Source organism: Massilia sp. IC2-278 (assembly GCF_020708045.1).
Lineage (GTDB): Bacteria > Pseudomonadota > Gammaproteobacteria > Burkholderiales > Burkholderiaceae_D > Telluria.
Genome location: NZ_JAJFES010000019.1, coordinates 1 through 57,671, shown reverse-complemented (window position 1 = coordinate 57,671; position 57,671 = coordinate 1). Strand labels below are relative to the sequence as shown.

Here is a 57,671-nt window from a genome sequence, read left to right as displayed (position 1 = left end):
CCGGCCAGGCGCGCGCCGGTCATGCCGAACGGGTGGCCGATGGAGATCGCGCCGCCGTTCACGTTCAGGCGCTCGTCGGGGATGCCAAGGCGCTGCTGGCAGTAGATGGCTTGCGACGCGAAGGCTTCGTTCAGTTCCCACAAGCCGATGTCGTCGACGGTGAGGCCAAAGCGGGTCAACAGCTTTGGCACCGCGAACACCGGGCCGATGCCCATTTCGTCCGGCTCGCAGCCGGCGACGGCCAGGCCACGGAAGGCGGCGAGCGGCGTCAAGCCGAGGCGTTCCGCTTCCTTTGCTTCCATCATCACGCAAGCCGAGGCGCCATCCGACAGCTGGGATGCATTGCCTGCCGTGATGAATTTACCTTCACCCATCACCGGGGCCAATTTCGCCAGGCCCTCGTAGGTGGTGCCGCGGCGGTTGCAGGTGTCCTGGTCGACGGTCACTTCGCGCTGGGTGACGGCGCCGGTTTCCTTGTCGGTGACCGACATGGTCGTGGTGCAGGCGATGATCTCGTCCTTGTAGCGGCCGGCAAGCTGGGCTTCCTCGGTCTTGCGCTGCGACTCGAACGAGAAGCGGTCCTGCGCTTCGCGGCTGATGCCGTAACGGGCGGCGACGATGTCGGCGGTGTCGATCATCGGCAGGTAGAGTTCCGGCTTGTTCTCGAGGATCCATGGGTCGATGCCCGAGTCGCCCTTTTCGCGGGTGCGGATTTGCGAAATGCTTTCCACGCCGCCGGCAATCACGGCCGGTGCGCCGTCGACCACGATGCGGCCGGCGCCGATGGCAATCGCCTGCAGGCCCGAGGCGCAGAAGCGGTTGACGGTGGTGCCGGCGATGCTGATCGGCAGGCCGGCGCGGATGACGGTCTGGCGCGCGACATTACGGCCGGTGGTGCCTTCCGGGTAGCCGCAGCCGAGGATCGCGTCCTCGATCAGGGCGGGGTCGATGCCGGCGCGGTCCACTGCGGCGCGCACGGCAAAGGCGGCCAGCTGCGGGCCGGAGGTGATATTGAATTCGCCGCGGTGCGCCTTGGTCAGCGGGGTGCGGGCGGTTGAAACGATGACTGCTTCGCGCATGGCGAGTCTCCTAGGTTGTTCTATTTACTTGATTTGATTCAGGCTGCTGAAGTCCTGGCCCTTCTCGACCAGCTCCACCAGCAGCGGCGACGGCTGCCAGAAGATCGGGTCTTCCTTCGCGAATTCCTGGATGTCGGCGAGGATCTTCGGCAAGCCGACGGTATCGGCATACTTCATCGGGCCGCCGCGGTAGCGCGGGAAGCCGTAGCCGTGCACGAAGGTCACATCCACATCGAGCGGACGCAGGGCGATCCCCTGGTGCACCACGTTCGCGCCTTCGTTGATCATCGCGGCCAGGTAGCGGCGCACGATCTCTTCGTCGCTGAATTCGCGCGGGGTCACGCCGGCGCGTTCACGTTCGGCGTCGATGATGGCTTCGACTTCCGGGTCCGGCGTGCCGATGCGCGCGCCTTCCGGGTACAGGTAGTAGCCGCGGCCGGTCTTCTGGCCGAACCAGCCACGCTCGGCGATGCGGTCGGCGATCTGCACGTAGCGCGCCTTCGGATCGCGGGTGGCGGCGCGGCGCTTGCGGGTGGCCCAGCCGATGTCGCCGCCGGCAAGGTCGGACACCTGGAATGGGCCCATCGGGTAGCCGAAGTCGCGCAGTGCCTTGTCGATCTGGTACGGGGACGCGCCGTCTTCCATCATGTAGTGCGCGGCCTGGCCGTAGACAGCCAGGATGCGGTTGCCGATGAAGCCGTCGCATACGCCGGCACGCACCGGGGTCTTTTTCAATTTCTTGGCCAGCTCGAAGGCGGTGGCGACGACATCGTTCGCCACTTTCGCAGGCACGACGATCTCGAGCAGCTTCATGATGTTCGCCGGCGAGAAGAAGTGCAGGCCGATCACGTCTTGCGGACGCGAGACGCTGTCGGCGATCTCGTTGATGTCCAGGTAAGAGGTGTTCGTGGCCAGCACGGCGCCCTGCTTGCAGACGCGATCCAACTCGGCGAAGACGGCCTTCTTCACGCCCATCTCTTCGAACACGGCTTCGATCACCAGGTCGACATTGGCCAGCGCATCGTAGGCGGTGCTGCCGGTCCAGCGCGCCATGACGGCGGTCTTGCCCTCTTCCGTCATGCGGCCTTTCTTGACCAGGCCATCGTAGACTTTTTCCACGTTCTTGCGGCCGCGCGCCAGCGCTTCTTCGTCGCGCTCGATCATGGTCACCGGCAGGCCGGCGTCCAGTGCCGCGACGGCAATGCCGGCGCCCATGGTGCCGCCGCCGACGATGCCGACGCTGGCAATCGCGCGCGGTTTCGCGTCACGGGTTTCAGGCGACTTGGCCGTTTCGCGCTCGGCAAAGAAGGCGTGCACCAGGCCGGCGCGCTGCGGGCTGTCCAGGCATTCGATGAAGAGCTTGCGTTCCAGCGCCAGGCCGTCGTCGAACGGCAGGTCGATGGCGCCTTGCACCGCGTCGACGATCTTCAAGGGCGAGAACAGGCCGCGCGATTTTTTTGCGGTATCTGCACGCGCGGCGTCAACCACGGCGCTTTGCGCAGCACGGTCGGCCAGCGCTTCGGCGTCGCGGGTGCGGCGCACCGGCGCTTTTGCGTCCAGCAGTTCCTGGGCATAGGTGAGGCCCACGGCCACCGGGTCGTCGCCTTCGACGATGCGGTCGACCAGGCCGAGCTTTTCGGCTTCCTTGGCGCTGGCGTGGCGGCCGGTCAGCATCAGGTCCAAAGCGGCTTGCGCACCGATCAGGCGCGGGGTACGCTGGGTGCCGCCGGCGCCCGGCAGCAGGCCGAGGGCGACTTCCGGCAGGCCGAACTTGGCGGTCGGCAGGGCCACGCGGTAGTGCGCGGACAGGGCCACTTCCAGGCCGCCGCCCAGGGCGACGCCATTGATGGCGGCAACCACCGGCTTGGTCGAGGCTTCGATGCGGTTGCAGACGTCAGGCAGGGCCGGCGCCATCGGCGGCTTGCCGAATTCGCGGATGTCGGCGCCGCCGATGAAGTTGCGGCCCGCGCCGACGATCAGCACGGCCTTGACGGCCGGATCGGCGTCGGCGGCTTCGATGGCCTCGAGCAGGCCGCGGCGCACATCCACGCCGAGGGCGTTGACGGGCGGGTTGTCGATGCTGACCAGAAGGATGTCGCCATGCTGCTCACGAGCGACCTGAGCCGCGACTTGTGCATTTGCGCCGGAATTCATGTGTCCTGTCTCCTTGTTCTGTAGTTGGTTCGCTGTGCGAAATTGTGTTTTGCATCTTGCAGCGAATTCAACGATAACCCATTTTTGGCGCGAATGTAAACGTCTCGCCGACCCCGATTTCACGTCCAGAAAACCACAAATCCGCATACCGAACCCGGATTTACCCAGTTGTCATAGGAACGTCAATATTTGGTGTTTCGCACTGCGAACGACCATTTCACAAAACTGTTGACACTCCCGTTTTTGATATGTGATCATCATTTCCAGACTCAGCCAAAGATGCTGGGCAACGGAGACAATGAGATGGAAGAAATCCAGTCATACACTGAGGAAGAAAATGCCAAGGACCGTCAATTCGTGACTGCCCTGGCGCGCGGGCTCGAAATCCTGCGCTGCTTCCGTCCTGGCGAGGCTTACCTCAGCAACAGCGAGATGGCCAAGCGCACGGCCATGCCGAAGCCCACGATCTCCCGCCTCACTTACACGCTGACCAAGCTCGGCTACCTGAATTATTCGCCCGAACAGGGCCGCTACCAGCTCGGCGCGCCCGTGCTGGCGCTCGGCTACACGCTGCTGGCCAATCTCGACGTGCGCAAACTCGCCCGCCCCGGCATGCAGGAACTGGCCGAATACGCCCAGTGCTCGGTGGCGATCGGCATCCGCGACCGCCTGCACATGGTGTACGTGGAGGCCTGCCGCGGCAGCGCCGCCGTCACCCTGCGCCGCGACGCCGGTTCGCGCATTCCGCTCGCGACGACCGCGATGGGCAAGGCCTACTTGTGCGGCCTGCCCCAGGCCGACCGCGACTTCCTGATGGACCACATCCGCCTGCACGCGGAAAACAACTGGCCGAAGATCAAGGCCGACATCGAACAAGGCTTCAAGGACTTCCAGGACCGCGGCTTCGTGCTGTCGTCGGGCTACTGGGACGCGAACATCAGCGCCGTCGGCGTGCCGCTGGTCGACCCCGACACAGCGAAGTCGATGGCTTTCAACTGCGGCGGCCCGGCCTTCCTGCTGCCGCAGGAGAAGCTGATCGAAGACCTCGGCCCGCGCCTGGTGCAACTGGTACGGAATGTAGAAATGAGCATGGGCCGCAACATCGGCTGATGACAAGAACATGCGACGGCCCGGCACCCCGGGCCATCGCAGACAAACCCGGTCCCCGCAACGGGATCCGATTCGTGGCAACAATCTGAATAGGTGGAGACAATGAGCAAGGCTAAAACAATCGCCCTCGCAGTATTCGCGGCACTCAGCGCAGGGTCGGCAAGCGCCGAAGAATTCCTGGTCGGCGTGCAGATCCCGTTGACCGGCCCACTGGCCCGCGTCGGCATGGGCACGCAGGAAGGCATCCGCGTCGCTGCGGAAGTCTTCAACAAGACCAACGGCAAGCACACCATCAAGCTGGTCACCGTCGACGACGAATCGGCGCCGGCCAAGGCGGTTGCGGCAGTCGAGAAGCTGGCCAGCCAGGGCGTGGTCGCCGTGACCGGCGGCTACGGCTCGAACAACATCTCGCCTGCGTCGGACGCGGCGAACAAGCTGGGCCTGGCCTACATCACTTCGGGCGGCGTCGACGACGGCCTGGTGAAAGCCGGCCGCAAGAACTTCTTCCGTATTAATAACACCGAGGGCTACCAGAAAGCCCTGGTCGGTTTGATCTCGGACCTGGGCGTGAAGTCGGTCTCGATCATCTACTCGACCAAGGATGCGACCCACGGCCTGGCTGCCGACGTCGAGAAGACTCTGAGCGCGAAAGGCATCAAGGTCGGCATGCACGCTTTTGATCCGGCCATCACCGACTTCAAGCCTATCCTGAACAAGGTCAAGCTGCGCGACAAGTCGGAATTCATCGCCATGGTCGGCTACGAAAACGAATACGTCGGCATCCTGCGCGCGGCACGCGTGCTGAAACCGAACGTCAAGGCGATCGCCGGCGTGTGGTCGCTGGCCACCCCGAAAATGGCGGCCGACTTCCCGGACCTGATGCCGAACGTGTACGGCACCGCCGTCCTGCCCTTTCCTGTCACCTTCACCTCGCCGGACGGCAAGGCATTCGGCGACGCCTACAAATCGCTGCTGAACAAGGAGCCTGACTACCTGGGCCAGTTCGGCTACGTGCAATCGATGCTGCTGTTTGAAGCCATCGCACGCGCCGCCGACAAGGGCACCATCAAGAAGGGCGGCGTGATCGAAGAAATGCGCAAGACCGACAAGCAGACCTTGATCGGCCGCGTGCAGTTCGACGCCAACGGCGACAACAAGAACTTCACCCAGCGCATGGGCCAGCACCAGGGCAAGAAGGTCGAACTGGTGTGGCCGAAGGAAGCGGCTACCGCCAAGCCGAAATTCCCTGGCGTGCCTTGGTAATACGCTTCTCGCTGGTCTCCTCTATATATAGAGCGTTACCCGCAACCGTAGTTTGAAGTAAGCGGGCAGGACTCCCCTGCCCGCACGAATTCGATGGGAATGCAGAAATGACGGACTTGATCTTACAAGCCGTGTATTCCGGGCTGTTACAGGGCGGGTCGTACGCCCTGATCGCACTTGGCCTGGCGCTGGTCTTCGGCGCCATGAAAGTGATCAACCTGGCACACGGCGAACTGGTACTGCTGGCGGCGTACATCGCCTACACGGTCGAATCGAAACTCGGCTGGAATCCAATCATGGCCATCCCGGCCGCGGTGATCATCGTGACGATCACCTCCGCCCTTCTTTACTTCGTGGTCGGCAAAATCAAGACCAACCGCGAAATCAATTCGCTCACCCTGACCTATGGCGTCGGCGTGATCCTGACCAACCTGGTGCTGATGATCTGGAGCGCCGACGTGCGCGCCACCAGCTCGAGCTGGATGCAGGAAGCCTTCGTGGTCGGCGAACTGTACTCGATGCGTTCCGAAGTGCTGTTCTTCGGCGTGAGCATCGTGCTGATCGTCGCCCTCTGGTGGTGGCTGTCGCGCTCCTGGTATGGCCGCGCCGTGCGCGCCGTGTCGAGCAACCGCGACGCCGCCAAACTCATGGGCATCAACCCGGGCAAGACCGAACTGGTGTCGTTCATCGTGGCCGGCATCCTGGCCGCCTTCGCCGGCGTCGCCCTCTTTAGCTACGGCGTCATCACCCCTGCCTACGGCGGCGTGCTGACCGTGAAAGCCTTCATCATCACCGTGCTGGCCGGTATCGGCTCGATCCCGGGTGTGCTGATCGGCGCAGTCCTGCTGGGCATTGCCGAGTCGCTGACCGTCACGCTCGCCAGCTCGGCGCTGCAAGAGTTGGCCGGCATGGGTCTGTTCCTGCTGGTGTTGTTCGTCATGCCGAACGGTCTGTTTGGTGCTGCCCGGAGGCGCGGATGAAAATCAATAAGTTACTCATTGCCGTCCTGCTGGCGGTGTATATCCTGGTCCCGGTGCTGCTGGGCGGCGACGCCTACGTGATGTCGCTGGTGATCGCCTCGCTCGTCATCGGCGGTATCGCCCTGTCGTGGGCCCTGCTCGGTAACCTGGGCGGCATGGTGAGCTTCGGCCACGCAGCCTTCTTCGGTGTCGGCGCCTACACGTCGGCGGTGCTGAGCATGCAGCATGGCCTGCCGATCTTCCTCGGCCTGCTGATGGGCGGCGTTGGCGCCGTGGTGTCGGCGGTGCTGATGCTGCCGGTGCTGCGCCTGCGCGGCCCCTACTTCGCACTGGCGATTTTGGCCTACGCCCACATCTTCCGCATCCTCGCCACCGAGTGGGAATCGGTGACCGGCGGTTCGGCCGGCATCGCCAGCATTCCGCAGCTGCCGACCCTGTTCGGGATCGACTTCTCGACCAAGATCGGCAACTACCTGGTGATCCTGACCATCGTGCTGGTGTTTGCCTGGATCTACGACCGCATCCGCCGCAGCCCGCAAGGCCTGGCCCTGCGCGCCATGCACGACAGCGAAGACGCGACCCGCGTGGTAGGCGTGAACAACACCCTGCTGAAAGCGCTGATGCTGCTGGTCTCGGCCTTCATGTGCGGCGTGGTCGGCGCCTTCAACGCCCACTACATCAACTTCCTCGAGCCGGATTACGCCTTCAGCGCGCTGTGGGTGACGATCCCGATCGTGGCGGCCATCTTCGGCGGCTACCGCACCATCACCGGCCCGCTGATCGGCGCCGTCGTGGTCTACCTGGTCGACCAGCTGTTCGTGAAGAACATCATGCCGACCGGCCACCAGCTGGTGCTCGGCCTGGTCCTGGTGGTGATGATCATCGCCAGCCCGGATGGCCTGCTTGGCCTGTTCCGCAAGTTCAAGAGGAAAAAAGATGCTGCAGCTTGAAAACGTCACCGTCCGCTTCGGCGGCCTCACGGCGGTCAATGACGTGACCCTGTCGGTGGGTACCGGCGACGTCGTCGGCCTGGTCGGCGCCAACGGCGCCGGCAAGACCACCCTGTTCAACGCCATTTCCGGCCTGGTACGCCCGACCACCGGCCGCATCGTCTTCAACGGCACCGACGTGCTGAAGGCGCCGATGTACCAGCGTGCCCGCATGGGCATCGGCCGTACCTTCCAGATTCCGCAGCCGATGCACGAGCTGACGGTGCGCCAGAACCTGGAAGTGGCCCAGCGCTTCGGCACCGGTTCCATCGACCAGAAGCGCATCGACGAGATCCTCGCCTTTACCAACCTGGCGGCCAAGTCGGAACGCGACGCGTCCACGGGCCTGGCGCTGACGGAACTCAAAGCCTTGGAAGTGGCGAAAGCCCTGTCGACCAATCCGAAGCTGCTGCTGCTGGACGAAGTGCTGGCCGGCCTGGAAACCAACGGCAAGCGCGCCTTCATGAACATGCTGAAGGATTTGCACAAGGAGTTCGCAGTCGGGATCGTGATCATCGAACACGACATCGAGACCATCAGCAATCTGTGCGAACGCGTCGCCGTGCTGAACTTCGGCGGGCTGATTGCCGAGGGCACGCCGGCCCAGGTGTTCAGCGACCCGGCCGTCATCAAGAGTTATACGGGAGGCTGAGATGTTAGAAGTTCAAAACGTACGCGCGGGCTACGGCGCCATCAACGTGCTGTGGGACCTGTCGCTCAGCGTCCAGCCAGGCAAGCTGACCACCATCATCGGCCAGAACGGCGCCGGCAAGACCACCCTGCTGCGCGCCATCATGGGCCTGATCCCGGTGTCGCAGGGGTCGATCACCCTGGATGGCAAGCCGCTCAACGGCATGCCGACCTGGGACATGAACCTGGTCTCGATGGCCATGATCCCGGAAGGCCGCATGGTCTTCCGCGACATGACGGTCGAGGAAAACCTGATGATGGGCGCCTTCTCGCCACAGCATCGCGCAGGCGCCGCGGCCAACCTGGAAAAATCGTATGTCATGTTCCCGCGCCTGCGCGAACGCCGCAAGCAGCTGGCCGGTTCGCTCTCGGGCGGCGAGGCGCAGATGCTGGCCATGGCGCGCGGCCTGATGAGCGACCCGAAGGTCCTGATCATCGACGAGCCTTCGCTCGGCCTGGCGCCGGTGATGGTGAACGAACTGTTCGAGATTCTGGGACGCCTGAAGCAGGATGGCCGCACCATCATCCTGGTCGAGCAGAACACCCACCGCGCGGTGGGCGTGGCCGACCACGTGTACCTGATGCAGAGCGGGAAAGTGGTGCTGTCGCAGGCCGCGTCCGAGGTCAGCCTGGACCACCTGCACGATCTGTATTTCGCGCGCTGATCGGAGTGTTTTGATATGAGTCTGTTGGAAGAATACGGTCCGCGCGAGTCGATGGAATACGACGTGGTGATCGTCGGCGGCGGGCCTGCGGGCTTGTCGGCCGCGATCCGCCTGAAGCAGCTGGCCGCCGACAAGGGCCAGGAAGTGTCGGTCTGCGTGCTGGAAAAAGGCGGAGAAATCGGCGCCCACATCCTGTCGGGCGCGGTGATGGACCCGATTGCGCTCAATGAACTCTTCCCGAACTGGAAAGAGCTCGGGGCGCCGCTGCACACCCCAGTGACCGAAGACCAAGTGCTGTTCCTCACCGAGACCAAGGCGATCCGCACGCCCGGTTTCATGGTGCCGAAGATGCTGACCAATCACGGCAACTACGTGATTTCGCTGGCGAATGTGACGCGCTGGCTGGGCCAGCAGGCCGAAGCGCTGGGCGTCGAGATCTTCCCCGGCTTCCCTGCCGCCGAAATCCTCTACAACGAGGATGGTTCGGTGAAAGGCGTCGCCACCGGGAACATGGGGGTGAAGCGCGATGGCGAACCGGGGCCGGACTTCCAGCTCGGGATGGAGCTGCATGCGAAGTACACCTTCTTCGCCGAAGGTTCACGCGGCCACCTCGGCAAGCAGCTGATGGCCAAGTATGAGCTGAACAAGGACGCCGACCCGCAAACCTACGGCATCGGCATCAAGGAGCTGTGGGAGATCGACCCAGCGAAACACAAGCCGGGCCTGGTGATCCACACGGCCGGCTGGCCGCTCGATAACGACACCTACGGCGGCTCCTTCCTGTATCACCTGGAGAACAACCAGGTGGCGGTGGGCTTCGTGGTGGGCCTGGCCTACCAAAACCCGTATCTGTCGCCGTACGAGGAATTCCAGCGCTATAAAACGCATCCGGCGATCCGTCACTTCTTTGAGGGCGGCAAGCGCATCTCGTATGGTGCGCGCGCGATCACGGCGGGCGGGCTGCAGTCGCTGCCGAAAACCGTGTTCCCGGGCGGCTGCCTGATCGGCTGCGATGCGGGCTTCCTGAACACCAGCCGCATCAAGGGCAGCCATGGTGCGATCAAGACCGGCATGCTGGCGGCGGAATCGGCCTTTGCGGCGCTGGGCGCGGGGCGCCAGCACGATGAATTGAGCAGCTACCCGGTCGCCTTCAAGCAATCGTGGCTGCACGAAGAACTGTACGTTGCCCGCAACTTCAAGCCGTGGATGAGCAAGGGCCTGTACCTGGGCACCGTCATGACCGGCATCGACCAGATGGTCTTCAAGGGCAAGGCGCCCTGGACCCTGCGCCACAAGCACGCGGACCACGAGTGTTTGCGCCCGGCTTCGGACTTCCAGCCGATCGTGTATCCGAAGCCGGACGGGAAGCTCACCTTCGACAAGCTGTCGTCGGTGTTCATCTCGAACACGAACCACGCCGAAGACCAGCCGGTGCACCTGACGCTGAAGAACCCGGCCGTGCCGGTGCAGATCAACCTGGCCAAGTATGCGGGACCGGAGGGGCGCTACTGCCCTGCCGGCGTGTACGAGTACGTGAAGAGCGACGCGGGCGAGGACCGCCTGCAGATCAACGCCCAGAACTGCGTGCACTGCAAGACCTGCGACATCAAGGACCCGACCCAGAACATCGTCTGGGTGACGCCGGAAGGCGGCGGCGGCCCGAACTACCCGAACATGTAAACCATTTTTGAAGAAGAGACCATCATGACCAAAACGGCTTTCCACTGGGACGACCCCCTGCTGCTCGACCAGCAACTGACCGACGACGAGCGCATGGTGCGCGACGCGGCCGCTGCCTACTGCCAGGACAAGCTGCAGCCACGCATCCTCGATGCCTTCCGCCACGAGACCATGGACACCTCGATCTTCCGCGAGATGGGCGAACTGGGTCTCCTCGGCCCGACCATTCCGGAACAGTACGGCGGCCCTGGGCTGAATTACGTCGCCTACGGCCTGATCGCGCGCGAAGTCGAGCGCGTGGACTCGGGCTACCGCTCGATGATGAGCGTGCAGTCGTCGCTGGTGATGGTGCCGATCTACGAGTTCGGCAACGAAGCGACCAAGCAGAAGTATCTGCCGAAGCTGGCCACCGGCGAATGGATCGGCTGTTTCGGTTTGACGGAACCGAACCACGGTTCGGACCCGGGTTCGATGGTGACCCGTGCGCGCAAAGTGGACGGTGGTTACTCTCTGACCGGCTCGAAGATGTGGATCACGAATTCGCCGGTGGCGGATGTGTTCGTGGTGTGGGCCAAGGACGATGAAGGCGCGATCCGCGGCTTCGTGCTGGAAAAGGGTATGGAAGGTCTGTCGGCTCCTGCGATTCACGGCAAGTTCGGCCTGCGTTCGTCTATCACCGGCGAGATCGTGATGGACAATGTGTTCTGCCCTGAAGAGAATGCCTTCCCGGACGTGCGCGGCCTGAAGGGTCCGTTCACCTGCCTGAACTCGGCGCGCTATGGCATCGCCTGGGGTGCGCTGGGTGCGGCCGAAGCCTGCTGGCATACGGCGCGCCAGTACACCATGGACCGCAACCAGTTCGGTAAACCCCTGGCGGCGAACCAGCTGGTGCAGAAGAAACTGGCCGACATGCAGACCGAGATCACCCTGGGCCTGCAAGGCTGCCTGCGCCTGGGCCGCATGAAAGACGAAGGCACGGCGGCGGTCGAGATCACCTCGATCATGAAGCGCAATTCGTGCGGCAAGTCGCTGGATATCGCTCGTACCGCACGCGACATGCTGGGCGGGAATGGTATTTCGGACGAGTTCGGGATCATTCGCCACATGGTGAACCTGGAGGTGGTGAATACCTATGAAGGTACGCATGATATTCATGCACTGATACTGGGTCGTGCACAAACCGGTATTGCTGCGTTCTAAGCCCTGCCCTACGAAAAACGCCGGCTGCGATTTATGTCGCGCCGGCGTTTCTTATTTGGGACTTCAACTCAAAAGACGGCTCTGATCCGTGCTGATGCTTCTGGCCTGGCTATGTAGGCGATCGCATTGGCAGTCAATGCTAGGTCAGTTTCTTGAACACGATATACGCGAGATAGAGCGAGGTTTCGCGCCACAGGAAGTTGCTCCAATAACGCCATGATTGGTAGCGGCTCGACGTCGTGGGTGCCGGCTTTGCGTGCAATCCGATATCGGTAGCCATGCGCATGGCTCTGCGCATGTGGAGCGGATCGCTCACCACGAGCACCGTGTCCAGCCTCGCCGTTGTCATCAACTTCTTTGCATTGGTCAGGTTTTGCCACGTGCTGCGGGATTCGGTGTCGAGCAGAATGGCCTTGGCGGGGATGCCGTGAGCCAGTGCAAATTTCCGGCCTACTTCCGCTTCCGTCAAATAGCCTGGTTTCGGCGTCCCGCCCGTGAAGATGATCCAGCGTACCCTCCCCGTCTGGTAGAGCATCAGTGCTTCGTTGAGGCGCTCGCGGTACACAGGAGATGGCTGGTCGCCCCAGGCGGCAGCGCCGAGTACGACCGCCGCATCGGCCGGTTCGTCTGAACGTTCATTTCCAAACTCCGCGACTCGCCAGGCGGCGATGCCGTAGCCCAGCACGATCGCCAACACGACCAGGAACACGAACTTGCCCAATGCGAGCCATATTTTTGAAATCATTGTTTTGCTAATTCCAGGAGGCGCACCCCGATTATCTTGAAGAGCACCAGCTCCTCTGCAGAAGGGTTTTCCCGCCCAAAGACGATGCGCGGCATATAGCCCGATCACGCTCAGGGCCAAGGACCGCATCTCGGTATTGTAACAATGCATTAACTTGACTGCTGAATGAACGCTGGCGCCAAGTCGCGACCAGGGGATCGAAGATTCGGCCGGCGCGAAGGCTTTGCTTACTCGGTAGCGTCGGTGAACTCGACGATGATCTTCCCAATGCTGGTGGTCTGTGCGCTCTCGAACTCGAGGATGCTGTCGCGGTACTTCGGATTCGTGATCCGGATCGTATGCCTTCCCGGCGTCAGCGCCAGGCGCCTGAGTGGCGGGCTGACACCATGTTCGACCCCATCCACATAAACGACTCCCCAAGGCACGATTTGCAGTTGGTAGCTGGCCTTGCCCGGCACCGCGCTTGGCAGCAAGGCTGAACGCGCGCGGACGGCGGCGACGTCCTTCGGTGGCGGCGCTGCGGCAGCGCGGGCGGACGCGGCTGGCGGGCCCTTTGCCGCCACGCTGCCGCTTGCAGCGGCCGGACTGGACTTGACCCGGGTCGTGCCGTCCTGCGGATCGGTACCTCCACTTAGTGTCGCGCCCTGCGACGAGGAGCCAGAGGCAGGATTAGCGACAGGATCGCTTGCCGGATTCCCGTTCAGGCCAGGGTCCGTAATGCTCGCCGTGCCGCCGACCGCGCTGCCCGTTGCATCGGGCGCTGTCACGGGTGCGTCGGTATGGCCCGGATCGTCTGGCGCAGCGTTGGCGATGTGGGCCGTCGGCGCTTCGGTAGACGCAGTCCCCGTGGAGGCGGCGCCGGAATCCGCCGCTGGCAGACCCTGATGCGAGGAAGCGGCGGCCTGCGGCGCCGTCGACACCACATGCTCGCGCGGGCCGGGATTGCGCAATTGAGTAGACAACAACAGGACGACCATGACTGCAATCGCTCCGCCACCGGCTGCGAAGGCCCAGCGCTGGCCGCGGCGCGCACCCGCACGATGCACTCCGACGTTTGCGTCCTGCGCGTCCGGTGGTGCAGACGCGGCGGCCAACAAGGGCCCCGATGGTAACTGCGCCGATGTGGACGCGGTTGACGGCAAGCCCGGCACAACTGGCGCGCCCACTACCCCGGTGGCGCTGTCGTCGGCCGCACCTGTAGGCACACTGCCGATAGCGGCCACGGATGCATTAGGCACGGCAACCATGCCGGATCCGCTCACCCCGGTCATGACCGGTGCAGCGAGGTCGTTGCCGCGCGGCGCTGGCACCTCGGACGCGGTGACGGCGCCGGCTGGCGGCGCGGACGCAGCGATGCCGAGCATGCTGCGCACCGCATCGACACAAGGCGGGCGCCGCGCCGGATCCGGGTCCATACAGGCATCGACGGTAGCAATCAGGGCGGCACCATAGCCATCGGCGCGTCCGGCCAACGGCCCGGTGGGTGCGAGCTCTTTAGTGATGGCGTAGTGGATGACGCGCGCCAGTGCCGTCAAGTCGTCGGCCTGGCGCGACTCGGGTGCCGGAGCGGCATCGATATCGTCCGAGATCAGCAAGGGCTCGCCGTTCGCATGAAACACGATGGTATCGGGCGTGATGACGCGGTGCGGCATGTGCATCGCGTACTGGAGTTCGAGCGATTGCAGGATCTTACGGAAGATCTTGCGGCACCAGGCATCGTTCACCTGCTCGGAACTGTACTCGACGACATCCCTGACGCTTCGGCCTTCGAGGTCTTGCTGCGCGAATCCGGATGAAATTGGACTGGTCATGGTTTGCGAGCCACATAGCTCATCTCTGCCGGATCATGCCAGATTTGCAGGATCGGCGCCCATCGGTCGACCTCAAGCGTGCGGGACAGTCTCCAGTATTTGGCATGAATTAGGAAGATGCTGTCGATACACCGAATCGATGGATCGTGAGCTAGGCTCAGGTCTGAAATTCGGACACGGCCTCAGCTTTATGCTAGTTTGGCTTGACCTCAGCACTAGTTGGCCGCATGGACCTAATTGGTTAAGGACGAGCTCGTGTCTGGATGTCAGACCTGAGGTGACCCGGCTTATGCAGTTTGCGTCGCACCTGATTTTTCCAGCAACGTTCGCAATATCGGTATAGATCAACGACATCCGTGTCGTCTTCGACCTCAGGTTTCGCTTCCAGCGTTGCAAGATCTGGCCGCGCCCGTTTTCGATCGAGCGAAGATCTTATCGCCAGCATTGGCGGTGAGTCTGGCACTAAGCTCAGACTGAAAGATAACGCATGAGCTCTAAGCTAAGTTCGCGCGCTGGAGCTTGAGAATGACAAGTGTCCAAGAGCGAACCACCAGAAGCCCGCCCAACGATTGAAAACTAAACGCAAGCGAACGGTCGTGCAAGAGCGTAGGCATATTGAGGACATTCGCATATCTCAATGAAGTAGTCTCCGGCGAAGGTATGCGTTGCGCATAATTGTTCGTTTCTTAAGCAACGGCGGAGCTGTACCGCCATCGTAGAAAATACCTTAGCTATAAAAATTTATGCCACTACCCCTTGCATGGACGCCTAAAAACCAGCAATATTGCCCTATCTCAAGCTCTCCACTCTGGTCAAAATTTATCTACCACCTCCTTGTGCAATTTGAAGGGTTAAATTGAATAACAGCAACGGTGTCAACTTTCGTTTTCGTCGTAACGACAGCATTGGAACTGCTGACGCAGAATCAGACGATAAGTATATTTCTGACTGTTTTATCGAAACCGGCGACCTTGATGCACTTTTGGATTTTGCTAGTCCCAAAAGGATTATTGTTGGAAGGACAGGCTCCGGCAAAAGCGCGTTAGTCCGGAAGCTCAGGGAAGTTGAAGAAAATGTGATTGAACTGCCGCCGCAAAATTTATCATTAGCCTACATAGCCAACTCTGATATTCTCAAGTTTTTCGAGGCCGCCGGAGTTAACCTCGATTTATTTTATCAACTCCTATGGAAGCACGTTCTCACTGTTGAGCTATTAAAAAATAAATATAAAATCAAGAACGAAGATCAAAAGAAGAGTTTCTTAGCAAATCTTTTTTCTAGCATCAACAAGGATCGTTCAAAAGAACAGGCTATCAATTATCTGAGGGAGTGGGGTGAAAAGTTTTGGGAGGAAACAGAGTATCGCGTAAAAGAGCTCACAACGAAAGTCGAATCCGACCTTAAAGCATCGCTCGGGCCCACAATGGGTGACGTTAAACTCGATTTTTCTGCCGGAAAGAAGCTTTCAGAAGAGCAGAAACAAGAAGTCATTCAGCACGGGAGAAAAGTAGTAAATCAAATTCAGATCAAAGCTCTCTCAGATGTAATAAGGGTCTTATCTGAAGATATCTTCAACGATCCGCAAAAGCGTTATTTTATTACCATTGACGGGTTAGATGAACATTGGGTCGAAGATTCACTTCGCTATAAGTTGATACGCGCACTTATCGAAACGGTTCGATCGTTTCAAAAAATAAGGTTTGTGAAAGTTGTTATTTCGTTGAGGGTTGACTTGCTAAGCCGCGTCATAACCGCAACGAGAGACTCGGGCTTTCAAGAAGAAAAATACGAGTCGCTTTATCTTAAATTAAAATGGTCAAAGAGTCAGATTGAAGATTTGCTTGACCTTCGAATCGCAAAGTTGGTCCGTGAACGTTACACCTCACGCGCCGTCAAATTGCGGGAGTTGTTTCCTAACAAGGTTGGGAAGACAAATTTTTTGGATTACCTCACAGAGAGAACGTTCTATCGGCCGCGTGATGCAATCTTGTTTGTAAACGCTTGCCTAGAGCACGCAGAGGGTCGAAACACTGTGACAGCACAATGTGTCTCGGATGCCGAGGGTGAGTACTCAAGCAAACGGCTAGTATCTCTTCAGGAAGAATGGGGAGCGACGTTCCCGAATTTAACTAGATATACGCATCTACTGCTACGAAAGCCTGCATCATTTAAATTCAGCTTAATCTCAAAAGATGTTCTTCAAGATTTATTGTTTTCTGAATTCGAAGACGATCTAGAAAGCCATGACCCAGTTATTCGCGCAATTTCGGATTTAGTAGTGAATGGCAAAGGCACAACACATTCTGCCGCCCAAGTTTTATTTGAGATATTTTACTTAGTTGGCTTAATTGGAATTAAACCAGATTCCACTAGCGGAACCTACTGGTCCTTCCATAACGCCGAGGGGCCGAGTTCGGGAGCGATTAAGCCTAGCTCTACGGCTTATGTGCATCCAACTTTCTGGCGAACATTCGGGACACGAGTCGCAGAATAAGATCTTATTAGCTCAGCATTCGCGAATTCAATGCAGTAGCAATGAAGTTGAGCGTTAAGTCTCGTCTGGTCGTGAGTCTGTTTGAAGAATAATTCGCGATGCTTCTTCTGCCATTCATTGAGCGCCAGAATCGATGTCCTGCTTTCAATGACGTAGTGCGGAATTTGATAGGTCTACAGTTTTAAGTAGTTTAGCAACGCCGTCTCCAGAGTGGCCCGACTGTCAATGCGAGTCTATTGCAGCAGTTCGCCGATGCGACCATTGACGCCAACGTGCACGCCTCTTTTCGCGGGTGACGTAGTTGCACCAAGCGACACTCTGCAGGCATGGCTGCGCAGACCACATTGAAGGCGGGGCTGCCGATAGGCTTCTCATCTTTGATTATAAAGCGATCTGCGGATTTAGAGCCGTTACCAGTTAAGATCTTGGTGATTTTAATTAGTAAAACGAGCGTAAGCTGGCGAAAGAGATCGGTCCCGCTGTTGTCCGTCATGTTGCTGCAAACTCGCATGAACGCCCAGTGTATGGCTCGGTCAATGGCGGCAAACAAGTAGCGCCGCGAAGTTTCGTCTGGCATCTGTGGCAAGTACTTGATGTCGATGCGACGAAGACGAGGGCCAGCTACTGGAAACGTTGGAGCGTTGCACAGGAAATGATCGCCAAAAAAAGATGAAGAGCAGGGTTAAGTTATCTTTGAAGGGACTCAATCAATCAAAACGGCATCGATAAAGCTCTAGCACTGCTTGAACCCAAAAGTTTCATCTCAATTGGCTACATTGTTGGGTCTACAACGTGTGGCCTGCAATTAAAACAACCTGATCGGAGACAAAGTGATCGATATCCCAACCTATAAACGCCTTGGCTCTTTAGAGCAATACGTACCGACTATTTTAGCCGAATTTAAGCACCTCCTGCGGGCGAAGGAAGTTGCCCTGGAATGGTCGTCACGCTTATTTAATACATTGAACGTTACTCAGGTCGACCCGTACACGATTGACGCAACATACGTGAACACAACCGTTCGCCTTCAACTTTACTTAGGGTACAAAGACAACAGGGTGAGTGGCCGAGTGGTATGTTTGCACATGTATTTGGTAGGTGCGAAGCAGTACTGCGACGTTCTCGGGGAGTTCAATTTCGACCAATCTGGTCGAACCGACATGGGGATTGACGAACAAGGTAACGTGCGCCTTATGGATGGTCATGCTGACGAAATCATTGCTGTGTGGCTGAACAAAGCCATGGAGCACGGTCTACACGCATCACAAGAAACAAAAATTTAAGTCGTCTTTGGACGGCATAATCGATAAAGCAGCGGCCGCGTCCTAATAGCAGCTAGGATTTAACAATCCTTTTTGGAGCTGATACGCAATATGTTTGAGAACCTTTTGAAAACGCTGCATGGACTTTCCGAAACGAGTGCGATCTCTGTTCCTGTCAGCACGGACTGTAAGGGGTATATCGACAAAGAATGCCCTAAAGAAGGGTGTTTGTTTCACTTCAAGGTTAAAGCGGAAGATTGGACCGCAATTGGGCGCGGCGCTATGGTGACCTGCCCTATGTGTGGTCATAAGGCGCATACTGAGAGCTGGTACACGACCGACCAAATTAGTGAAGCGCAAGGTCAAGCGGTCGCTAGCTTTCAGGGGGCGATAAATAGTGCAATGCGCGAAGATGCGCAAGGTTTTAATAGCCACCAATCCAGAAATAGCCTTGTGAAGATGTCCATGAGTGTGAGCGGGGCGAGTACGTCATACTCTACCATCATCGTTCCGATCGAAGCTGCAGAGGCGATGGAACTCGAGATCACCTGTGAGCAGTGCGCGACTCGATTTGCAGTTGTAGGATCGGCATTCTTTTGCCCAACATGTGGGTACAACTCAGCCGAACGAATGTTTGATGATGCGCTACGTAAGCTCGAAGTAAAGATATCGTCGACTGAAATTGTGCGTGAAGCGATTGAACGCGCTTCCGGGAAGGATGCGGGCGCAATTGCAGCGAAGTCGATGCTGGAATCTTGCTTGCCCGACGGTGTTGTCGCATTCCAAAAGCTTGCGGAAGCACTTTACATGAGATTGCTGGGTGTTCGACCAGCGTCTACTAATGTATTTCAACGGCTCGCTGACGGTAGTGATTTGTGGAAGAGAGCAGTAGGTTATAGTTACGAGGACTGGCTTTTACCTAACGAACTTTCACGCCTTCGTATTCTCTTTCAGCAGCGTCACTTGCTTGCGCATTCGGAAGGCATCGTCGATGCAAAGTATCTTTCGAATACAAACGATCCAAACTATCGTGAAGGTCAAAGAATTGTCGTGGTTAAGCAAGACGTTGAAGACCTTAAAAGAATTCTCGAGAAACTTGCACAAGCCATGCGCGCAGCAGTCGCTAAGTAATCGCAGCATAAACTATTCTAGCCCTACATAATCCATTACGTCTCGTTTGGGTGTATTAGTATTGCGACAGGAAGTATAACAACGAAAGCCTCGCAATGCGGGGCTTTCGCTTTCTACCTTGTTACGCGTGATTGGCGCTCTAATCGGATGGGTTGTACAACCGCAAAGTACCCGAGCATTCCGAATAAAACACAAGGTTGCTTCGTTTCCGATAACGACCTCGATCATTGCTTCCGCTGCCACTGCGGCACATTCGATGTACCCAAGTATGCTTTGATTTGCACTTGACCCTGAGTCTGCTGGGATGCAGTGAGTGATAGGCTAGAAGAACAGGTTTGTATTAGCTAGCTACTGCGCTATCATTGCGCCCTTTGTCCATACAAGCTGTCCACCCAAGGTAACAATGTGTTCGATGTTCTTTCCCTCGACGTAGACGCCGCCATCAAGACCCTCGTGCTCACGCTCGACCTGGTCGGCACCTTCGTCTTCGCCCTCTCCGGCGCCACAGCCGGCGCGCGCCGCCGGCTCGATATCTTCGGCGTCTTAGTGCTCTCGTTTGTCGCCGCCAACTCCGGCGGTATCGTGCGCGACCTCCTGATCGGCGCTACGCCCCCTGCCGCAATCAGCGACTGGCGCTACCTGGCCGTCTCGCTGCTGGCCGGCGTCGTGATCTTCTTCTGGTACCCCATCATCAACCGCCTGCAAAGCCCGGTGCTGTTCTTCGATGCGGTAGGGTTGGCCCTGTTCTGCGTGGCGGGTTCGCAAAAGGCGCTGGTGTTCGGGCTGGAGCCGATGATGGCGGCGCTATTGGGCATGCTGACCGGGATCGGCGGCGGCATCGCGCGCGACGTGCTGCTGTCGAACGTGCCGGGTGTCTTCAGGTCGGATATCTATGCGGTGGCGGCGCTGGCCGGCGCCAGCGTGGTGGTGATCGGCCACGTGCTGGGCTGGCCGACGACGGCGACTGCCTGCGCCGGTGCGGCACTGTGCCTGGGACTGCGCCTGGCCGCAATCCACTACGGCTGGCATTTGCCGACGGCGCGCTGGCCCGAAAAGACCGAAGCGCACCGCGACGAAGAGCGCTGACGAAAAGCGCTGATCAGAGCGTCGTCACGAACTCCGAAGGATGCGGCCGTTCGCGCGGCGGCCGTGGATCGCTCGCCGTGCCGAACGCCAGGAAGCAGACCGCTTCCTCGTGCGGCGCCAGGCGCAGCAAGCTGCGCATGCCTTCGGTGCCCATCGCCGCCCCACTCGCCAATCCGCTCGAAAAGCCGAGCGCCTGCGCCATGGTCAGCATGTTTTGCACCGCGCAGCCGAGCGACACCAGCTTTTCACTCTTTGGAATCCGGCGCGCTTCGGGATCGTCGCTGAGCACCGCCACCATCAGGCACGGCGCATGGAAGGCCTTGTCGCGGGCACGCGATCGCGCCTCTTCGTCACTGTCGGGATCGCGCTCGGCCAGCGACTGCGCGAATACCTCGCCCAGGTCGGCGCGACGCGCATCGGGCACCAGGATAAAACGCCAGGGCCGCAACAGCCCATGGTCCGGCACCTGTGCCGCCCCTTCGAAAATGCGTTCCAGCGAAGCCGCATCCGGCCCGGGTGCGGACAAGCGGCGTGGCGGATAATTGCGGCGCCCCGCCAGCGCAGCCCAGAGTTCCTCGTTCACCTCGATCATGCTTCGGACGCGGTGACGTCGAGACCGAGATGCTGCGGGTGCGTGTAGCAAACGAAGTCGCGCCCACGCGCAAACGCCAGCAAGGTCATGCCGGCCTTTTCCGCCAACTCGACGGCTGCCAGCGTCGGCGCCGACATGCCGACCAGCGCCGGCACCCCGGCCATCACCGCCTTCTGCGCCATCTCGAAACTCACGCGGCTGGTGATCAGGAAAAAGCCATCCTCGGGCGAACACTTCGCGCGCGCCATGGCCCCGATCACCTTGTCCAGCGCATTGTGGCGGCCGACGTCCTCGCGCACGATGCGCAACGAGCCATCCATCCCGCACCAGGCAGCCGCGTGGGCCGCGCCGGTCAGCCGCGTCAACTGCTGCTCGGCGCCGATGGCACCCAGCGCCGCACGCACGCCTGCCGCATGAAATCCAATCGCCGGCGCCAGCACACGCTCGGGCCGCCGCACCTGCTCCAGGCTATCCACCCCGCACAGCCCGCAGCCGGTACGCCCGGCCAGCACGCGCCGCCTTTCCTTCAATCCGACAAAGGCCGACGACGCAATCTCCAGCTGCACCGCGATCCCCTGCCCGCCCTGCTCGACCTCGATGCCATAGCAGGCGGCAGCCGAATCGATGATCCCTTCGCTCAGCGAAAAGCCCAGCGCGAAGTCTTCCAGGTCGGCTGGCGTCGCCATCATCACCGCATGCGACAGGCCGTTGTAGACCAGCGCCACCGGCACCTCGTCGACCACCATGTCGGCAGTCTCGGCCAGCACGCCGCCGCGCATGCGCAGCACGTCGCGCGAGCGGGCAGTCGGCACGGAAACGTCCTCTTCCGAGTTAATCAGATTTGTCATTTTTTTAACGCAAACGCCCGAAATTGCGTTTCGGTCATTGTGGAAACTACGTATTTGAGCAGTTTAGAGGAAATATTCATCAATTTTAGCATTCATCAGTGTATGTCCAAGGTGTAAGCTAGCGCCCTCGTTTCCTGTGAGAAGGATTTTTGATGAACCAGATGTCTCGCCGCCAGTTCCTTAAGGTATCTGGCGCCACCATCGCGGGTTCGAGCCTGGCGCTGCTCGGCTTTGCTCCGGCTACGGCACTCGCCGAAGTCCGGCAGTACAAGCTCGCCCGCACCACCGAAACCCGTCAAACCTGCCCGTACTGCTCCGTCGGTTGCGGCATCCTGATGTACGGCCTTGGCGATGGCGCCAAGAACGCCGCCGCATCCATTATCCACATCGAAGGCGATCCCGACCACCCGGTTAACCGCGGCACCCTGTGCCCGAAGGGCGCTTCCCTGGTGGACTTCATCCACAGCCCGAGCCGACTGCTCGAGCCGGAATACCGCAAGCCGGGCGGCACCGAATGGACCAAGATTTCCTGGGACCAGGCGCTGGACCGTATCGCTACGCTGATGAAGGAAGACCGCGACGCCAACTTCATCGAGAAGACGGCAGACGGCAAGGTCGTGAACCGCTGGCTGACCACCGGCATGCTGGCCGCATCGGCCGGCAGCAATGAAACCGGATACATTACCCACAAGACCGTGCGGTCTTTGGGCATGCTGACATTCGATAACCAGGCGCGTGTTTGACACGGTCCGACGGTGGCAGGTCTTGCCCCGACGTTTGGCCGTGGAGCGATGACGAATCACTGGGTCGACATCAAGAATGCAGATGTCATCCTCGTCATGGGCGGCAATGCCGCTGAAGCACACCCTTGTGGTTTCAAATGGGTCACCGAAGCAAAGGCCCACAATAAAGCGAAGCTGGTCGTGGTCGACCCGCGCTTTACCCGTACCGCGTCCGTTGCAGACTATTACGTCGCGACGCGTACCGGCACGGACATCGTGTTCCTGGGCGCGATCGTCAATTACCTGCTGACGACCGACAAGATCCAGCACGAATACGTCCGCAATTACACGGACATGCCTTTCATCGTGCGCGAAGATTTCGCCTTCAATGACGGCATTTATTCCGGCTACGACGAAGCAGCCGGTAAATACGCAGACAAATCGAGCTGGAACTACGAGATCGGCGAAGACGGTTACGCCAAGGTCGACCCGACCCTGAGCCATCCGCGCTGCGTGTACCAGTTGATGAAGAAACACTATTCCCGTTACACGACGGAGATGGTGGAAAAGATTTGCGGCGTGTCGCCTGCGCAGTTCCAGAAGGTTGCCGATGCACTGGCGTCGACCGCCGTGCCTGGCCGCGCCGGTACCATCCTGTACGCACTGGGCTGGACCCACCACTCCACCGGCGCCCAGACCATTCGCCTCGGCGCCATGGTCCAGCTGCTGCTGGGTAACATGGGTATCGCCGGCGGCGGCATGAACGCGCTGCGCGGCCACTCGAACATCCAGGGCCTGACCGACCTCGGCCTGATGTCGAACCTGCTGCCGGGCTACATGACCCTGCCGAACGAAGCCGAACAGGACTTCGACGCCTACATCAAGGCGCGCGCACCGCAGGCCCTGCGTCCGAACCAGCTCAGCTACTGGAGCAACTACAAGAAGTTCCACGTCTCCTTCATGAAGTCGTGGTGGGGCGATGCCGCAACCCAGGAAAACAACTTCGCGTTCGACTACCTGCCGAAGCTGGACAAGCCGTACGACCTGCTGCAAGCCATCGAGCTGATGAACCAGGGCAAGATGAACGGTTACATCTGCCAGGGCTTCAACGTGCTGGCGTCCGCCCCGAACAAGGCCAAGGTACAGGCCGGTCTGTCGAAGCTGAAGTTCCTGGTCGTGATGGACCCGCTGGAAACGGAAACGGCCGAATTCTGGAAGTCGCATGGCGAATTCCACGACGTCGACCCGACCCAGATCCAGACCGAAGTCTTCCGCCTGCCGACCACCTGCTTCGCTGAAGAACGCGGCTCGCTGGTCTCGTCCTCGCGCGTGCTGCAGTGGCACTGGCAAGGCGCGGAACCGCCGGGCAAGGCACGTTCGGACATCGAGATCATGTCGGAACTGTTCCTGCGCATGAAAGGCGCCTACCAGAAGGATGGCGGCAAGTTCCCGGACCCGATCCTGAACCTGACCTGGAACTACGCCCGTCCGCACAGCCCGACCCCGGAAGAACTCGCCATGGAGTTCAACGGCAAGGCGCTGGCCGACGTGCTCGACCCGAAAGACCCGACGAAAGTGTTGGCGAAAAAGGGCGAGCAGCTGGCAGGCTTTGCGCAATTGCGCGACGACGGCAGCACCGCTTCGGGCTGCTGGATCTTCGCGGGTTCGTGGACGCAAGCCGGTAACCAGATGGGCCGCCGCGATAACAGCGACCCGACCGGCATCGGCAATACGCTGAACTGGGCCTGGGCCTGGCCGGCGAACCGCCGCGTGCTGTACAACCGCGCGTCCTGCGATACGCAGGGTAAGCCGTTCGATCCGAAGCGCAAGCTGATCGGCTGGAACGGTGCGGCCTGGACCGGCGCCGACGTGCCCGACTTCAAGGTCGACGAGAACCCGGTGGGCGGCATGAACCCGTTCATCATGAATGCCGAAGGCGTGGCGCGCTTCTTTGCCCGCGGCATGATGAACGAGGGTCCCTTCCCCGAGCACTACGAGCCGTTCGAGAATCCGGTTGGCAAGAACCTGATGCACCCGAACAATGCCCGTGCGACCAGCAACCCTGGCGCGCGCGTGTTCCCGGAAGACCGCAAGCAGATGGGTACGGCGGCCGAGTTCCCGATCGTGGCGACCACCTATCGTCTGACCGAGCACTTCCACACCTGGACCAAGCATGCCCGCCTGAACGCGATCATCCAGCCGGAACAGTTCGTGGAAATCGGCGAAGCCCATGCCAGGACGATTGGCGTGGTGGCGGGCGACCACGTGAAAGTGACGTCGAAACGCGGCCACATCATCGCCAAGTGCATCGTCACCAAGCGTATCAAGGCATTGAAGATCGACGGCAAGGAAACCTTCACGATCGGTATCCCGATTCACTTTGGCTTCAAGGGACTGACCAAGCCTGGTTATTTGACCAACACCCTGACCCCCGTTGTGGGCGACGGTAACTCGCAGACACCGGAATTCAAATCCTTCCTGGTGAAAGTCGAGAAGGCTTGAGGACCGGAGAATAGATATGGCACTACAATCGTTGGACATCAAACGGGTCTCGGCCACCACCGTGACCCCGCCTACCGCGCGTTCGCCGGTGGGCGGCAGCGTCGCCAAGCTGATCGACGCCTCGAAATGCATCGGCTGCAAGGCTTGCCAGACCGCCTGCATGGAGTGGAACGACATCCGCGACGAAGTGGGCGTGAACTCGGGCATCTATGACAACCCGACCGACCTGACCCCGAAGTCGTGGACGGTGATGCGTTTCGCCGAGCACGAGAACGAAGACGGCAACCTCGAGTGGCTGATCCGCAAGGACGGCTGCATGCACTGCGAGGACCCGGGCTGCCTGAAGGCCTGCCCGTCGCCGGGCGCGATCGTGCAGTACGCGAACGGCATCGTCGACTTCCAGCAGGAAAACTGCATCGGGTGCGGCTACTGCGTGACGGGCTGCCCGTTCGACGTGCCGCGCATTTCGAAGCAGGACAACCGCGCGTATAAGTGCACGCTGTGCTCGGACCGGGTTGCCGTGGGCCAGGAACCGGCCTGCGTCAAGACCTGCCCGACCGGCGCCATCATGTTCGGCACCAAGGAGGACATGAAGACGCACGCGGCCGAGCGCATCGAAGACCTGAAGGAACGCGGCTACAAGAACGCCGGCCTGTACGACCCGGCCGGCGTGGGCGGCACCCACGTGATGTACGTCCTGCATCACGCGAACAAGCCCTCGCTGTACAGCGGCCTGCGCGACAACCCGAGCATCAGCCCGGCCGTCGCCATCTGGAAGGGCTTGGCCAAGCCGCTGGCAATGGCCGGCATGGCTGCCGCCGCAATCGCCGGCCTGTTCCACTACACCCGTGTCGGCCCGAACGAGGTGAGCAAGGAAGAGGAAGCCGAAGCGCTGGCCGCCGCCAAGCAGCTGCAGGGAGAAAAGCATGAAGCGTGAGCTGCGTGACAAGGACGGCAACCCGCTGATCGAGCGCTACAACGCCAATGAACGCAGCAACCATTGGATCACGGCGATCTGCTTCGTGCTGGCCGGCTTGTCGGGCCTGGCCATGTTCCACCCGGTCATGGCCTGGCTGGCGCTGCTGTTCGGCGGCGGCCAGTGGACCCGCATCCTGCACCCGTTCTTCGGGCTGGTGATGTTTGCCGCCTTTGCCGTGCTGGTGGTGCGCTTCTGGCACCACAACCAGTTCGAGCCGGGCGACAAGCAGTGGCTGCGCCAGATTCCGGACGTCCTGAACGGAAACGAGCACGCGCTGCCGAAGGTGGGCCGCTACAACGCCGGCCAGAAGATGCTGTTCTTCACGCTGATCGCCTGCATGGTGTTCCTGCTGCTGACCGGCATCGTGATCTGGCGCGCCTGGTTCTCGCACCTGTTCCCGATCGGCGTGATCCGCCTGTCGGCCGTGCTGCACGCGTTCTTCGCGTTCGTGATCATCGTCTCGATCATCGTGCACGTGTACGCCGGCATCTGGATCAAGGGCACGATGGGCGCCATGGTGCGCGGCACCGTGACCTATGGCTGGGTGCGCAAGCACCATCCGCGCTGGTTCGAGCAGCTGATGCGCAACAAGGGCGGCCGCTAAGGCATCGCCGCGAGCGGATCGAAGCGCCGCCGACGCGCTTCCTCTGCTTGATTTACAATGGGCCGGGTTCGCACACGCGACCCGGCCCTGCTTTTTTCGAGAGATTATTTTGGTACAACGTCTACTCCAACCGGGCGAGATCGAAGGCCTCGATCACAACGCCATCCCACGTCTGCTGCTGCCTCATCCCGCCACCCTGTTCGCCGCACGCGCCACGCGCCTGCGCCAGCTGGCGGCCGGCGAAGTGCCGGGCATTCCCGTCGAAGAAGCCCTGCGCGGCTACCTGAGCCTGATGGCGCAGCTGGCCGATGCCCAGCAGGCCGTGGTATCCGGCAGCGTTGCCGAACAGGTCGAGCTGCCGCCGGACGCGACGATGAAGCTGGCCCACGACCACAACATGCCGCCACTGCCGGTCAGCGGTGCACGCCCGGCCGGCTGGCGCGCCGTGTTCGCCGCCCTGCTCGAAGCACTCAAGCCAGGCGTCGAGGCGTCGCCGCAACTGGCGCCGGCCCTGGCGCTGCTGCGCGGCCTGGGCGATGCGGAACTGGAAGGCATGGCCGACGCCATCCTCAACGGTTATGCCGAGGGCATCGACCCGCTGTGCGCGCCCTTCATCGCCGCCGCCCTGCAAGTGAGCTGGAGCCTGATGGCCTCGCGCCTCGACCCGGCCTGGGCCCAGCCGCTCGTGACCGGCACGCTGTGCCCGGTGTGCGGTTCGCAGCCGGTGGCCAGCGTGGTGCGCATCGGTGGGCAATCGCAGGGTTATCGCTACCTGCACTGCAGCTGCTGCGAAAGCGAATGGCACATGGTGCGCGTGAAGTGCTCGTGCTGCGAAGCCAACGGGAAAGTCGCCTACCAGGGCCTGGTCGGCAAGGATGCCGATCCGCAGGCCGCCAACGTGGCTGCCGCGAACGAGGGCAAGACCCTGGACAAGGCCAACGACCCGACCAAGGTCGCGCGCGCCGAGACCTGCGACGATTGCCACACCTACCGCAAGATCTTCAACCAGGAACACGACTACCACGTGGAGCCGCTGGCCGACGACCTGGCCAGCCTGCTGCTGGACGTACTCGTGTCCGAAGCCGGGTATGCGCGCGCCAGCGGCAATCCGCTGCTCTGGCTGAAGGACGACGCGTGACAGGCGGCGCCGCGCCGATGCCACGCCTGCCGGCCGTGCATGTCCTGCTGGATGCGCCGGGCTGCCAGGCATTGATTGCCGAGTACGGGCGCGAGCAGACCGTGGATTCCTTGCGCGCGTTGCTCGATGCGTTGCGCTCAAGCTTGCGCGACGGCGCTGCGCTCGACCTTGCGCCGGATGCGATCCTGGCCCGGCTAGCCGAGCGCCTGGCCGCGGCAAATGCTTCGCGCCTGCGCCCGGTATTCAATCTCACCGGCACCGTGCTGCACACGAACCTCGGCCGCGCCCTGCTGCCGGACGTGGCGGTGCAGGCGGTGGTCGAGGCGCTGCGCTGGCCGATGAACCTGGAATGGGACATCGACACCGGGAAGCGCGGCGACCGCGACGATCTGGTCGAGGAACAGTTGCGTGCATTGACCGGCGCCGAAGCCGTCACCGTGGTGAACAACAATGCCGCGGCCGTTCTGCTGATGCTCAATGCACTGGGCTCGGGCCGCGAAGTCATCGTCTCGCGCGGCGAACTGGTGGAAATCGGCGGCGCCTTCCGCATCCCCGACATCATGGCGCGTGCCGGCGCCACCCTGCGCGAAGTGGGCACCACGAACCGCACCCACCTGAAGGATTATGCGGAGTTCGCGGGCGAGAACACGGCCCTGCTGCTGAAGGTCCATGCGAGTAACTACGCAATCACCGGTTTTACGAAGGAAGTGAGCGTGGCCGAACTGGTGCCGCTGTCGCGCGAGCGCGGGATTCCGATTGCCGTCGATCTCGGCAGCGGCACCTTGGTCGACCTGGAACGCTACGGTTTGCCGCACGAGACGACCGTGAAAGAAACCATTGCAGCCGGCGCCGATCTCGTGACCTTCAGCGGCGACAAGCTGCTGGGCGGGCCGCAGTGCGGCATCATCGCCGGGCGCGCCGACCTGATTGCCAAGATCAAGAAGAATCCCTTGAAGCGCGCGCTGCGCGTGTCGAAGCTGACCCTGGCCGCGCTGGAACCGGTGCTGAATTTGTACCGCGCGCCGGACCTGCTGCCGCAGCGCCTGACCACGCTGCGTTTGCTGACCCGTCCGGCCGCCGAGATGCGTGCGCTGGCCGCGTCGCTGGTCGCACCGTTGCAGGAAGCACTGGGTGACAGCTACACCGTGGGTGACGCGACCATGAACAGCCAGATCGGCAGCGGCGCCCTGCCCGTCGAACTGCTGCCGAGCCATGGCCTGGCGATCCGGGCGCGCGCCGGCGTGCGCGGCAATCCGCTCGGGCTGCTGGAACGGCGCCTGCGCGGGCTGCCACGCCCGGTGATCGGCCGCATCGCCGACGATACCCTGTGGCTCGATTTGCGCTGCCTGCAGGACGACCAGGTCTCCGCCTTTGCCGACCAGCTGGCGCTGCTCGGGGAGACGTCTGCTTCATGATCGTCGGTACCGCAGGCCATATCGACCATGGCAAGACCACGCTGACGCGCGCCCTGACCGGGGTCGACACCGACCGCCTGAAGGAAGAAAAGGCGCGCGGCATCACCATCGAACTGGGTTACGCCTATGCGCCGCTGCCCGGCGGCGAAACCCTCGGCGTGATCGACGTGCCCGGGCACGAGAAATTCATCCGCACCATGGCCTCGGGCGTCACCGGGATCGACCTCGCCCTGCTGGTGGTGGCGGCCGACGACGGCATCATGCCGCAGACGCGCGAGCATCTGGCGATCCTCGAACTGCTCGGCGTGCGCCGTGCCTGCGTGGCGCTGACCAAGGCCGACCGCGCGAATGAAGCGCGGCTGGTCGAGGTCGAGAACGAGGTTGCCGCGCTGTTGGACGGTACGCCGTTTGCAGGCGCGCCCGTCTTCCGCACCGCTGCCGCAAATCCGGGCGATCCGGGCGTGGCCGCGCTGCTCGATCACCTCGTGCACGAAGCGGCGGCGCTGCCAGGCCGCAGCGAAGCGCGCCTGTTCCGCCTGGGCGTCGACCGCGTGTTCACCGTGTCTGGCCAAGGTACGGTCATCACCGGCACAGCATTGGCGGGCCGCGTGGCGCCGGGCGATCTGGTGCAGCTGGCCCCGGGTGGGCAGCAGGCGCGCGTGCGCGCGATCCACGCCCAGGGCCAGCCGGCCGAGGAAGGACGGGCCGGCCAGCGTTTGGCGCTGAACCTGGCCGGCGTAGCCAAGGACGACATCGCGCGCGGCAACTGGATCGTCGATCCGCGCATGGCGGAGTGTTCGGAGCGCTTCGATGCCGACATCACGCTGCTGCCCGATGCCACGGCGCTCGGCTCGTGGGCGCCGGTGCACGTGCACATCGGCGCTGCCCATCATACGGCGCACCTGGTGCCGCTCGACGCCGAACAGCTCACGCCGGGCAAGCGTACCCGCGCACAGTTGGTGTTCGACGCGCCGCTGCACGCGGTGGCGGGAGACCGTTTCGTGCTGCGCAATGCGGGCGCCACGCAGACCTTGGGCGGCGGCGTGGTGCTCGATCCGTTCGGGCCTGCTCGCAAGCGGCGCAGCCCGGCGCGGCTGGCCTGGCTCGATGCGCTGGCTGGCTGGGTCGCCGATGGCGATCTGGGCAAGCTGGTCGCGGCCAGTCCTGCCGGCATCGCGGTATCCAGCCTGGTGCGCTTGACCCAGTCGGCGCCCGACAGTTTGCAACTCCCTGACGACATCCTCCGCCTGCCATTGGCGGGCGGCGACAGCCTATTGATCGCACCCGCTATGCTCGCGCCGCTGGAAACGCGCGTACTGGACGGCCTGGCCGCCTGGCACACGCGCCAGCCCGACGAAGCGGGCCTCGAGATGTGGCGCCTGAAGCGGATGGTGGCGCCGGAACTGGGCGACGCAATCTGGAGCGCCCTACTGGCGCGCATGCTGGAAGCGGGATCGATTGCGCGCAGCAGTGCGAGCCTGCACCTGCCGTCGCACAGCGTCGCCTTGAGCGAGGCGGAACAGGCGATGGCGGCACCGTTACTGGCGGCCCTGCAGGCCGGCCGCTTCGATCCGCCGTGGGTACGCGACCTGGCGCGCGACTTCAAGCTGGAGGAAGACGCGGTGCGCGCGCTGCTGCGCAAACTCTCACGTGCAGGACAACTGAGCCAGGTGGTGCCGGACCTGTTCTACCATCCGGCGCCGCTGGCGGAGATGGCATCGATCGTCGCCGGGCTGCCGGATGCGCAGGCCGCGAGCTTCCGCGATGCGACCGGCCTGGGACGCAAGCGCGCGATCCAGGTGTTGGAGTTCTTCGACCGCGTCGGGTATACTCGCCGGGTCCGCAATACCCACCTGCCGAGGCCGCAAGCCAGCTGGCCCGAGCCACCGCAGGTGTAAGTCAAAGGGCGCGCGGCATGCCGCCGCCGCTGCAAAAGGAAGGCATTCTCATCCGGTGATGGGGCCGGGCTTCAAACCCGGTGGGGGGCGTCAGCCGCTCTCCTGTAAGTTCGACTCTTTCTGCCTTCCGCCAAATCCCCTGTTCGTCGCTCGGCCATCCCTTTATCGGATAATCGTTGGAGCGTCTGTCCACATCCGCAGGCGTAAAAAAACCGGCGTCCCTTGCGGGAACACCGGCTTGTGCGCAGTCAGCTAACGCTTAGAAGCGCTGGTTGTACGCCACGCCCACCAGTTGCATGTGCGTCTTCCACGTCCCGCGCGTGGTCTCGCCATTGCCCGTGCAGCCCACTGCCCCTGGATTGCAGCTGTTGGTATAGGCGCCGTACGCATCCTTGAAGTCCAGGTAGCTGTACGCGAAATCAATCGACGACGACGGCGACAGCTTCCAGTTCGCACCGAACGACAGCTGGTTGCGGTCCGCATCCGGCAGCGCGGCATGACGCAGTTCGCTGCTGCGCACCGGCGCATTGTCGTGCGCGATACCTGCGCGGAGCAGCACGTCGTCATTGAGCTTATAGCTCGCGCCCAGCGACACGCGCACCGTGTTCTTCCACTGCTGGCGGATCACCTCGTCGCCTTCACTGGTACCGAGGAATTCGATGTCGATGTTCTCCATGCGCGAGTTGCGCGACCAGGTCACGTCCGCCATGCCGGCCCAGCGCGGATCGAACTGGTGGAAGGCGTTCACCGACAGCGTCTCCGGCGTACGCAGCTCGACGCGCGCATCCGAATTCTGGCGGCGCGACACGCCCTGCAGCACGCCATTCACCACCGCATCCGAGGTCACGGTCGAGAAGTCCCACATTGCCCCGCCCTTCAGCTCGTGCTTGATCGACGAACGGTAGGCGATGCCGAAACGGGTGTTCTCGTCCAGCGTGAACAGATAGCCCAGGTTGAAGCCCACGCCCCAGTCCTTGCCCTTCACGCCCGCATACGCGTCGCCGGCAGTCGCCAACAAGGCCGGGTTCCCGCCCAGGCCGGCGATCTGGCGCGCCAGCACGGCGCCGGTGCCGCTGTGCTGGGCGGCGGCGATCGTGCCCGGCACATCGACCGCCTGGCCCAGGCTGGCCTTCATGTAGTCGAGGTCGATGCCGAAGCCGAACGCATGCTGTTCGTTCAGCTTGAAGGCTAGCGATGGGTTCAGGGTCAGCGACTCGAGCTTGATATTGGTGAGCGAGTAGCGGCCGGCCCAGTCGCGGTCGTAATCGAGGTCGGTCCCGAAGGGCACGAAGGCGCCGAAGCCGGCGGTCCAGCGGTCATCGATCTTGTGGCTGTAGTACAGCGAGGGCGCGGCGACGGCGCTTGGCGCATAGTCATCCTGGCTAGCCTGGCCGCCAGTCGGGCTGCCGGTGAAGCGGGTCGAGCCGGCATCCTGGTAGGTGGAATGCGGCACCAGGGCGGTGACGCCGCCGGCGAACTGGCGGCCCTCCAGGCGGCTCAGGCCGGCCGGATTGGCGAACACGGTCGAGGCGTCGGCGGCTTCGGCGCCGTTGGCTTCGGCCGTGCCCTGCGATGACACGCTCTGCGAGCCGAAGCGGTAGCCGGATGCGCCGGCGGTGGCGGAGATGCCGGCCAGCGCCAGCGCAATGATGAGGTTCAGGTGTTTCTGGTTCACGGTGGTTCTCTTGGTTCGGTTTGTCTTCTTCAACGCTCCCCTCGTGCATTGGAATGGCAGAGGTTTCGCGGCTCGAAGCATACACCAAACCGGATTTTTTTATTACGACCGTGCTTTTTTGGCCAACTACCCGAACAGCGTCGCAATCGCCCCGCGCAGCCAGCGGTTCGACGCATCCGCATGGTAGCGCTCGTGCCAGTGCTGCTTGACCTGGAAGCTCGGCAGCGCCAAAGGCACTGGCAGCATGCGCACGTCCTCGCTGTCGACCATCGAGGCGCCGTAGCGGTAAGGGACGATGGCCAGCAGCTCGGTCTGGGCCACGATGCGCGCCACGCCCAGGAAGCTGGGCAACTGCAGCTGCACGCGCCGCACCACGCCTTCGCGTTCGAGGGTCTTGTCGACGATGGCGTGACCCGTGCCCGATGAGCGCACCAGCACGTGGTCTTCGGCCTGCAGCGCCGCCAGGCTCAGGCTGTCCTGCACTCGCGGATGCCGGTTCGAGACCAGGCACACGAAATGCTGGTCGAACAGCACCTGCTGGTAAAAGCCCGCCTCCAGGTGCGGCATGAAGCCCACCGCCAGGTCGACCGTGCCATCGGCCAGGTCCTGCGGGCTGTCGGGCGTGATCTTGGAGATGTCGACGCGGATGCCCGGCCCCACCTGGCGCAGGTGGTTAAGCAGGCGCGGCACCAGCACGATCTCGCTGATGTCGGTCATGCAGATGCGGAACTCGCGCGTGCTGCCGGCCGGGTCGAACACCGGCTCGTCGGCCAGCGCATGCTGCAGCGCCTGCAGGGCGCGGCGTACGTCCTCGATGGCGTTCTCGGCGCGCGGCGTCGGCTCCATGCCTTTGGCCGTGCGGCTGAACAGGCGGTCGTTGAAATGCTCGCGCAGCTTGCCGAGCCCCAGGCTTACGGTCGACTGCGGCAAGCCGAGGTTGTCGGCGGCGCGCGTCACGTTCCGGGTCTTGTAGATCTCGTCGAAGATCAGCAGCAGCTCGATATCGAAACGTTTCATGGCCGGCACCATTATTTAAAATCCTGATTATAACAATCGACAACGATCAGTTTCCGGCATACGGGGTTTTCGGCAGACTGTGGTCATTCACGGGATGTATGGAGACCATCATGAAAACCACTAACACGAAAAGACCTTCTGTGATCGTGGCCGGCGCCGGCATCGGCGGCATCGCCACCGCGCTGTCGCTGTCGCGCCTGGGCCTGTCGGTGACGGTGCTGGAGCAGTCGGCCACGCTGGGCGAGATCGGCGCCGGCCTGCAGCTCGCGCCGAATGCCTTTGCCGCTCTCGACGCCCTGGGCGTGGGCGAAGCGGTGCGTGCACGCGCCGTGTTCACCGAGCGCCTGGTGATGATGGACGCGGTCGACTGCAGCGAAGTCGGCGCCTTCGAAGTGGGCGAGCCCTTCCGCCAGCGCTTCGGCAACCCCTACGCCGTGATCCACCGCGCCGACATCCACACCGCCATCCTCGAACACGTGCGCGGCAATCCGGCCATCGAACTCGTCACCTCCTGCCACATCGACGCCATCGAACAGGACGAACGCGGCGTCACCGTGCTGGCGCGCGACGGCCGGCGCTACGGGGCGGATTACCTGATCGGCTGCGACGGCATCAAGTCAGTGGCGCGCGACGTGGTGGTGGGCGACCCGGTGCGCGTGTCCGGCCACGTGGTCTACCGCGCCGTGGTGCCCGCCGCCGAGATGCCGGAAGACTTGCGCTGGAACGCGCCGGTGGTCTGGGCCGGCCCGAACTGCCACCTGGTCCACTACCCGTTGCGCAGCGGCGACCAGTACAACCTGGTCGTCACCTTCCACAGCCGCGAGCCCGAAGTCTGGGACGTGCGCGACGGCAGCAAGGAAGAAGTGCTGTCCTACTTCACCGGCATCGCCGACCTGCCGCGCCAGCTGCTGCACTGCCCGTCGAGCTGGCGGCGCTGGAGCACCGCCGACCGGAATCCGGTCGACAACTGGACCAAGGGCCGCATCACCCTGCTCGGCGACGCCGCCCACCCGACCCTGCAATACCTGGCCCAGGGCGCCTGCATGGCGCTGGAAGACGCGGTCACCCTCGGCGAGGCCGTGCGCGTCACCGGTTTCGACATGGAAGCCGCCTTTGCCCTGTACCAGAAATCGCGCATCGCCCGCACCGCGCGCGTGGTGCTGTCGGCGCGCGAGATGGGCCGCCTGTACCACGCCCACGGCGTCGAGCGCCTGGTGCGCAACGACCTGTGGCAAGGCCGCGGCCAGGCCGGCTTCTACGACGCCCTGGATTGGCTGTACGGCTGGAGCGCCGAGCGCTGCCTGGCCACCGCATAACAAGGAGAACCGACATGCACAACGACCTGCAAGGCGCGCGCCGCGCCCTCTACCACGACATGCAGTCCCTGCACCTGACGCCGCTGTGGGAATCGCTGCACAACCTGGTGCCCAAGACCCCGGCGCCCGGCTACGAAGCGGCGCTGTGGCGCTACGCCGATATCCTGCCGCATTTGCAGCGCGCCGGCGAACTGATCTCGGCCGAGGAAGCCGTGCGCCGCGTGCTGGTGCTGGAAAACCCGGCCTTGCCGGGCAGCTCCTCGATCACGCATTCGCTCTACGCCGGCCTGCAACTGATCCTGCCGGGCGAGGTGGCGCCGGCGCACCGCCACACCCAGTCGGCGCTGCGCTTCATCGTCCAGGGCAAGGGCGCCTACACGGCGGTCGACGGCGAGCGCACCACCATGCACCCGGGCGACTTCATCCTCACCCCGTCCTGGACCTGGCACGACCACGGCAACCCCGGCATCGACGGCCAGGCCGAACCCGTGGTCTGGCTCGACGGCCTGGACATCCCGATGACGCGCTTCTTCAGCGGCGGCTTTGCCGAGAACGGCGAGGCGGCGAGCCAGCCGGTGGCGCGCCCGGAAGGCCGCAGCCTGGCTGCCTACGGCCACAACATGGCGCCGGTGCGCCAGCTGCACACCCGCGCCAGCTCGCCGATCTTCAACTACCCGTATGAACGCTCGCGCGAGGCGCTCGACACCCTGCGCCGCCAGGAAGAGATCGACCCCTGGGTCGGCGTCAAGCTCCGCTACATCAACCCCTTGAACGGCGGCTCGCCGATGCCGACCATCGGCGCCTGCATGCAGCTCCTCCCCGCCGGCTTCAAGGGCCGCGCCCACCGCAGCACCGACGGCACCGTCTACAGCGTGGTCGAAGGCAGCGGAACGGCGGTCATCGACGGCCAGCGCCATGACTTCGACCCACGCGACACCTTCGTGGTGCCGTCCTGGGCCACGCTCGAACTCGAAGCGCCGCAGGACGTGGTGCTGTTCAGCTTTTCCGACCGCCCGGTGCTGGAGGCCATTGGCCTGCTGCGCGAAGAATTCCTTCCCGAATAACCTAGAAAGAGACCATCATGAGCGACCACTATCTGTTCCCGCCCCAGGCCACGGTCGGCCTGCCCGTCAACGGCAGCGAGGCTGCCTTCCCGGTGCGCCGCGTCTACTGCGTCGGCCGCAACTACGCGGCGCACGCGCGTGAAATGGGCTTCGACCCGGAGCGCGAACCGCCCTTCTTCTTCTGCAAGCCGAACGACGCGCAGTCGATCATGCCGGTACCGGCCGGCGCCACCGTCGAGATTCCCTACCCGCCGCGCACCGAGAACTACCATTATGAAATCGAGCTGGTGGTCGCCATCGGCAAGGCCGGAGCCAACATCGCGCCGGAAGACGCGCAGGCGCACATCTTCGGCTACGCGGTCGGCCTGGACATGACCCGGCGCGATTTGCAGATGCGCATGCGCGAACAGGGACGCCCGTGGGAAATCGGCAAGGCCTTCGATTATTCGGCGCCGATCGGCCCGATCACGCCGGTTGACGCCGGCGGCGCCGTGAACGCCGGCGCCATCGCCCTGACGGTGGACGGCAAGACCGTGCAGAGCAGCGACATCACCCACCTGATCTGGAATGTAAACGAGACCATCGCCCAGCTCTCGACCCTGTTCGAACTCCAGCCGGGTGACCTGATCATGACCGGCACGCCCGAAGGCGTGGGCGCCGTGGTGCGCGGCCAGACCATGCACGGCACGGTGGATGGCCTGACACCGATAAGCGTGAAAGTCGTCTAAATCCGAAGCCCCGGCCAGCGCTCCAGCGAAGAGCGCGGCCATATTGAAGTTCAACCTGCAGCGAGGAGACACCCATGCAAGCGCAGAACGTCCAGCAGTTCATCGACCAACATCCCTTTTCGCCGCTCCAGAAGCGCGTGCTCGCACTGTGCTTCCTGGTAGTGGCGATCGACGGTTTCGACACCGCCTCGATCGGCTTCATCGCACCCGCCCTGCGCGGCGAATGGGGCTTGAGCGCGGCGGCCCTAGCCCCGCTGTTCGGCGCCGGTCTGTTCGGCCTGATGGCGGGCGCCCTGCTGCTCGGCCCGATGGCCGACCGCTTTGGCCGCAAGCCCGTCCTGCTGCTGTCGGTCGCCTTCTTCGGCCTGACCTCGCTGCTGTCGGCATTCGCCGACAACATGACCACGCTGCTGGTGCTGCGCTTCCTCACCGGCCTGGGCCTGGGCGGCGCGATGCCGACCACGATCACCCTTACCTCCGAATACTGCCCGCAGCCGCGCCGCGCCAGCCTGGTGACGCTGATGTTCTGTGGCTTCACCATTGGCTCGGCCCTGGGCGGGCTGGTGGCGGCCCAGTTGCTGGCCAGCGTCGGCTGGCGCGGCATATTGACCATCGGCGGCGTGATCCCGCTGCTGCTGGTGCCGGCCCTGCTGTTCGCGCTGCCCGAATCGCTGCGCTGGATGGTGCTGCGCGGACGCGGCGCCAGCACGGCCGCCCAAGGCATCATGCGCAAGATCGCCAACACCGCGGAGGCACTGCCGCCGCTGACGGTCAGCGACGTCAAGCTGCCCGGCTCCCCGGTGACCCAGCTGTTCCGCCCCGGCCTGATCGGCGGCACCCTGCTGCTGTGGTCCACCTTCTTCATGAGCCTGTTGATCATCTACCTGCTGTCGAGCTGGCTGCCGACCATCCTGAACGGCGCCGGCCATAGCCTGTCGCAGGCTTCCTTCATCAGCTCGGCCTTCCAGATCGGCGGCACGCTCGGCGCGATTTTGCTGGGCCGCTGGATGGACCGCTACCGTCCGCACCGCGTGCTGGCCACGGCCTACCTGGCGGCGGCCGCCTGCATCGTGGTGGTCGGCATGGCCACCCAGAACGTGCCGCTGCTGGTGCTGGCCGTGTTCGGCGTCGGCTTCGGCGTCAGCGGTTCGCAGGTCGGCGCGAATGCGCTGGCTGCCGCCTTCTACCCGACCACCAGCCGCGCCACCGGCGTCAGCTGGGCCTCGGCCATCGGCCGCAGCGGCTCGGTGCTCGGCTCGATGGTCGGCGGCGCCCTGCTGGCGGCGGAGCTGAGCACGCAAACCATCTTCCTGATGCTGGCCGTGCCGGCGGTGCTGGCGGCGTTGGCCCTGCTGGCCATGGGCCGGCTGCAGCGCGCCGAACCGGCCGCTCTCGACACCGCGCCGGTCATGCCGCTCCAACCCACCACCAACAATTCGCTCACATGAAACTGCATACCTATTACCGCAGCTCGGCGTCCTACCGGGTGCGCATCGCCCTGAACCTGAAGGGCCTGGCCCACGACCAGGCCTACGTGCACCTGTCGAAGGACGGCGGTGGCCAATTCGCACCAGCGTTCGACGCCCTGAATCCCCAGCACCTGCTGCCGGTGCTGGAAGTCGACGGCATGATCCTGCCGCAGTCGCTGGCCATCATCGAGTACCTGGACGAGACCCGCCCCGCCGTGCCGCTGCTGCCGTCGGATGCGAAAGGTCGCGCGAGAGTGCGCGCCCTGAGCCAGGCCATCGCGGCCGACATCCACCCGATCAACAACCTGCGCGTGCTGAAGTATTTGAGCGGGGAGCTGGGCGTGAGCGCGCAGCAGAAGAACGCGTGGTACCGCCACTGGGTGACGCTGGGGCTGGATGCACTGGAACGCCAGTTGGCGAACAGCCCGGACACCGGCGCCTTCTGCCATGGCGATACACCTGGCATGGCAGACTGCTGCCTGGTGCCGCAGCTGTACAACGCGCGCCGCTTCGAGTGCGATCTCGAACGCTATCCGACTCTGCTGGCCATCGAGGCGCGCTGCGAGGAACTGACTGCTTTCCGCGATGCCCGGCCGGAAGACCAGCCCGACGCCGAATAATACGTCCGCCTGGCGTGTTCAGGCGCCGTCGAGCAGCGCGCCGACACCCTGCAGCACGCGTTCGAGCAGCGCTTCGTCGTAGGGCAGCCAGGGCACGGCGCTCAGCGGGCGGCCAGGCTGCGTCAGGGCCAGTTCCACCGGCGCGCCATCGCGCAGCACGCGGCCGGTGCGCATGCTGACCCGGGCGCCGGCCACCTCCACATGAAAGCCATCCAGCCTGACGCTGCCGGCTGCGATCTGCGGCGCCAGCAGCGCGGCCAGCACGCGGCGGCGCATGGCATCGCGTCCGGTCTGGTCGGCCAGCAGCAGGAGCCGGCGGCTGCGTTCGTAACAGTCGCTGTCTTCGGTGTCGAGTGCGACGGCGGACACGCTGACCAGCAGGTCCACCGCGCGGCAGGCTTCCGACAGCAGGCGTGGCGGCACCTCGGCTGGCGGCACGGCCATGCCTGCATGCCGCAACAGCAGCGCGCCGCTGGCGACCACGCCGTCATACCCCGGATACAGGCGGTCGCTCACCACGAACAGCACGCGCAGCGCGCCGAACTGGCGCAGCAGGCCGTCGTAGTCCAGCTTCCAGCCCTCGCGCCGCGCCAGCCCGATCAACGGCATCGCATCCAGTTCGTAACCGGTGCAGAGTTCGCCATCCGCTGGCCGGTACCACTCGCGGAATACCTGGCGCAGGGGCTGGCGCAGCTGCTGCGCCAGGATGCGTGCGCGCCAGGCTTCGCGTTCGGCTTCATCGGCCTCGACCGGGTGCCAGAGCGTGACCGGCTCGTCGTCCGCGACCGTTACCGCCTCTCCTTGCGCATCGAGCGGCCCGTCTGCCGGGCCGAGCATCCAGGCGGCGCCGCTGCGCCAGACCAGGCCCCGGGCGAAGTCGGCGGCGGTCTTGTTGGCCAGCAGGCGCGCGCGCCACTCGCCGTAAAGAAGCGCGAGCGGTTCGATGAAGCAGCTTTCGAAAAATTGGATCAATAAGGCGCGCAAGGCCTTCGGTGCGAGACCGGCGTCGAGCAAGCGCAGCGCCACTGCCGGGCGCGCGGCCAAGCCGCGCTCGGCCGGCTTCTGGTGCCGCGCCAGCTTCTTTTGCAGGCCGACATGGCGTACCAGCGCCAGCGCCTGGCGCAGGGCGACGACGCCTTCGGGCGTCGGCACGGCTTCGATCGCGTGCCCGAGCGCGACCGTCAAGGCCTGCGAGGGTGCGGTGCGCGCCGCCGTCGGCGCCACGCAGGCGTGCGCCAGCAAGGGGCCGATCAGGTCCGCATACCAGGCTTCGTCGCGCGTGGCCGCCACCCGCGCCGCCATGCCCAGCACCAGCGCATCGTCGCGGTCGAAGGCGGCGTCGGCGACGTATGGCAGCTCGCCGGCATGCAGGCGCGCCAGCTGTTCCGCCGCCCCGGTCAGTGCGGCGCCCGCGAAATCCAGGTAGCCCGGCTCGCCGGCCAGCATGGCGGCGGGGTCGGTCTCCTCGTCCTCGTCCGCGACCAGGGCGCTGTAATGGCCGCTGACGGCCAGCGCGAACAGGCTCTCGGGCGAGACCTCGCGCAAGGCGGCAAACTCGCGCGCGGCCAGGTCGTTCGGGGGGCGCTGTGCGACGAGCGCATCCAGGCGCGCGAGCAGGCCGCCGGCGCCCGCCGCGCGCGCGATGGCCAACAAGGCGTGGCGATCGGCGAACCAGCGCTCTTCAGGCGGCAAGCGCGGCAGCAAGGCTGCCTCGATCCCGGCGCCGGGCAGCGGCGCAAGGTAGCGCACCTGGCGCAGCAGCCAGGACAGGGGCACGGGCCCCGCGCGCACGGCCTGCAGCGTGGCCAACAGCCCTGCGCTGTCGAGGCGCGGCACGAGGCCGCGTTGCGCGGCCTGGCGCAGTACCTCATCTGCCTGCTGGCGCAGCGCGTCGCCGGCATCCGGGTTCCAGTGCACGCGCTGCAGCAGCGGCCACAGCGCACCCAGCTCGTCCGGGGTCAAGCCGTCGACCGTGATCGGTGCGCCGACGAAACGGGGATGGTCGGGCTGCGTGCCGAGACGGTCGCGCAATTCGGCGTAGTGGCTCATGCTCTACTCATGCCGCGCGTACCTCGCTTGCGCTCAGGCATCGGCCTGGCAGCCATCCGGTACGCCCCCCGCGACCTGCCGCTGCAAGCCGATCAGCTTGCCCGACGTATCGTAGGTCACATGGAACATCGGTCCCGCCGGCAACTGGAAAACATAGGTTACCTGGTTCTCGCCCGGCATGATCGTCAACATCTCGGTCGTGGCACGGCTCAGGTCGAAGCTGTCGCTGCCCACGGTGACAATGCCGCCGGCGAGCTTGTACTCGGCCGCCTTTGTATCCATCGGATTGGCCGGACTGAAGCACTTGAGCGCGACGCCGGGTGTCTCGATGAAGCGCGCCATGCTCTTGTACAGGGGCTGGCCGCGCAGCTGGTCCAGCGCCGGCCCCTTGGGGCAGCTGAGCGACTGCTCGCCGCGCACCACGCTTGCGCTGGCCTCCTGCGGATTGCCCTGGTCGTTCAGGGTCAGTACCGGGCCCTTGTCCGCATCCATCGACAGCATCGCGCTGGCCTTGACGACACCGCCGGCCGTCTCGCGCGTCAGCGTGATCAGCTGCGGCTTGCGCACGTCCGCGCTGAGGTCGGGGGCGGTCATCTTGCCCTCGGCATCGAGACTGATGCTGGCCTCGATGGTGTCGAGTTGCGGCGTGCGGGTGCAGCCGCCGGTGTAGCTGCGGCCGCCGTTGCCGACGAGGAGCGGCGCCACCGCCGGCCACGGGTCGGCGGCGGAAGCGGCCGAGCCTGCGCTGCCGGCGGCGCCCGGCGCGGCCGCGTCGTCCTTCTTGCCGCATGCTCCCAGGCTCAGGGCGGCGAGGATGGCGGGTAACAGGATGGCGCGGCGCATACTTATCTCCAATGCAATAAAAAGCACAACCTTAGCATAGAAATTGCGCAAAATGACCTTGCAAAGCCAGTTCATGCCGCTTGCATGGGCCGCGGTGGCAGTGCCCGACTCGGCAGGATCGCCGTGCTATACTGGCATCGTCATCTTTTCCGCTAGCGTATGAGACGCGCGTTCCTCATCTTCCTGATCCTGTTGTTCCCCCTGAACGTGCTGGCGCTGTCCTGGTCCGTCGCGACCGAGCCTGCCGCAGGTTCGACGCACACCGCGACGAACGTTGCGACGCATGTCGCAACGTCGGCCGCCGCACCGGATGACAGCGCTACCGATTCCTTCTTCGCCAGGCTGTTCGACGTCGACACCACGCTCGACCTGGACCCCGACGAACCGCCTGCGATGGACCTGCACGACATCGTGAACCACGAGGCCGGCCCGCAGTTCATCACCCTCCCCGGCCGCGCGGCCTCGTGCCACGACGCGCGCCGGCAATGCCTGTCGATTCCGCCTCCGGTCCGGCCGCCTCGCCCCGTCTGACGCTCCCCTGCCGCACGTGCGCGCCGCATCCGGCCCGCCCGCGCATGACCGTCGACACATCAAAGAGGTAATAACATGGAATGGCTTTTCGACCCCACCATCTGGGTGGGCCTGTTCACGCTGGTGCTGCTGGAAATCGTCCTCGGCATCGACAACCTGATTTTCATCGCGATCCTGGCCGACAAGCTGCCGCCGCACCAGCGCGACAAGGCGCGCCTGCTCGGCCTGTCGCTGGCGATGGGCATGCGCCTCGGCCTGCTGACCATCGTGTCCTGGCTGGTGACGCTGACCACACCGCTGTTTTCGCTGGGGTCGTTCAGTTTTTCGGGACGCGACCTGATTCTCCTTGTCGGCGGCATCTTCCTGCTGTTCAAGGCAACCATGGAGCTGCACGAACGCCTGGAAGGCGTGGAGCATACGCAGAGCGAATCGAAGGTGTACGCCAGCTTCGCCGCCGTCGTCGCCCAGATCGTGGTGCTCGACGCCGTGTTCTCGCTCGACGCCGTGATCACCGCGGTCGGCATGGTCGATGAACTCGGCGTCATGATGGCGGCCGTGATCATCTCGATCGGCGTGATGATCCTGGCCTCGAAGCCGCTCACGCGCTTCGTCAACGCGCACCCGACCGTGGTCGTGCTGTGCCTGAGCTTCCTGCTGATGATCGGCCTGAGCCTGGTGGCCGAGGGCCTGGGCTTCCACATCCCGAAGGGCTACCTGTACGCCGCGATCGGTTTCTCGATCGTGATCGAGACCCTGAACCAGTTCGCGCGCCGTAACTTCCTGAAGAACGCGGCCCGCGTGCCGCTGCGCGAACGCACCGCCGACTCGGTCCTGCGCCTGCTGGGCAGCCGCAAGCGCGGCGCCCCGGCCCAGGCCGAAGCTGAAGCCGAAGAAGAAGCGCCGCTGGAGCCGGCCTTTGCGGTGGAAGAACGCAACATGGTCAGCGGCGTGCTGACCCTGGCCGACCGCTCGATCCGCTCGATCATGACGCCGCGTTCGGAGATGTCGTGGGTGAACCTGGAGCACGCACCGCCCGCCATCCTGGCCCAGCTGCGCGACACCCCGCACAGCCTGCTGCCGGTGTGCCGCGGCGAGCTCGATAACGTGGTCGGCGTGGCGCGCACCAAGGACCTGATCGCGGCCCTGCTGCTGCGCGAGCGCGGCGACGTGCCGGTGGAGGCCAGCTTCGCGCCGGCCCTGAAAACGCCGATCATCCTGCCCGAAACGAGCGGCGTGCTGCGCGCCATGGACACGCTGAAACGCGCCCACGGCCAGCTGGTGCTGGTGTCCGACGAATACGGCACGGTCCAGGGCCTGCTGACGCCGATCGACATCCTGGAAGCGATCGCCGGCGAGTTCCCGGATGAAGACGAGCAGCCGGCCGTGCGCCCGCAAGGCCCGGGCCAGTGGGAAGTCGACGGCGCCGCCGACCTGCACCTGCTGGAGCAGGTGCTGGAGACCGACGCCCTGGTCGGCGAGTCCGACGACTACACCTCGCTGGCCGGCTTCCTGCTGGCGCGCTTCGAGACCTTCCCCGAGGCCGGCCAGGCGATCGAACTCGATGGCCTACGCTTCGAGATCCTGGCGGTCGAGGAAAGGCGCATCGCGCGGGTGGCGATCCGGCGCATCGAGGCTGCCGTCCAGGGGCCGGCCGAGTAAGACGGCGGGGGCGCAGCTACCCCCGACCGTTGCCTTGCGGATAAGTAAAGCATGAAGTTGACTTAATCACGGGACAGGGCCGATGCCGGCTATTCGGCAGCCTGGCCCGTGAATCCTGCAGTCTGTCCGCTGGGCGTTGTGCTGTACGGAACTTCTTTCTACATTGTCAAGCTGTACGACAACCACGGAAAGGACACCGGAATGAAACGCTGGACCTATGGACTGTGCTGCCTGCTGGCGGCGCTGCCGCTCGGCGCCCGGGCGCAAACCCCCGCCGACAGACTCGACCTGACCACGCTCGACGCGGGCATGACCGGGCCGCGCGCCCAGGTGCTGGTGCTGGGCACGGTGCACCTGAGCGGCATGCCGGCGGGCTTCAAGCCGGCAGCGCTCGACGGCGTGCTCGACCGGCTGGCCGCTTACAGGCCCGAGATCATCACGGTCGAGGACGAGCCGGGCGAGGAATGCGACACGGCCGCCCGCCATCCGGCGAAATATGGCGCCGATTATTGCTCGCCGACCGCGGAGGCCCAGGCGGCCACCGGGCTGGACATACCGGCCGCGCTGGCCGAGATCAACGCCACGCTCAAGACCTGGCCGGCCCGGCCCACGCCGGCCCAGCGGCGGCGCCTGGCGGCCGCCTTCCTTGCGGCGCACGATCCTGCATCGAGCTATGTGCAGTGGCTGCAACTGCCCGAGGGCGAGCGCCGCGCCGGCGACGGCCTGGACGCGAAGCTGGTCGCGATGCTGGGCCGTATCGGCGGGCGCAACAACGAAAACTACCAGATCGCAGCGCGCCTGGCGGCCCGGCTCGGCCTGCAGCGCGTGCACCAGGTCGACAACCACACCGGCGACCGCATGGACCTGCCCGACATCAAGGCCTTCGTGCGCTCGCTCGAAGCGGCCTGGGCGGCCGGTAGCGCGCACCTGGCAGCGCACCAGAAGCAGGAAGAATCCCTGAGCGCGGCGACCGACCTGCTACCGCTTTACCGCTACATCAACACGCCCGAGAGCCTGAAGGCGCTGGCCGAGGTCAACGTCAGCGCATCGCTGCGCGCCAGGTCGCCGGACGGTTATCCGCAGATGTTCGTGGCCGGCTGGGAGATCCGCAACCTGCGCATGGTGGCCAACGTGCGCGAGACCTTCCGCGAACGCCCCGGCGCACGCGTGCTGGCGATCGTCGGCAGTTCGCACAAGCCCTGGTTCGACGCCTGGCTGGGGCAAATGCAGGGAGTGGACATCGTGGATGTGGAGGCGGTGCTGAAATAAATTGCCGGCTTGCCAGCTCGACACCGGGTAGCCTGGGGGAGGCCCTTGGCTGCCCCTCTCCCAAACCGTCTCTTTTCGCGTTCTCATTTCGTCTCTTGTGTTCTCGTTTCGACCTTGTCGAAATAACAGGAAGCCAAAAAGAACAAATGAGACAGTTTGAGCATGCCAAATGAGACAGCTTGAGCGAGGGTCCGCCATGCCTCCCCACCCACCGGGCGGCAGTGTTAGCATGGCGGGCACCGGCAGCGGCGCCCTGGCTTGCACAGCCTTCGCGCCGCACGCTGCCGTCCTTTTTCCAGGAACAACAACATGCACCACGATTCGACCCGACCACGCACCCTCTTCCAGAGAGGCAAGCCATGAGCTACGACCTGATGGTCTTCGCGCCCGAGGCCGCGCCACGCAAGCGCTCCGCCTTCCTCGACTGGTACGAAGCGCAGACCGAATGGCCGGAAGACCACGGCTACGACGATCCGGCGCTGGCCATGCCGGCGCTGCAAGCCTTTTATGCCGAGCTGAGCGAAACATTCCCGCCGGTTTCCGAGGACAACCCTGAACAATTGGAATCGGGCACCGACTACACCATCGGGCGCGACCTGATCTACATCTCCTTCCTCGACTGGGACCGCATCGACCAGGCGCACGAGACCGTGTACCGGCTCGCAGCCAAGCACGCGCTCGGCTTTTTCGATGTGAGTTCCGACATCGCCGAGGTCTGGCTGCCGGACAACAAGGAAGGCCTGCGCGTCGCGCATTCCGACTAGCGTCGCCGCCTCGCTCCACACGAGAGCGGCTTTCGCACCACAGACAAGCGCGGCGATGCATGGCATCATTGCGGGTTTTTCCTACCAGCAACCACCCATGCTTGCCCCGGTTCGCCTTCTTGTTTTCCTGACCATCCTCGTCTTCAGTGCGCTGAGCCAGGCGCAGACAGCGCCGCAGGCGGCGCCCGCGGCGCAGCCGGCCAACGGCGTCAACCTTGCCACCGCCGAACTGAAGGTCGGCGCGCGCAGCATCTTCGTGTTCCGCTCCAGCCTGGCGGGCTTTCCGGCCCGGGACCGCGCCGACGGCGCCCGCAAGCGCCTCGACAAGGCCATCGCCGCCGGCGGCCCGCAGCATGCCGGCACCCGTTCGATCGGCGAAGGCACCCAGGTGCTGCTGGACGGGCACCTGCTGTTCCTGGTTACCGCGAACGACGTCAACACCCTGGCCGGCGACACCGTCGACGAGGCGGCCCAGGAAGCGGCAACGGCGCTGAACCGCGTGCTGCTCGAACGGCGCGAACAGGGCAGCCCGCGCGCCCTGCTGGTTGCCGGCGCCTGGTGCCTGGCCGCGACGCTGGGCTACTGGCTGGTGCTGCGCAGCCTCGGCATCCTGCACCGGCGCGTACGCGCCTTTACCAAGCGCTCGGTCAGCCGCAAGCTGGAGCAGGTGCGTTTCCAGGACGTCGCCCTGCTCGACGCCGACTACATCGTGCGCAACCTGCGCCAGCTCGCCGGCCTGCTGCTGTGGGCGCTGCGCCTGTTCGCCACCTTCCTGTGGGCGACCTTCCTGCTCGGGCACATCCCGTATTTCCACGACTGGGGCGACCGCCTGCGCGACTACCTGGTCGCCACCGGCTTCGACCTCATTGGCGGCATCGGCCGCGCCCTGCCCGGCCTGCTGGTGGTGGCCGTGATCGCCGTGCTGGCGCGGATGGCGATCCGCACCGCCGGCTCGATCCTCAAGCGCGTGGAAAGCGGCGAACTCGAAGTGGGCTGGCTCGACCAGGACACGGCGCCGCCCACGCGCCGCCTGGTGAACGTGGCCATCGTGCTGTTCGCGCTGGCGATGGCCTACCCCTACCTGCCCGGCTCGCACACCGCCGCCTTCCAGGGCGTGACCGTGCTGGCCGGCGTGATGGTGTCGATCGGCGGCTCGAGCCTGGTGGCGCAGGGCGCCTCGGGCCTGATCCTGATGTACACGCGCACCCTGCGCAAAGGAGAGTACGTGCGCATCGGCGAGGCCGAGGGCACTGTGGTGGAACTCGGCATGTTCGAGACGCGGCTGCGCACGGGGCTGGGGGCGGAGATCTCGCTGCCGAATGCGCTGGTGCTGTCGAACACGACGAAGAACTTCTCGCGCACCGGCGTCGACGACGGCTTTGCGCTGGAGGCGGCGGTCACGGTCGGCTACGACACGCCCTGGCGCCAGGTGCATGCGCTGCTGCTGCAGGCGGCGCGCGACACCCAGGGCATCCTGCCCGAGCCGGCGCCTTTCGTCGCGCAGGCGGCGTTGTCGGACTTTTATATCGAGTACCGGCTGGTGGCGCAGTCCGGCGTATTCGACCCGCACGAGCGCGTGGCGCTGCGCAGCCGCCTGCACGGACGCATCGTGGACGAGTTCAACCGCCATGGCGTGCAGCTGACGTCGCCGCATTACATGCAGGAGCCGGCCACCTCGCACGTGGTGGCGCCGGAGGCCTGGGCGCCAAAGCCAGCGGCGGCCGACACGGTCCGCTAGGCGCCGGATTCCTGTCGCCCCGGTCGGTTTTGTTGGCTATACTTTCGGTATTCCCGACGAGCCCAGCGAATGCGCCCACTCCTCCTTTCCGTCCTGCTGTTGCCGGCCCTGGCCTGGGCCGGCGTGCCCGATTCTCCCGCCCCGTATTCCCCCAGGTTTGCACGCATCGCCGAGAGCGCCGAAGTGCTGTCCTGGGACCTGTGCCCACGTCCCACCTATCCGCGCGCCTCGATCCGCAACGAGGAGACGGGCACGGTCACGCTCAGGTTCACGGTGGCAGAGAACGGACGCCTGCTGGGCGCGGCAGTCGCGCGCAGCTCGGGCTTTCCCCAACTCGACAACGCCGCCTACGGCGCGCTGACGCGCTGCCGCTTCCGCCCCGCCAGCCTCGATGGCCAGCCGGTGCAGACCACGGTCTACGTACAATACGTCTGGACACTCGATTGAAGCGCTCCCTGCCCCTTCTGCCCCTCCTGCCCCTTCTGCCGCTGCTGCTGGCCGCCTCGTCCGGCGCCCTTGCGCAAGCGCCGATTCCGGTCGCGCGTCCGATCGCCATCGCCTGCGACACCCCGGTTTACCGGACGGACCCCGAGGCCCTGACGCGCGCCAGCCAGGCGCTGGACCGGGCCAGGGCAGCGCCCGGCCCCGAGAACCTGGAACTGGCCGCCGCGCTGGCCGACCTTGCGTCGGCAACGGCGCGCCAGGGCGGGCCGCAGGCGCAGCGCGACGCCAACCGCAAGGCGGCGCTCGACATGGCCGAGCGCGCCGCAGCTATCTGGCGGGCGGCCTCGCCCAGCGCCACGCTGGCGCAAGACCTGCAGCGGCGCGCACGCGGCGCCCGCAACACCGACCATTGCCCGCTGGCGCTGAGCCTGTACGAGTCGGCGCTCGGGGTTGCCGATGCTGCGGCTGACCAGACCAGGGCCGCGGACGATCCGCTGGCGCTGTCGGTGGCGCGTGAACTGATGCTGCTGGCCAGCGCCATGGGCGACGACCCGACCATGAACACGCTCGCGCCGCGCCTGCTGGCGGCGCTGCCCGCCGACCGCGCGCCGCTCGAAGGCAACAGCTACGCCGCCTACCTGGCCGCCGCCGATCACTTCTACCGCGCCGACGACTACGAGCGCGCCGAGGTGCTGGTGAACGGGCTGACCGAACGCGTGCGCGCAGCAGGAGGCGCGATGGGCGCCCCCATGCTGGCGCGCCTGAACGCCGAGCGCGCCAGCATCTATTACGCCCAGGGCCGCTACAAGGAAGCCGAAGCGCTGGCGCCGCAGCGCGTTCTCGCACAGCGGCGCCAGGACGCCCTGCGCGCGGAACTGGAACGCACCGAAACCGACATGGCCCTGCAGGTGCGCAGCGGGCGGCTGCAGGACGCGCTGGCCCTGGGCAAGGCTGCGCTGGCGCGCATCGAAGCCGGCCGCGCAGGCAACCAGGCGACGCTGGCCACAGCGCAGGCGCAGTGGGAGACGGAGAAGCGCGACGGCGGGCCCGATGCCCTGGCGGCGGCGCGCAAGCGCCTGGTGCAGGCGCGGCTCGACGCCAACACCTGGCAGCAGGCGCTGGCCGACATGCAGGGCAATACCGGCGAAGTCCAGCACGCGCTGGGCCGGCTCGACCTGGCGCTGCCGCTGTACGAGCAGGCCTTGCAGAACTATCCGTCCTCCAGCGGTGCGAACGTGTATGCGATCGAACGCGTGCGCGCCGACATGGCGCTGGTCTACCGCGCCCGCGGCGAGCATGCCCGCGCGCTCGCGCTCCAGCAGCAGGTGCATGCCACGCTGCTGCCGCTGCTCGGCGCCCGGCATCCGGACGTGCGCGAGGCCGAAAGCGAAATCGCTGCCCTGAGCGCGCCTCCCGCACCGGCAAGGCGCAAATAAAAACCGGCCCGCTGCGCATGCAGGCGGGCCGGTTTCACATTCGCAGGGGAATTCGCCGCTAGCGCGCTTCGCTCCGTGCCGCGCGCGCCGCCAGCGCCGCCAGCAGCGCGGCCAGCAGCAGGATGCCCGCGCTCAGGCTGAAGGTAGCCGCATGGCCGCGCGTATCGAACAGCAGCCCGCCGAGGGTGGCGCCGCCGGCAATCGCCAGCTGCACGGTGGCCACCATCAGGCCGCCGCCGGCTTCGGCTTCGTCGGGCAGGCTCTTCGCCAGCCAGGTCCACCAGCCGACCGGCGCGGCGGTTGCCACCAGGCCCCACAGGCAGAGCAGGACGGCGGTGGCCGCCAGCGAGCCGCCCCAGGCCAGCAGGCCGCCGGCGATGGTCGCCATCACCAGCGGAATCGTCACCAGGGTGCCGTACATGTGCTGCTTGAGGAAGCCGCCGATCAGCGTGGTGCCGACAAAGCCGGCCACGCCCACCAGCAATAGCAAGAGCGACAGCGTCGACACGCCGGCATGCGTCACCGTTTCCAGGAAAGGCCGCAGGTAGGTGTACAGCGCGAACTGCCCCATGAAGAACAGGCCGGTGCCTGCCATGCCGAACACGATGGCCGGGCGCTTGAGCAGCCGGAACACCGCGCCCAGGCTGGCGCTGCCCCCGCTCGGCAGCGGCGGCAGGCTGACCAGCTTCCAGGCCAGGGCGATGGCCGCCACCGGCACCAGGCAGAAGAAGGCGCCGCGCCAGCCGATCACGCCGCCGAGAAAACTCCCCAGCGGCGCGGCGACCACGGTGGCGAGGGCATTCCCGCCGTTCAGGATGGCCAGCGCGCGCGGCACCTGGTCAAGCGGCACCAGGCGCATCGCGGTGGCCGCCGACATCGACCAGAAGCCGCCGATCGCCACGCCGATAAAGGCGCGCCCGATCATGAAGACCGTGTAGTTCGGCGCGAATGCCGCGACCGTGCTGGAGACGATCATCATGACCGTCAGCCCGAGCAGCAGGACCTTGCGGTCCAGCCGTCCGGACAGCGGCGCCATGAACAGGCTGGTGAGCAGGGCAAACGCGCCCGACACCGAGATCGCCTGCCCGGCCTGCCCTTCGCTGATGCCGAGTTCCGCGGCCACCGGCGTGAGCAGGCTGACCGGCATAAACTCGGAGGCCACGAGGGCAAACGCACCCAGGGCCATGGCGAACACCGCGCCCCAGGCTGGATTACTTTTACCCGCGAGACCGGGATTGCTTGTCGATGCTTGCGGGTTCATGCGCTTGCCCTGCTTTCCTTATCGAGTGCTTGCGGATCAGGCGGCCAGGGTGGCGCTGTCGATCACGAAGCGGTACTTCACGTCGCCCTTGAGCATGCGCTCGTAGGCGGCGTTGATCTCGTCGGCGCGGATCAGTTCGATGTCGGCGACGATGCCGTGCTCGGCGCAGAAGTCCAGCATTTCCTGGGTTTCCGGGATACCGCCGATCATCGAGCCGGCGATCGAACGGCGCTTCATGATCAGGTTGAACACTTGCGGCGACGGGTGCGGCGACGAAGGCGCACCGACCAGCACCATGGTGCCGTCGCGCTTGAGCAGGTTCAGGAAGGCGTCCAGGTCGTGCGGCGCGGCGACGGTGTTGACGATCAGGTCGAGGGTCTTGGCTTGCGCCGCCATCGCGTCCGCGTCGCGCGAGACCACGACTTCATGCGCGCCCAGGTCGAGTGCGTCCTGGCGCTTCGACTCCGAGGTGGTGAACGCCACCACGTGGGCGCCCATCGCGCGCGCCAGCTTGATGCCCATGTGACCCAGGCCGCCGATACCGACGATGCCCACGCGCTTGCCGGGACCGGCGTTCCAGTGGCGCAGCGGCGAGTAGGTGGTGATGCCGGCGCACAGCAGCGGCGCCACCGCGGCCAGCTGGTCTTCGGCGTGGCTCACGCTCAGCACGAAGCGCTCATGCACCACGATCTGCTCGGAATAGCCGCCCAGGGTGTGGCCAGGCGCGTCGGCGGTCGGGCCGTTGTAGGTGCCGACCATGCCGTCGCAGTAGTTTTCCAGGCCGTCTTCGCAATCGCCGCAATGCTTGCAGCTGTCGACCATGCAGCCGACGCCGACCAGGTCGCCGACCTTGTGCTTGCTGACGTGGGCGCCGATGGCGGCGACGCGGCCGACGATCTCGTGGCCCGGCACGCACGGGTACATGGTGCCGGCCCATTCGCCGCGCACCTGGTGCAGGTCGGAGTGGCAGACGCCGCAGAAGGCGATGTCGATCTGCACGTCGTGCGGACCCGGCTCGCGGCGGGTGATGTCGAGGGAAACGAGGGGCTGGTCGCCGGCGTGGGCGCCGTAGGCTTTGACGGTCATGGAGTGTCCTTTTGTGGTTTGCTACGAGGACCTGGCGCTTGCAGGGCGCGAGGCCGAATCAGGGGAAGGATGGTACAGGCAAAAAGGCAGGCAAAACGAAGGCGAAATTGCATGCCCTTATGAATATTCATCATGAATCGACACGTCGATTCGGTGCGCGCTATCATAAACGAATCCGCCGAACGGCGTCGTCCACCCTCCCGATTTGCATACCATGGCCCGCGACAACATCAACGACATCCTGGTCTTCCTTGCCGTCGCCCGCGAGCGCAGCTTCACGCGCGCCGCCGCCCAGCTGGGCATGACCCAATCGGCGCTCAGCCACATCATCCGCGGGCTGGAAGAGCGGCTCGGCGTGCGCCTGCTCACGCGCACCACGCGCAGCGTCTCGCCCACCGAAGCCGGCGAGCGCCTGCTGCAGAACGTCGGCCCGCGCCTGGAAGAGATCGAGGCCGAGATCACCGCGGTGAGCGACCTGGGCGACAAGCCGGCCGGCACCATCCGCATCACCGCCATCGACCACGTGATCGAAAGCCTGCTGTGGCCGCGCCTGGCGCCGCTGCTGCCGCAGTATCCCGACCTGCACGTGGAGCTCAGCTCGGACTACCGCCTGGTCGACATCGCCGCCGAGCGCTTCGACATCGGCGTGCGCTACGGCGACCAGGTCGACAAGGACATGATCGCGGTACGCCTCACCGTCGACATGCCGATGTCCATCGTCGCCTCCCCGGCTTACCTCGCGCAGCGTCCGGTGCCGGGCACGCCGCAAGACCTGATGAAGCACAACTGCATCGCCCTGCGCCTGGCCAGCAGCGGCGGTCTGTATGCGTGGGAGCTGGAGCACGAAGGACAAAGCCTGGAACTGCGCGTGCGCGGCCAGGTGGTGTGCAACACCGCGCCGCACATCCTGCAGGTGGCGCTCGACGGCTGCGGCATCGCCTTCCTGCCCGAGGAGATGACCGCGCCCTGTGTGCAGGACGGCCGGCTGGTCTCCGTGATGCAGGATTGGTGCCCGCGCTTTCCGGGCCTGTTCGCCTACTACCCGAGCCGGCGCCAGTCCTCGCGCGCACTGGGGCTGGTGATCGATGCGATCCGGTACAAGGGCTAGCCGCAGCGCTAGGCCTTCGTGACGCCATCCCCGTTCGCAGCGGACGCCCGCTCGATCGCTTCCCAGTGGCGCACTAGCTGGCTTGTTACGGCAGCAGGGAGTTGCAGCAATTCGACCACCGGCGCATCGGCCTCATGGGCAATCTCTACCTTATCGGCCGGCAGGGCGAGCATGGCCGCGATATCGCGGTGTTCCTTGCTGCCCGGCGCCACTGCCACGAAGTTGGCGATGGTGATGAATGCATCGCCTCCCGGGCAGCGGTACATGTCGAGATCTGCATACGCGGGAAGATCGTCGATACTTGGCTGCAGCAGCACCAGCACCTGTGACGGATCGGCCTCCAGGCAGCGCCGCACCTCGTCTGGATCCTGGATGGGATGGAAGCGGACAGGCACGTTCACTTTTTCCGCCCACTGGCCGCCTGCTTCGCAAAACGGTTCCTCAGCGCGGCTCCGCCCCGCCAGTATGCAGGGCAGCACGAACAGGCCGAGTTCGACGAGCCAGCAAAGCGCCAGGAATGCCGCCCCGGCGCCCGATACGGCGGCCAGACGCGCCAGCATCGCTTCGCCCATCGACCACGGGTGCGTCGCCAGGTAAAGGCTGCTGCCGGCCGCATTCGCATACACCAGCCAGGCGCTCCAATGCACATACCAGACGAAGAGTCCGCAAGCAGCGCCAGCCCGGCCCATCCAGCGTGGATTGCGAATCTTGCCATGCCCGGCTGCCAGGCGGACCAGGCAGGCCAGGAAGATGCTCATGCCTGCCGAAACGAGGAAAGCAGGACCGAATCCGGCAGCCACGCTTGCCCATGCATACAGCCGGGCCATAGGCACTGACGCAAAGGTAAACGCGAGGACGACAACGACGCCGTGTGCAGGCACCCGTCCTGAAGGCTGATAGCAGCTTGATGTCATGACGCTCCCATCCCGAAGGGGTGTGTGCATTGCAGAACCTGGCTACTCTAGCCCGATCGACACGGTCTAATTTGCCGAAGCGCAAGCAACAAGGCGCGTATTCAGCGAAGGATGCGCAAGGCAGCGGCAAGCCGCTCGTTCACCGGCCCATGCAGGACGCTGTACGCGACGCCGGCCCGGTCCAGCGACTCCAGGAACCAGCCATGCTGGCGCTGCCGGAACGCCGCATCGCGCCGCGTGCCGTCCTGCACAAAGGGGAAGTCGGGCGCGCAGACGAAGGTGTGCGTGTAGCGCCTTGCCGCGAGCCGGATGACGGCCGGATCGACCTTGCCGTAGCCGTCCTGGCTGTAGAACACCGTGGTCAGCGCGCTGCCGTCGCAGACCAGGGGGCCGCGCGTGTCCTGGGCCAGGGCGATCTCGAGCGCGATCTGGTCTTCGGCGATGGCGCGCATGTCTTCATAAACGAACTGTCCACCCTTCTCTTCCCAGCGCGTGCGGCCGACTTCGGGCACGGCGGTGGTGCCAAGCGCAGCGGCGAGCGCGTCGACCAGCGTGGTCTTGCCGCTCGATTCGCCGCCCAGGATGCAGACGCGGTCGACGAAATCGGCATACACGCGTGGATCGAGAAAGGCACGCCAGGCAGCGGGATCGGCGCGCACCTGGGTGCCGGACACAGGGACCGCGCGCCGCGCCAGGTCAACGCAGACATGCTCGACCCGATGCGCAAGTCCGAGACGCGCCGAGAACTCGGCCGACAGAACGGCGGCGAATCCATCGCCATAATCCTCGCTCGTGAACACGGCATCGACCGGGCCGCCGCCCAGGGTCCGGCACAGCCAGGCGCAGAACCGGCGGTGCGCGTCGGCAGGCGCACCGTTATGCGGCAGGGTCACGCGGCGGTCGGTCGCGCCCCGCTTGAAAGCCTCGGCCAGCACGGCGTCGTCCACCACCAGGCGCAGCGCCTGCGGGTACAAATCGGCCAGCCAGCCCTCGCGGGTCGCGGTAGCGCAGTGCGCAAAGTCCGGCTTTGTGTAGCTGATCACCAGCACCTCGCCGCAGGCGGCCAGCGCGGCGTCGATCAGGTGCATGTGCCCGCGGTGCAGCGGGCAGAATTTGCCGACCACCAGGCCGCGCCGGTAGCGCTTCATGCTTCGGCCAGCACCGCATCGCCTTCTTGTTGCAGCCGCGCCAGTCGGCGCCAGCTGGCCCAGGCGACGATCGCGTTCACCCAGTACACCGCGTACAGCACGGCGGTCAGGTACAGCCCGCGGCTGGCATACAGCGGCACGGCGATCGAATTGACCAGCAGCCAGAACGGCCAGTTCTCGATGCGCCGCCCCATCAGCAGCAACTGCGCGATGACGCTGAACACCAGCACCAGCGAGTCGGCGAACGGCGCGTAGGCATCGGTCCAGGCGTGCAGGAGCGCGCCATAGCCGGCGGCGCAAGCCAGGCCCAGCGGGACGATCCAGGCCAGGCTGCGCGCATCGGCCGGGCGCACGCGCAAGGCGTGGCCGTGGTCGCCGCGCAGCCACAGGCGCCAGCCGGCCACGCTCGACAGGACGAAGAACACCTGCAGCACCACGTCGGCATACAGCCTGGCCTGGAAGAAGACCACGGCAAACAGCGCGCAGCCGACGATGCCGGTCCACCAGGTGTGGATGCTGTTGCGTCCGGCCAGGAGGATGGCGGCGGTGGCGAAGCCGTTTGCGGCGATTTCGAGTGGGGCGATCATGATCCTGGTCCGTGCTGGTGATGGAACGGGCGCACGTGGATGCATGCGCGGCCGGCGAGCGCCAGTATGCCAGCGCAGCCCATCCGTGGGCCAGCAAAAATGCGCAGCCGCGGCCACGCCCGCGGGGCGCCGCGGTGCACGCCACATGCCGACATGGCAAGCTAGTGATATGCTAGGCCGCTCGATCACACCCGGCCTGCCGTGTTCGCGCACGCGCGGCCGCTCAACAACACACGAATCCGACATGACGCCACAACCCGCCCACGACACCGAACTCCCTCTCGACATGGTCATCTTTGGCGGTGTCGGCGACCTTGCGATGCGCAAGCTGCTGCCGGCCCTGTACATGGCCTACCTGCACGGCAACCTGCCTGGCGCCACCCGCATCCTCGCCACCGGCCGCCAGGACTACGACAACGCGGCCTACGCCAGCCACGTCACCGAGCACTCGCGCCCCTTCATCACGGCCGAGAACTTCAACGAGACCACCTGGACCGGTTTCCTGGGCCTGCTCGAATTCGTGCGCCTCGACGTGCAGGCCGCGCCAGACTTCGGCGCCCTGGCCGAGGCTTCGCGCAAAGGCGCGCAGCGCGTGTTCTACCTCGCCACCGCGCCCTCGCTGTTCACCACCATCTGCGACAAGCTCTCGACCGCCGGCCTGGTCGACAAGAACGCGCGCGTGGTGCTGGAAAAACCGCTCGGCCGCGACCTGGCGTCGGCCGTCGAGATCAACGAAGCCGTCGGCAAGCACTTCGCCGAATCGCAGATTTACCGCATCGACCATTACCTGGGCAAGGAGACGGTGCAGAATCTGACCGTGCTGCGCTTCGGGAATTCGATCCTGGAACCGATCTGGCGCGCGCCGAACATCGTCAGCGTGCAGATCACCGTGGCCGAGGAAGTGGGTGTCGGTAGCCGCGCCGGCTTCTACGACAGTACCGGCGCCATGCGCGACATGGTGCAGAACCACCTGCTGCAGCTGCTGTGCATCGTGGCGATGGAGCCGCCGACCTCGCTGGCGCCGGACGCCGTGCGCGACGAGAAACTGAAGGTCCTGCGCTCGTTGCGCCGCTTCACCCTGGCCGACATCGCGCGCGACACCGTGCGCGGCCAGTACAGCCACGGCGTGGGCGGCGGCGAGGAAGTGAAAGGCTACCTGGAAGAAGCCAACGTGCCGCAGGACAGCCGCACCGAGACCTTCGTCGCCCTGCGCGCCCACATCGACACCTGGCGCTGGTCGAAGGTGCCGTTCTATCTGCGCACCGGCAAGCGCATGGCGCGCCGTTCATCGAAGATCGTGATCGAGTTCGCGAATCCCCCCTTCCCGCTGTTCCCGGAAAACCCGGCCGGCGTCACCAACCGCCTGGTGATCGAGCTGCAGCCGGAAGAAGCGATCAAGCTGCAGATCATGGCCAAGCAGCCGGGCAGCGGCATGCAGATGCAGCAGGTGGAGTTGAACCTCGACTTGCAATCGGCCTTCCAGCAGCGCCGCGCCGAAGCCTACGAGCGCCTGCTGATCGACGTGGTGCGCGGCCGCCTGACCCACTTCATGCGCCGCGACGAACTGGAAGCGGCCTGGGAATGGGCCGACCCGATCATCGAAGGCTGGAAGGCCCTGGGCGAAAAGCCGCAGCAGTACGCCGCCGGCTCCTGGGGCCCGGCCGCCTCGTTCGCCCTGCTGGCGCGCGACGGCTTCTCCTGGTTCGAGTAAACCCAACAGCGGGGGTCAGGTCTGACATTCGGACACGGCCCCAGCTGTAGATGGCAATCCAAAGCAGAGCTCGTGTCCGAATGTCAGACCTGAGGTGATCCGGATATCCTGGACAGTTATTTAGGCACACGGTATGCAGCGTCGACGGCGGCAGGCGTTTGGTAGCCCAAGGTCTGATGTAACCGCCGCGTATTGTA

47 protein-coding genes and 1 tRNA gene (1 of these 48 running past the window's edge) are annotated in these 57,671 nt (G+C 64.5%); 33 read left to right on the top strand and 15 right to left on the bottom strand.

The features are described 5' to 3' along the window. On the bottom strand, positions 1 to 1,079 hold the 5' portion of the coding sequence (locus LK540_RS22865) for an acetyl-CoA C-acyltransferase (RefSeq protein WP_229439699.1). Its footprint begins 103 nt before the window's first position; the window shows 1,079 of its 1,182 coding nt (coding positions 1-1,079); the start codon lies at positions 1,077 to 1,079; its stop codon lies beyond the left edge, outside the window. Positions 1,080 to 1,103: 24 nt separating this feature from the next. After that, positions 1,104 to 3,233, bottom strand: a complete 2,130-nt coding sequence (locus LK540_RS22860) for a 3-hydroxyacyl-CoA dehydrogenase NAD-binding domain-containing protein (protein WP_229439698.1) — start codon at positions 3,231 to 3,233, stop codon at positions 1,104 to 1,106. Between the two features lie 303 nt (positions 3,234 to 3,536). Between LK540_RS22860 and LK540_RS22855 the strand changes: the two genes are divergently transcribed. From LK540_RS22855 to LK540_RS22820, 8 genes are all read left to right on the top strand, one after another. Continuing rightward, positions 3,537 to 4,343, top strand: coding sequence for an IclR family transcriptional regulator (locus tag LK540_RS22855; RefSeq protein ID WP_229439697.1), 807 nt, complete (start codon positions 3,537 to 3,539; stop codon positions 4,341 to 4,343). Positions 4,344 to 4,445: 102 nt separating this feature from the next. Then, positions 4,446 to 5,606, top strand: a complete 1,161-nt coding sequence (locus LK540_RS22850) for an ABC transporter substrate-binding protein (RefSeq protein ID WP_229439696.1) — start codon at positions 4,446 to 4,448, stop codon at positions 5,604 to 5,606. A 107-nt stretch (positions 5,607 to 5,713) separates the two neighbouring features. After that, a complete protein-coding gene (locus LK540_RS22845; protein ID WP_229439695.1) occupies positions 5,714 to 6,586 on the top strand; it encodes a branched-chain amino acid ABC transporter permease in 873 nt (290 codons plus the stop codon). Continuing rightward, positions 6,583 to 7,536 carry a branched-chain amino acid ABC transporter permease gene (locus tag LK540_RS22840; protein WP_229439694.1) on the top strand — a complete coding sequence of 318 codons (954 nt, stop codon included), beginning with the start codon at positions 6,583 to 6,585 and terminating at the stop codon, positions 7,534 to 7,536. The genes LK540_RS22845 and LK540_RS22840 overlap by 4 nt, the downstream gene beginning before the upstream one ends. After that, the gene (locus LK540_RS22835) at positions 7,523 to 8,227 is read left to right on the top strand and encodes an ABC transporter ATP-binding protein (RefSeq protein WP_229439693.1); all 705 of its coding nucleotides are present in this window, start codon (positions 7,523 to 7,525) and stop codon (positions 8,225 to 8,227) included. The genes LK540_RS22840 and LK540_RS22835 overlap by 14 nt, the downstream gene beginning before the upstream one ends. Position 8,228: 1 nt before the next feature. Continuing rightward, a complete protein-coding gene (locus tag LK540_RS22830; RefSeq protein WP_229439692.1) occupies positions 8,229 to 8,930 on the top strand; it encodes an ABC transporter ATP-binding protein in 702 nt (233 codons plus the stop codon). A 51-nt stretch (positions 8,931 to 8,981) separates the two neighbouring features. Next, positions 8,982 to 10,610 (top strand): electron transfer flavoprotein-ubiquinone oxidoreductase, encoded by a 1,629-nt coding sequence (locus LK540_RS22825; protein WP_229439724.1) that lies wholly within the window; start codon positions 8,982 to 8,984, stop codon positions 10,608 to 10,610. A gap of 24 nt (positions 10,611 to 10,634) precedes the next feature. Next, complete coding sequence (locus tag LK540_RS22820; protein ID WP_229439691.1) at positions 10,635 to 11,810, top strand: acyl-CoA dehydrogenase; 1,176 nt, start codon at positions 10,635 to 10,637, stop codon at positions 11,808 to 11,810. A gap of 139 nt (positions 11,811 to 11,949) precedes the next feature. Here the strand turns inward: LK540_RS22820 and LK540_RS22815 are convergent, their stop codons facing one another. Further along, positions 11,950 to 12,555 carry a YdcF family protein gene (locus tag LK540_RS22815; protein WP_229439690.1) on the bottom strand — a complete coding sequence of 202 codons (606 nt, stop codon included), beginning with the start codon at positions 12,553 to 12,555 and terminating at the stop codon, positions 11,950 to 11,952. A 227-nt stretch (positions 12,556 to 12,782) separates the two neighbouring features. Beyond that, positions 12,783 to 14,366, bottom strand: coding sequence for a hypothetical protein (locus tag LK540_RS22810; protein ID WP_229439689.1), 1,584 nt, complete (start codon positions 14,364 to 14,366; stop codon positions 12,783 to 12,785). An 856-nt stretch (positions 14,367 to 15,222) separates the two neighbouring features. On the opposite strand from LK540_RS22810, the gene LK540_RS22805 reads away from it, so the two are divergent. From LK540_RS22805 to LK540_RS22790, 4 genes are all read left to right on the top strand, one after another. Further along, positions 15,223 to 16,860 (top strand): P-loop ATPase, Sll1717 family, encoded by a 1,638-nt coding sequence (locus LK540_RS22805; protein ID WP_229439688.1) that lies wholly within the window; start codon positions 15,223 to 15,225, stop codon positions 16,858 to 16,860. 830 nt (positions 16,861 to 17,690) lie between these two features. After that, positions 17,691 to 18,143 carry a hypothetical protein gene (locus LK540_RS22800; RefSeq protein WP_229439687.1) on the top strand — a complete coding sequence of 151 codons (453 nt, stop codon included), beginning with the start codon at positions 17,691 to 17,693 and terminating at the stop codon, positions 18,141 to 18,143. Between the two features lie 90 nt (positions 18,144 to 18,233). Beyond that, positions 18,234 to 19,253, top strand: coding sequence for a hypothetical protein (locus LK540_RS22795; protein ID WP_229439686.1), 1,020 nt, complete (start codon positions 18,234 to 18,236; stop codon positions 19,251 to 19,253). 405 nt (positions 19,254 to 19,658) lie between these two features. Beyond that, the gene (locus LK540_RS22790; RefSeq protein WP_229439685.1) at positions 19,659 to 20,339 is read left to right on the top strand and encodes a trimeric intracellular cation channel family protein; all 681 of its coding nucleotides are present in this window, start codon (positions 19,659 to 19,661) and stop codon (positions 20,337 to 20,339) included. A 13-nt stretch (positions 20,340 to 20,352) separates the two neighbouring features. Here LK540_RS22790 and LK540_RS22785 read toward each other — a convergent pair whose 3' ends face one another. Together LK540_RS22785 and fdhD are read right to left on the bottom strand one after the other, a co-directional pair. Further along, entirely contained in the window at positions 20,353 to 20,931 is a 579-nt protein-coding gene (locus LK540_RS22785) for a nitroreductase (RefSeq protein WP_229439684.1), read from the bottom strand. Further along, positions 20,928 to 21,743 carry a formate dehydrogenase accessory sulfurtransferase FdhD gene (fdhD, locus tag LK540_RS22780; RefSeq protein WP_229439683.1) on the bottom strand — a complete coding sequence of 272 codons (816 nt, stop codon included), beginning with the start codon at positions 21,741 to 21,743 and terminating at the stop codon, positions 20,928 to 20,930. Before fdhD ends, LK540_RS22785 begins: the two co-directional genes overlap by 4 nt. Positions 21,744 to 21,931: 188 nt before the next feature. On the opposite strand from fdhD, the gene fdnG reads away from it, so the two are divergent. The 7 genes from fdnG to LK540_RS22745 all read left to right on the top strand — a co-directional run bounded on the left by fdnG (position 21,932) and on the right by LK540_RS22745 (position 31,170). Then, the gene (fdnG, locus tag LK540_RS22775) at positions 21,932 to 25,003 is read left to right on the top strand and encodes a formate dehydrogenase-N subunit alpha (RefSeq protein WP_229439682.1); all 3,072 of its coding nucleotides are present in this window, start codon (positions 21,932 to 21,934) and stop codon (positions 25,001 to 25,003) included. A 16-nt stretch (positions 25,004 to 25,019) separates the two neighbouring features. Next, a complete protein-coding gene (gene fdxH / locus LK540_RS22770; RefSeq protein WP_229439681.1) occupies positions 25,020 to 25,940 on the top strand; it encodes a formate dehydrogenase subunit beta in 921 nt (306 codons plus the stop codon). Between the two features lies 1 nt (position 25,941). Continuing rightward, entirely contained in the window at positions 25,942 to 26,586 is a 645-nt protein-coding gene (locus tag LK540_RS22765; protein ID WP_229439723.1) for a formate dehydrogenase subunit gamma, read from the top strand. Positions 26,587 to 26,695: 109 nt separating this feature from the next. Beyond that, entirely contained in the window at positions 26,696 to 27,724 is a 1,029-nt protein-coding gene (gene fdhE, locus LK540_RS22760; RefSeq protein WP_229439680.1) for a formate dehydrogenase accessory protein FdhE, read from the top strand. 17 nt (positions 27,725 to 27,741) lie between these two features. Continuing rightward, the gene (selA, locus tag LK540_RS22755; RefSeq protein ID WP_229439722.1) at positions 27,742 to 29,139 is read left to right on the top strand and encodes an L-seryl-tRNA(Sec) selenium transferase; all 1,398 of its coding nucleotides are present in this window, start codon (positions 27,742 to 27,744) and stop codon (positions 29,137 to 29,139) included. Then, complete coding sequence (selB, locus tag LK540_RS22750; RefSeq protein ID WP_229439679.1) at positions 29,136 to 31,037, top strand: selenocysteine-specific translation elongation factor; 1,902 nt, start codon at positions 29,136 to 29,138, stop codon at positions 31,035 to 31,037. Before selA ends, selB begins: the two co-directional genes overlap by 4 nt. Positions 31,038 to 31,074: 37 nt before the next feature. Next, positions 31,075 to 31,170 (top strand) — tRNA-Sec (locus tag LK540_RS22745). 126 nt (positions 31,171 to 31,296) lie between these two features. On the opposite strand, the gene LK540_RS22740 is transcribed toward LK540_RS22745, so the two are convergent. Then, positions 31,297 to 32,712: an OmpP1/FadL family transporter gene (locus LK540_RS22740; protein ID WP_229439678.1), complete on the bottom strand. Its 1,416-nt coding sequence runs from the start codon at positions 32,710 to 32,712 to the stop codon at positions 31,297 to 31,299. A gap of 126 nt (positions 32,713 to 32,838) precedes the next feature. Continuing rightward, complete coding sequence (locus LK540_RS22735) at positions 32,839 to 33,729, bottom strand: LysR family transcriptional regulator (protein ID WP_229439677.1); 891 nt, start codon at positions 33,727 to 33,729, stop codon at positions 32,839 to 32,841. A 110-nt stretch (positions 33,730 to 33,839) separates the two neighbouring features. Between LK540_RS22735 and LK540_RS22730 the strand changes: the two genes are divergently transcribed. The 5 genes from LK540_RS22730 (at position 33,840) to maiA (ending at position 38,926) form a co-directional block, all read left to right on the top strand. Beyond that, the gene (locus LK540_RS22730; RefSeq protein WP_229439676.1) at positions 33,840 to 35,045 is read left to right on the top strand and encodes a 3-hydroxybenzoate 6-monooxygenase; all 1,206 of its coding nucleotides are present in this window, start codon (positions 33,840 to 33,842) and stop codon (positions 35,043 to 35,045) included. Positions 35,046 to 35,059: 14 nt separating this feature from the next. Then, entirely contained in the window at positions 35,060 to 36,109 is a 1,050-nt protein-coding gene (gene gtdA / locus LK540_RS22725; protein WP_229439675.1) for a gentisate 1,2-dioxygenase, read from the top strand. Positions 36,110 to 36,126: 17 nt separating this feature from the next. Beyond that, the gene (locus tag LK540_RS22720; RefSeq protein ID WP_229439674.1) at positions 36,127 to 36,837 is read left to right on the top strand and encodes a fumarylacetoacetate hydrolase family protein; all 711 of its coding nucleotides are present in this window, start codon (positions 36,127 to 36,129) and stop codon (positions 36,835 to 36,837) included. 74 nt (positions 36,838 to 36,911) lie between these two features. Beyond that, positions 36,912 to 38,285 carry an MFS transporter gene (locus LK540_RS22715; protein ID WP_229439673.1) on the top strand — a complete coding sequence of 458 codons (1,374 nt, stop codon included), beginning with the start codon at positions 36,912 to 36,914 and terminating at the stop codon, positions 38,283 to 38,285. Further along, on the top strand, positions 38,282 to 38,926 hold the full coding sequence (gene maiA, locus LK540_RS22710) for a maleylacetoacetate isomerase (RefSeq protein ID WP_229439672.1): 645 nt from the start codon (positions 38,282 to 38,284) through the stop codon (positions 38,924 to 38,926). The genes LK540_RS22715 and maiA overlap by 4 nt, the downstream gene beginning before the upstream one ends. Positions 38,927 to 38,944: 18 nt before the next feature. Here the strand turns inward: maiA and LK540_RS22705 are convergent, their stop codons facing one another. Beyond that, entirely contained in the window at positions 38,945 to 40,975 is a 2,031-nt protein-coding gene (locus LK540_RS22705) for a DUF4132 domain-containing protein (RefSeq protein ID WP_229439671.1), read from the bottom strand. Positions 40,976 to 41,008: 33 nt separating this feature from the next. Beyond that, positions 41,009 to 41,818, bottom strand: a complete 810-nt coding sequence (locus LK540_RS22700) for a hypothetical protein (protein WP_229439670.1) — start codon at positions 41,816 to 41,818, stop codon at positions 41,009 to 41,011. Between the two features lie 159 nt (positions 41,819 to 41,977). Between LK540_RS22700 and LK540_RS22695 the strand changes: the two genes are divergently transcribed. The 7 genes from LK540_RS22695 (at position 41,978) to LK540_RS22665 (ending at position 49,659) form a co-directional block, all read left to right on the top strand. Next, on the top strand, positions 41,978 to 42,349 hold the full coding sequence (locus tag LK540_RS22695) for a hypothetical protein (RefSeq protein WP_229439669.1): 372 nt from the start codon (positions 41,978 to 41,980) through the stop codon (positions 42,347 to 42,349). Between the two features lie 75 nt (positions 42,350 to 42,424). After that, a complete protein-coding gene (locus tag LK540_RS22690; protein ID WP_229439668.1) occupies positions 42,425 to 44,008 on the top strand; it encodes a TerC family protein in 1,584 nt (527 codons plus the stop codon). Between the two features lie 201 nt (positions 44,009 to 44,209). Then, entirely contained in the window at positions 44,210 to 45,277 is a 1,068-nt protein-coding gene (locus LK540_RS22685; protein WP_229439667.1) for a DUF5694 domain-containing protein, read from the top strand. A gap of 359 nt (positions 45,278 to 45,636) precedes the next feature. Further along, entirely contained in the window at positions 45,637 to 46,041 is a 405-nt protein-coding gene (locus LK540_RS22680) for a hypothetical protein (RefSeq protein WP_229439666.1), read from the top strand. Positions 46,042 to 46,138: 97 nt separating this feature from the next. Then, positions 46,139 to 47,779, top strand: coding sequence for a mechanosensitive ion channel family protein (locus LK540_RS22675; protein ID WP_229439665.1), 1,641 nt, complete (start codon positions 46,139 to 46,141; stop codon positions 47,777 to 47,779). A gap of 69 nt (positions 47,780 to 47,848) precedes the next feature. Further along, positions 47,849 to 48,226, top strand: a complete 378-nt coding sequence (locus LK540_RS22670; RefSeq protein WP_229439664.1) for an energy transducer TonB — start codon at positions 47,849 to 47,851, stop codon at positions 48,224 to 48,226. After that, a complete protein-coding gene (locus LK540_RS22665) occupies positions 48,223 to 49,659 on the top strand; it encodes a tetratricopeptide repeat protein (protein ID WP_229439663.1) in 1,437 nt (478 codons plus the stop codon). Before LK540_RS22670 ends, LK540_RS22665 begins: the two co-directional genes overlap by 4 nt. 58 nt (positions 49,660 to 49,717) lie before the next feature. Here the strand turns inward: LK540_RS22665 and LK540_RS22660 are convergent, their stop codons facing one another. Continuing rightward, a complete protein-coding gene (locus LK540_RS22660) occupies positions 49,718 to 50,920 on the bottom strand; it encodes an MFS transporter (protein ID WP_229439662.1) in 1,203 nt (400 codons plus the stop codon). Positions 50,921 to 50,956: 36 nt separating this feature from the next. Next, positions 50,957 to 52,006 (bottom strand): NAD(P)-dependent alcohol dehydrogenase, encoded by a 1,050-nt coding sequence (locus tag LK540_RS22655; RefSeq protein ID WP_229439661.1) that lies wholly within the window; start codon positions 52,004 to 52,006, stop codon positions 50,957 to 50,959. A gap of 214 nt (positions 52,007 to 52,220) precedes the next feature. On the opposite strand from LK540_RS22655, the gene LK540_RS22650 reads away from it, so the two are divergent. Continuing rightward, the gene (locus tag LK540_RS22650; RefSeq protein WP_229439660.1) at positions 52,221 to 53,114 is read left to right on the top strand and encodes a LysR family transcriptional regulator; all 894 of its coding nucleotides are present in this window, start codon (positions 52,221 to 52,223) and stop codon (positions 53,112 to 53,114) included. Positions 53,115 to 53,122: 8 nt separating this feature from the next. Here LK540_RS22650 and LK540_RS22645 read toward each other — a convergent pair whose 3' ends face one another. From LK540_RS22645 to pnuC, 3 genes are all read right to left on the bottom strand, one after another. Further along, a complete protein-coding gene (locus tag LK540_RS22645) occupies positions 53,123 to 53,872 on the bottom strand; it encodes a hypothetical protein (RefSeq protein WP_229439659.1) in 750 nt (249 codons plus the stop codon). A gap of 257 nt (positions 53,873 to 54,129) precedes the next feature. Next, a complete protein-coding gene (locus LK540_RS22640) occupies positions 54,130 to 55,176 on the bottom strand; it encodes an AAA family ATPase (protein ID WP_229439658.1) in 1,047 nt (348 codons plus the stop codon). Beyond that, positions 55,173 to 55,763, bottom strand: a complete 591-nt coding sequence (gene pnuC / locus LK540_RS22635; protein ID WP_229439657.1) for a nicotinamide riboside transporter PnuC — start codon at positions 55,761 to 55,763, stop codon at positions 55,173 to 55,175. Before pnuC ends, LK540_RS22640 begins: the two co-directional genes overlap by 4 nt. 244 nt (positions 55,764 to 56,007) lie before the next feature. Between pnuC and zwf the strand changes: the two genes are divergently transcribed. Continuing rightward, entirely contained in the window at positions 56,008 to 57,474 is a 1,467-nt protein-coding gene (gene zwf / locus LK540_RS22630) for a glucose-6-phosphate dehydrogenase (RefSeq protein ID WP_229439656.1), read from the top strand. The last annotated feature ends 197 nt before the right edge of the window (positions 57,475 to 57,671 follow it).

Coding starts and splice junctions, on each gene's coding strand:
- LK540_RS22735 (WP_229439677.1), bottom strand. CDS start 33,729: ATGAAACGTTTCGATATCGAGCTGCTGCTGATCTTCGACGAGATCTAC.
- selA (WP_229439722.1), top strand. CDS start 27,742: ATGCCACGCCTGCCGGCCGTGCATGTCCTGCTGGATGCGCCGGGCTGC.
- LK540_RS22825 (WP_229439724.1), top strand. CDS start 8,982: ATGGAATACGACGTGGTGATCGTCGGCGGCGGGCCTGCGGGCTTGTCG.
- LK540_RS22845 (WP_229439695.1), top strand. CDS start 5,714: ATGACGGACTTGATCTTACAAGCCGTGTATTCCGGGCTGTTACAGGGC.
- LK540_RS22645 (WP_229439659.1), bottom strand. CDS start 53,872: ATGAGCATCTTCCTGGCCTGCCTGGTCCGCCTGGCAGCCGGGCATGGC.
- LK540_RS22650 (WP_229439660.1), top strand. CDS start 52,221: ATGGCCCGCGACAACATCAACGACATCCTGGTCTTCCTTGCCGTCGCC.
- LK540_RS22685 (WP_229439667.1), top strand. CDS start 44,210: ATGAAACGCTGGACCTATGGACTGTGCTGCCTGCTGGCGGCGCTGCCG.
- LK540_RS22850 (WP_229439696.1), top strand. CDS start 4,446: ATGAGCAAGGCTAAAACAATCGCCCTCGCAGTATTCGCGGCACTCAGC.
- LK540_RS22860 (WP_229439698.1), bottom strand. CDS start 3,233: ATGAATTCCGGCGCAAATGCACAAGTCGCGGCTCAGGTCGCTCGTGAG.
- LK540_RS22695 (WP_229439669.1), top strand. CDS start 41,978: ATGAGACGCGCGTTCCTCATCTTCCTGATCCTGTTGTTCCCCCTGAAC.
- LK540_RS22730 (WP_229439676.1), top strand. CDS start 33,840: ATGAAAACCACTAACACGAAAAGACCTTCTGTGATCGTGGCCGGCGCC.
- LK540_RS22815 (WP_229439690.1), bottom strand. CDS start 12,555: ATGATTTCAAAAATATGGCTCGCATTGGGCAAGTTCGTGTTCCTGGTC.
- LK540_RS22640 (WP_229439658.1), bottom strand. CDS start 55,176: ATGAAGCGCTACCGGCGCGGCCTGGTGGTCGGCAAATTCTGCCCGCTG.
- LK540_RS22820 (WP_229439691.1), top strand. CDS start 10,635: ATGACCAAAACGGCTTTCCACTGGGACGACCCCCTGCTGCTCGACCAG.
- LK540_RS22705 (WP_229439671.1), bottom strand. CDS start 40,975: ATGAGCCACTACGCCGAATTGCGCGACCGTCTCGGCACGCAGCCCGAC.
- LK540_RS22680 (WP_229439666.1), top strand. CDS start 45,637: ATGAGCTACGACCTGATGGTCTTCGCGCCCGAGGCCGCGCCACGCAAG.
- gtdA (WP_229439675.1), top strand. CDS start 35,060: ATGCACAACGACCTGCAAGGCGCGCGCCGCGCCCTCTACCACGACATG.
- LK540_RS22830 (WP_229439692.1), top strand. CDS start 8,229: ATGTTAGAAGTTCAAAACGTACGCGCGGGCTACGGCGCCATCAACGTG.
- zwf (WP_229439656.1), top strand. CDS start 56,008: ATGACGCCACAACCCGCCCACGACACCGAACTCCCTCTCGACATGGTC.
- LK540_RS22670 (WP_229439664.1), top strand. CDS start 47,849: ATGCGCCCACTCCTCCTTTCCGTCCTGCTGTTGCCGGCCCTGGCCTGG.
- pnuC (WP_229439657.1), bottom strand. CDS start 55,763: ATGATCGCCCCACTCGAAATCGCCGCAAACGGCTTCGCCACCGCCGCC.
- LK540_RS22655 (WP_229439661.1), bottom strand. CDS start 52,006: ATGACCGTCAAAGCCTACGGCGCCCACGCCGGCGACCAGCCCCTCGTT.
- LK540_RS22720 (WP_229439674.1), top strand. CDS start 36,127: ATGAGCGACCACTATCTGTTCCCGCCCCAGGCCACGGTCGGCCTGCCC.
- LK540_RS22795 (WP_229439686.1), top strand. CDS start 18,234: ATGTTTGAGAACCTTTTGAAAACGCTGCATGGACTTTCCGAAACGAGT.
- LK540_RS22715 (WP_229439673.1), top strand. CDS start 36,912: ATGCAAGCGCAGAACGTCCAGCAGTTCATCGACCAACATCCCTTTTCG.
- maiA (WP_229439672.1), top strand. CDS start 38,282: ATGAAACTGCATACCTATTACCGCAGCTCGGCGTCCTACCGGGTGCGC.
- LK540_RS22700 (WP_229439670.1), bottom strand. CDS start 41,818: ATGCGCCGCGCCATCCTGTTACCCGCCATCCTCGCCGCCCTGAGCCTG.
- fdxH (WP_229439681.1), top strand. CDS start 25,020: ATGGCACTACAATCGTTGGACATCAAACGGGTCTCGGCCACCACCGTG.
- LK540_RS22785 (WP_229439684.1), bottom strand. CDS start 20,931: ATGATCGAGGTGAACGAGGAACTCTGGGCTGCGCTGGCGGGGCGCCGC.
- LK540_RS22660 (WP_229439662.1), bottom strand. CDS start 50,920: ATGAACCCGCAAGCATCGACAAGCAATCCCGGTCTCGCGGGTAAAAGT.
- LK540_RS22690 (WP_229439668.1), top strand. CDS start 42,425: ATGGAATGGCTTTTCGACCCCACCATCTGGGTGGGCCTGTTCACGCTG.
- LK540_RS22810 (WP_229439689.1), bottom strand. CDS start 14,366: ATGACCAGTCCAATTTCATCCGGATTCGCGCAGCAAGACCTCGAAGGC.
- selB (WP_229439679.1), top strand. CDS start 29,136: ATGATCGTCGGTACCGCAGGCCATATCGACCATGGCAAGACCACGCTG.
- LK540_RS22675 (WP_229439665.1), top strand. CDS start 46,139: ATGCTTGCCCCGGTTCGCCTTCTTGTTTTCCTGACCATCCTCGTCTTC.
- LK540_RS22855 (WP_229439697.1), top strand. CDS start 3,537: ATGGAAGAAATCCAGTCATACACTGAGGAAGAAAATGCCAAGGACCGT.
- LK540_RS22840 (WP_229439694.1), top strand. CDS start 6,583: ATGAAAATCAATAAGTTACTCATTGCCGTCCTGCTGGCGGTGTATATC.
- LK540_RS22835 (WP_229439693.1), top strand. CDS start 7,523: ATGCTGCAGCTTGAAAACGTCACCGTCCGCTTCGGCGGCCTCACGGCG.